Origin of the sequence: Ktedonobacter robiniae (genome assembly GCF_016587375.1) — a bacterium.
GTDB classification, from domain to species: domain Bacteria; phylum Chloroflexota; class Ktedonobacteria; order Ktedonobacterales; family Ktedonobacteraceae; genus Ktedonobacter; species Ktedonobacter robiniae.
In genome coordinates, this window is record NZ_BNJG01000001.1 from 230,687 (window position 1) to 288,357 (window position 57,671).

Genomic DNA, 57,671 nt, shown 5'->3' on the forward strand with positions numbered 1-57,671 from the left:
ACGAATCACTATTCCCGAGCACCCAACTCTCTTCCTGTTTGAAGTCCAGCGGCGGGAGCGAAGTCCCCTGTTTGTCGTCTGGGAGCGGCGCGATACATTCTCAGGCGAAGATGAACCCTCCACGCCCTTTACATGGGCATGGTCTGCGCCACAGGCTCAAGCTATTGATGTGTTTGGACAGGAAATACCAACAGAGGTGCGTGACGGTCAGGTGTATCTCCTCGTCTCACTCACACCTGTGTTTCTCACACAATAGCCACAAGTATACCTCAAAAGGAATATTCCCTTTGGGGACTTACCAAGAGAAAGGGGAGACCTTCTTAGACGAGCAGGAACGTCAAGGGGCCGAGAAACGGTTGGTCCGTCAACTGAGCCGTTTGGGGTATCACGTTGAGCTTCAGCCACTAGCTCAGGTGGGATAATCTCTTACTGAGCCGCTGGAGGGACTTTTCAGAAGAGATACGCAACGAGTTAAGCTCAAGGAAAAAGCCCACGGGATACGCAACTCACCCGCTTAAAATTGATCAAGCATAAAGTGTAGCCGCGCCAATTTTAATATGCTCCGCTTATGCGTCATGAACTTGACCGCGGCTACCTTACGTCTCTGAAAGGATCTTCAGTCTGGTCCATTTGGCTTCTTTTGCTTCTCTTCTTACATTCTCAGCAAAGGTGTGTGCTTAGAGCGTCGAATCGAGCATATAAACCTCAGGTGGTTTGGTTTCCCACTCCCGAGAAGAGCTATTTTGCCGAGCGCTCTGCAAGATGGGCAGGGCTACCTGGAAAGCCTCCCGAGATTCCCAGATGGAGATGCCCATGAGCGTTCCTTTTTCGGGATCCTTGAAAGGATAGGGAGCCTGAAAAAGATTTCCTGGTTGCTTCTTCATCAGCTCGCCAAATTCGTGCATACTCTGAACCAGCAGCTCTTCCTTTTCAGGTTGCGGATAATGAATGGAATAGAAGATAAACATGGTTGGAAATCTCCTCTCTCGTATCGAGTTCTGCTGCCTGCGGCACCGTCACCCTCCAGTTGTTCTCTTTAAGCGCAATCGTTGAGCTTTATCAATAAGGGTAGGCCCTCCTTATCATTAAAATTGCGTTTGAGCCCTTCATCAGCAAAATACAATAGCTGATGACGGCTTACACGCGCTCCGTGTCACGCTTGATAATATCCCTGGCTCAGCAGTGGGATCACTTGACAAGAGCTGTAAGGGCATCCTGCATCATTTGGCTGAGCAAAGCATAAAGAACACCTCCCGCTGTACCAGTAGTCAAAAGTGCTCCTAAAAAATGCCCAGGGAGGAAATATAGGCACGCAATCCTGGAGTTTTTTGCCATTTCGACCTATTTCCCCCTGTATACAGCTCCAAAATTCTGGTATGGAGCAAATATTGTCCAATCACATAGGGAATCTCGCAAAATACCAGTGTGGCAAAGAGAAGACTTGCCATCAACCATTTCACCTTTTCCCTTGTTCAAGCATCTTCTGCGTGATAACGTGCTGCTTTTCGGGCTGAGAGAACGTAATCGAGGTTGAAGGCTGGCCATAGATGGCAAGTTGGTCAAGGATGCTATCCAGGTGATCGATCGAGGTTGCAGCTACTTTGACTAATACCTGATCATTGCCAGCCATGCGATAGCACTCAAGCACCTCTGGGAGTTCACTGACAGCGGAGGCGATGTTCCGACAGTGAAGTCCCGCCGCTGGCACTAAACGAACCATCGCTACAAGTGGTAAACCGAGCTGAGCGAGGTCTACCTCAGTATGATAGCCCCTAATAATTCCCTGTTCCTCCATCTTACGCATTCGCTCAGCTACGGCGGGCGCAGTGAGTCCCACCCGTTGCCCTAGCTCGCTATAGGAGAGGCGTGCGTTCTGTTGCAACGCTTCAAGCAGTTGCCAGTTTGTCTCATCAAGAGGCTTTTTGGTTTCCAAAGCCATTATTCGCTTTTCCTTTGGTATCTGAAGTTTTCTGGGAATATTACTTTCATTTTTTTCTCCACTTTACCACAAAATGATGCTACACTGGAAACACAGAGCGAGCAGATCAGGAAAGCCATTGTGAGCATTATTTTGCGCATGAGTGCCTTCCTTTTGCTATCCCACTTCTACCTTTTGTTCCTCTCAGAGATGGAAGACGGGTACGTGCGCCTGCTGGATGGGCGTTCGGATGCACAGCAATCGTCACGAGATCTTGTGCATTCCCGATGATAAAAAATAAGGTCAACAGCATGTTATCACCGCATGAAATGAGCCATCGTAAGACAAGAGAAGGAGAAACCAATGAGAGAACAGCACATTCGTTTCTACATAGTTGATGTCTTTGCACAGGAGCCACTGAACGGTAATCCACTCGCGCTGGTGGTGAATGCACAGGACCTGAGTCAGGAAACCATGCAGCGGATCGCGCGCGAATTTAACCAGTCGGAGACCACCTTTCTGCTCCCTCCGATCAGGCAGGAAGCCAATTGGCGTCTACGTTCATTCACCCCAGTAGGAATAGAGGTCGGAGGTGCTGGTCATAATGCGCTTGGGGCCTGGTGGTGGTTGGCCGAAGCAGGACAACTGGAGCTGTCTGGGCCTCAGACCACCTTTCAACAGGAGATAGGGGAACAGGTCCTAGCAGTGGAAGTATTGGCGGAAAAGAGAAGAGAGGGTGCACTGTGGGAACCGACCACCATCGGGATGAGACAGACAGCACCATCATTTGGAGATACCCATAAAAATCCAGTGGAGTTGGCAGCAGCGCTTGGTCTGGAGGTAGCCGATCTGGCTGTAGAGGGTTTACCGGCGCAAGTTGTTTCCACGGGGGCAGCACATCTACTTGTTCCAGTACAGAACCGTGAAGCAATAAGGCGTGCTCAACCAGATGCGAAACGTCTGTATCAACATCTTCACTCAGTTGGTGGTCAAGGCTGCTATCTGTTTAGCCTGGACCCAGTCGATCCGGATGCCGCTGCTCATACACGCTTCTTCAATCCCACGGAGGGGATTGTCGAAGATCCAGCCACGGGAACTGCGGCCGGCCCACTCGCATGCTACCTGGCAAAGTATGGTCAGATCAGCTCTTCGGGAACAGTGACGATTGAGCAGGGATATGAGTTGATGCGGCCAAGCCGTATTGAGATACGCTTGCATGGCGATGAGGTGCGCATCTTTGGCGCTGGCGTGACGGTGGCTGAAGGTGTGCTACGGCTCTAAGCTCTCATGCCACTTGGTACGGTCCAACACCAGTATGATGTACCTATCTGGACCAGCGCTAATAGCTTACGCAAAGCGCTTTCTTAGGAGGGCTTGAGCTATGAAATGGCCAGTGGTAAGCGACTGTGAGATAAGTGAACGTGCTGCATGCAACCTAGCGATGAAGGTGCAATTGAGACACGTTTCAGCTTTTCTTCAGGAACATATTGTACTCTCTTGAGAGAAAGTACTGAAAAAGTGTTTTCCGTAGAAGAGGTGAGTCGTGGGTACGCCTGAAGATGAGCAAACCATAAACGATACTGAAGTCGAAATGACCGATTTGGACCCACCAGGCACAGTTCACAAGGTATTGGGCATACGAGTCATTCAGGGTCAACGTCTTTCATTCCAGACACGCTGGCTCCCGCTCCTGCTGACTATCGTGGGAGGATTTGTCTTTCTTTTTCTCTGGCTTCCGAATATACCTCAAGGGGCCAAAGATACCCATCCAGTGGGAACTCCGGTGGTGGCTCACCCAACGTTTGTGCCAAAGTCTCTCACTCTGCTGGATGGGGTGATCTATATCACAACAGCGGACGAGAATATACACGCGTTGCGCACCAGCGATGGTTCTCTGCTCTGGCGCCACCCAGAGCTCGTTGATGCCTATCCGGTAGCCAGCACCAATGGGGTTGTGTTCCTATTAGAACCACAAAGCGGAATGGTCGATGCGCTGCGAATCAGTGATGGAACCGTGCTCTGGCAAAGGAGAGGGCTTGGCTGGCATGGCGTCGAAAACGGGCTCGTTTATGTAAGCGAAGAGACGACGGTAAAAGCCCTGCGCGCCAGCGATGGCACAGTCATCTGGCAACGGAAAGTCGCCAGGCAAGGACTTTGGGTCGCAAACGGCGTCGTCTATGCGCTACCAGATTTCGGCGGCGTGGGCGCATTCCGCGCTACGGACGGCTCCCCACTCTGGTACCACAAAATCGACGGCCTTATCCTCGGAGTAGACAATCATATGGTTTACCTGGACTTATGGGATCATAGTGTTGCAGCCCTGCGCACCAGCGATGGCTCCTTCCTCTGGAACCAGAAGGCCGTACAAGCAGATACCCTTTCCTCGATCAAAAACGAAGTACTCTATTTCCTGACCCCTGGTGGTGAGTTAGACGCGCTGCGCACCAGTGATGGCTCCTTCCTCTGGCACAAACACCTACCCGCAGTCAACCTTGCGGGCGCGTATGTGTACGCTGACGACCAGGTCGTTGCCCTCTGTTTCCAAAATGGTGCGAGAGACTTTCTGCGCGCCAGTGATGGCTCTTTGCTCTGGCACGCTCCCAATACAGCCAGTGGAAGCGCTTTCGGATTAGAGGCAGACCATGGTCTCACCTACTTTAACACATCAGATGGGGGAGTGGACGCCCGCCGCGTGACTGATGGCATGCTGCTCTGGCACCGTCGCGTCAAAGGGAACGTCATGCTGATAGAAAAGGGCATCATCTACTTCACTACTGATGACAGGAGCATTCATGCCATGCGCGGCAGCGATGGCACGCTGCTCTGGCATCGTGTCTTGAGCATCTCCGGGCTCACCATCAACGAAACCGCCGAGCATGACCAAGCTATCACACGTTGATAGACATGGACTACCAGTTCTTGAGGGATGATCGGTAGTACCCGTGCCGAGGGGCATTTGGCGTTTATTACCATCGCCAATGGATCTATGTGGGAAATAGCGACAGCTATGTGTACACCTTTTGGCAGACATGTAAAGATCGCGGAGATAATCGTACAAAAAGCACAGCCTTACGGTCGCGCTGCGGTGCCATCTGGTGTGCGCGCCAGGGTCCACTGTGGTGGCCCATCTGAACAAGGATAACGCGCGGCCAGTTGCTCATCGATAGCAATACCCAGTCCTGGCCGCTCGTTGGGATACATGTAGCCGTTTCGCACTTCCGGGCACCCTGGAAAGACCTCGCGCACAGTTTCACTGAAGCCGCTCCACTCCTGTACGCCGAAGTTATGGCAACTTAGATCCAGGTGCAGGTTCGCCGCATGCCCAACCGGCGAAGTATCGCCTGGTCCATGCCACGCGGTACGCACGGCAAAGGCTTCACACAAGGTTGCCAATTTCCTGGCCGGTGTTAGTCCACCGACCTGGCTTACATGCACGCGGATGAAATCGATCAGGCGCCGGGTAATCAGTGGCATCCACTCGTGCTGGTTGTTAAACAATTCGCCCATCGCGATGGGCGTGGCGCACTGTTGCCGCAGCATCTCAAGCCAGCCGCCCTGCTCCGGTGGCAGGGGATCTTCAAGAAAGAACAATTCGTATGGCTCTAGCTTCTTCGCCAGGTGTAGGGCCTCAATGGGCGCCAGGCGTTCGTGAATATCATGCAACAATTCTGCCTGGAAGCCAATGTGTGCGCGTATATACTCAAAGAGCGGCGGTATGCTGCGCGCATAAGCGGCCGGGTCATAGTATGTCCCTGGCTGTGCCTCCTCCGGCAACTGGTTGAGCGATGTCTTACCCCCATAGCCTCCCATCTGACAGCGTATGTAGTGATACCCCTGCTCCATCAATGCCTGGACGCGCTCTAGCACTTGCGCCTCGTTTTTCCCATCTGCATGCCGGTAGACCGCTGCGGCTTCGCGGCACTTTCCTCCTAGTAGTTGGTAGATGGGCATACCGGCAAGCTTCCCTTTGATGTCCCACAGGGCAATATCCACACCTGAGATGGCATTGTTGAGCACTGGTCCATTGCGCCAGTAGGAATTAACCCACATCGTTTGCCACAGGTCTTCAATCCTGTGGACATCCTTTCCCAGCAAGAATGGCCTTAGATACTCCTCCACGGCACTTCGCACAGCCAGGGGACGTTGCGTAAAGGTCGCGCAGCCCAGGCCATAGAGTTCCGGCTCAGTGGTCTCGATCTTGACGATCACCAGCCGATTTGCGCCATCTGGCATCGTTAAAATAGTTCGAACATCCCTGATGGCCAACATCATCAATACCCTCCTCGGTCATAATTATTCCGAACGCCTCGACGCCAGATTTCGCTCGGGGAGCTCTCAGAAACATTATGCGCTCTCGGTACCGATCAAGCGGGCAATACCCAGTGCAATTAAGATAATAAGCCCATTGGCCGCATCTATCCAGAAGGTCTGGATTTGCGAAAGAATGAGGATGTTCGTGACCAGCGCCAATAAGATGACACCCGTGAGGGCTCCCACAATACGTCCTCGACCCCCATCCAAGGAGATACCACCGATCACAGCGGCCGCAAAGACCGAGAAAATGAGATTGTTACCCTGGTTGGCGGTTACCGCCACTACCTGCCCCGCTGTCATCAGTCCGGCCAGCGCAGCCAGGAGGCTCCCAACAATAAACACTCCTATGCGGATACGGTCTACCTGGATCCCAGCAGCTCGTGCCGCTTCCGTGTTCCCTCCGATGGCATAGATAGCGCGTCCAATCCGATGATACCTCAGAAAGAGTGCCGAGACCAGGAAGATCGCGCCAGTAATCCACACCGAGACCGGAATCCCTAGAACGTATTCCGACCCCAAATAGATATATGCAGCGGGCAAGCGATAGATGGTGCGTCCACCCACAATACCAACCTGGATACCTGCCAGGAGGATCAGCATGGCCAGGGTAAAGATAAAGGCATTGAATCCCAGCTTGATCACCAGGATACCATTAAGAGTTCCGATCACCAGACCTATGAGCAGAACAATGGCGATCCCAAGCAAGGGAGGCCAGTTGGTACCCAGGCCCTGGCTATCCTTTGAGACAATCAGCCATGCTCCTACCATTGGTGCCAGGCCATACGTTGATTGCAGAGACAAATCAAACTTGCCGGTGAGCAAGATGAGGGTCTCGGCCACCACAACGGCACCTAAAGCCGCCGATTGCTGCGCAACGTTGATGAAGTTATCCGCAGTCAGGAACGCGGGATTGACAAAGGCGCCCACGATCACGATCAAAATAATGATCGGAAGCAGGGCCAGTTCTCGGATCCAGCTGGTAGCCATGGAGCGCCCACGACGCAGAAGCGTCCCATCAGTAGGCTGTTGCAATGGTTTGACCTCGTGTTCGACCATTGACTTTCTCATGACAATTCCTCTCCGTTCGTTTCGGTATACCCTTGTGCGGAGGCCGGCTCAAGCCCCTCAATTGCAGTAATGAGCACATGGCGGTCCCAGGGCGGCTGGTACTCCTTGACCAGTCTCCCTTTGACCATAACTAGCAAGCGTGTGCAGATGCGCAGGTCATCCAGATCGTCAGAGACGAGTAAGACAGCCGTCCCATGCACGCGGGCAGCATCGATTACATTGAGAAGCGCCTCCTTAGCGGCGACATCCACCCCGACCGTAGGCGTCACGACCACCAGGACCTCGGGCTGCCGGGCCAGTGCTCGCCCAACCACTACCTTCTGCTGATTTCCTCCACTCAACTGCCCAACTGGCTGATCGAGGCCGCTAGCGACGATCCCCAGTTGTTTGACCAGGCGTCTGGCAACCGTTTGGCTGCTGGAACGCGAAACGATGCCCCCCTTTGCGACACGATCCAGAATGCATAATGTCAGGTTCTCTTCAACACCAAGATACGGCACGAACCCGCGTGCATGCCGATCCTCAGGCACATAGGCAATCCCCTGTCGCAAGGTAGCGTCTACTCTGCCCGCCTGAATCGGCTTGCCATTGAGCTTAATTTCTCCCGAGGCTGGTTTTCTCAGACCAACGACAGCGTCCGCGACAGTCGTCGTACCAGAACCCTGTAAACCGACCAGGCCAACACACTCCCCCTCTCCCACCGTAAAACTTACATCCTGCACAGGGCCCAGGGTGGCGGGGATATGCAGGTGCGAGATCTCGAGCCGTGGGCGTGGGGAAGCGACGACCTGGCTCGCGACTGCGCTGTTTGTTTCCTGTTGCGGCGCAGCTCCAACCATCGCCTCGACAAGTTGCTCCTGCCCGATCTCCTCAACCTGCCTGTTCAACACACGCACACCGTCGCGCAAGACGGTGACCTGGTCGCACACCTCATAGATCTCCTCCAGGTGGTGCGAGATAAAGAGGATAGCGACGCCGCTCTCCTTAAGGCGACGGATCCTTTCAAAGAGTCGTTCAATCGCGACCTTCTCCAGCGACGCCGTGGGTTCATCAAGAATGAGAAAACGCGTTCCCACCGAAAGGGCACGCGCAATCTCAACGATCTGCCGCTGCTCAACGGTCAGGTCATGCGCGCGACGGTTGATATCCAGATCGAAGCCCCAGTCGAGCATGACCTGCCGTGCCCGTGAACGCATGGTACGCCAGTTGACGATCCCTCGGTACTTGCTGGTCACACGATTAAGAAAAATATTTTCGGCGACGGTCAGGTTGGGAACGACCATCGATTTCTGGTACACACAGGCCACCAGGTGCTGCCAGGCGGCGCGATCCACCAAAGGTGGCGCGACTTCACCTCCGATTCGAACGACGCCGCGGTCGGGGTACGTCATACCGGTAAGGATGGCAACCAGGGTGGATTTCCCGGCCCCGTTACGCCCAACCAATCCGTGGCACTCGCCGGCCCTGACCTCAAGTGAGATATCACGAAGGGCCTGGGTTTCACCAAAGGCTTTCCAGACGCCCTGTGCTACCCCCACAGAGGGCTGGGCGGGGCCCAGCCCTCCATTCACAGCTTCTCTCACGATTCCTCCTATGTCAGGATCTCTCCGCTTTCAGGCTCTTCCCTTAGGAGGTCGACTTCGCATTTCCCCACAGGTTAGGATCGCCCACGTTGGTTTTGTCGACGATGGGCGCCGGAAGTGCGTCCTCAAGGTTGCCTTGCAGGCTAACGATGGTACTCTTATGATCGGTGCTCTGTCCGGCGGAGTAGGTCTTGCCCTCCAGTGCAGCCCGGGCATAGAAGACGGCATATTGCGCGTAGGCATTAGCGGGTTGCGAGATGGTTGCATCAAGCTTGTTGCTGCGAATGAGGGCATGTTCATGCGGCACGCCATCATTGCCAACCAGCACGATATGTGACGATCCCCCCACAGAGGTGAACTTGCCAGCAGCCTGTTCAGCCGCCAGAATACCATCCTCGGGTGCGCCCCACTCCACATAGATGCCTTGCAAATCCGGGTAGGTACTCAGCGCCGTCTTGGCGTCGTTAACAGCGGTCGGCGTATCCCATTTCGTGGCGTACTCAACCGTCTTGAATTGCGGATAGTTCGACTTGATCACCTGGGTGCAGCCATCGGTCCGGTCCTTGCCGTTGAGCGAGGCCAGGTCACCCTCCAGGATCGCGATGTGCCCACCGCTACCAGATGCATGGGTGGCAATATATTTGCAGGAGTTTTGTCCATACAGTACATTATCCGCGCGTACAATCATAAAGACCTTGCCCGTGCTTGGCGCGACATCGACGCTAATCACAGGGATGTGCTTGCTGGCAGCGTAATCGAGCGCGGGAGCAATCGCGGCGCTATCAACCGGGTTGACGATCAGCGCCTGGGCGCCTTCCTGGATAAGGGTGCGAATATCGGTAATCTGTTTGGCGGCGTCATTATTAGCGACCAGGGGTCCAATTAAGGTTGCCTTATACTGAGAGGCGAACTTGGTCTCATAAGAGATATAGTTAGTCCAGAAGTCGGTGTTGTTGAAAGTGAGTGACACACCAAGTTTGAAGCTATCGCCTGGCGCGAGTGTTCCACCTGAGGATGAACCAGCTGTCGTGCTACCTCCGCATCCTGCGAGGGCAAGTGTGGCGAGGATAACGAGTACCCCCAGTGCTCGTAGACGGCTTGCGAACTTCGATGTCATGGTTTTCTCCTCCCGAAATATCAGCTACTATGCTGACATACAAACGCTATACTTCTTCGGAGCCATGTCTAGTATTGGGAAGTCCTGAAGTCAAGGGTTGTACAAGCGCCTCCATTCCTCTGCATGGATGCACTTATTTAGATAAAAGCGGCACTTAATTACTCTCTTCTGTTTTATGTATTACATGCTAGCAGAAACGGCGTTCAAATTCAACCATATTCCCTACCCACGCCCCACCCCCTGAGGGGCCCACGAATTGCGCAACGAGATGATCATAGGTAGCGAGAAAGCAGAAAATGTGCCTCTTCGATGGGAAAGAACGAAACAGTTCCCAACAAGGAGGCACACATGACGAGTATCGCCGCTTCAGCGGTCAGGATCCAACCCTCTAACCAATCGATACCTCGACGCCATGCTGGCTGGGAGGGTCACTCTTATCAAACCATGCCAGAAGACCCCTGTTTTCAAACACTTTGTCCCAGGTCTTTCGATTGGGTTCGTCGCCAGAAAGAGGGCCAGAGCGAAAACCACACATCACGACGGTTTGTGCCGTAAGCAGTTTGAGATTGACCGTCATAGAACATCTCCCTTCCACAACATGTCAGCGAAAACACGCACTTTTCCTTTGCCCGTAATGAGTCATGATTCGCCTGGCCTCGCGTCCTTGAGATAGCGATAGAAGCTGGCACGAGAAATCCCGAGCGTCGAACAGATCTCCTCAATGGATTTGGTCTTATCAGCATACAGGCGCCGAACCTGGTCGACCTGTGCAACTGTCTTCAATTTCTTCGAACGCCCGCCTTTTCTTCCTCTCGCACGGACGGATCTGTGGGCACGCGATCGATCATCCTCCACCTTCGCCTGATCACCCACTTGAAGCTGTTCTTGTGCGCTTGCCACAGAACGATCCAGATACTGCTTCAAGGTATGGGAAGCCATCTGGAGTGAGCTGGATGGAAGCGGGTCACGAGGCTCTAGTGTGCGATGACCCGTTTCAGCTATCAACTCTGCCAGTTCCTCATCAGAAGGTTTGAACGCATCTGGCAAGAAGGGAACCGCGAGGAAAAAACCGGTAAAAATGGAGCTGAAAAGGGCTCCTAGTGTGTGCAGAGAGAGATCTGCGCGCACCAGTCCCTGTTGGCGCAGCGCTTCCAGATAGGCCGTGAAGCCTGCCAGCACCTCTGTCGAGAGAGTGCTGCCCTGCTCGCGCTGGATAACCTCTCCGAAGACCTGTGTATCATGCAGCAGAGCTGCTTTGAGCAATGGGCGCTGCATCAGCGCAAGTGCTGCGTGTTTGAGAAGCCCATGCAACGAAGCTCCCACAGGATCGCCTGCAATCCGCTGCTTGATGTCTTCTGCCATCGCGACCTTTTCCCGGAGAATGAGCGCAGCGAAGAGCGCTTCTCGCGAGTCCCAGTGCAGATAGAGCGTCCCCTTCCCGACGCCGGCTTCCTTGGCGATCTCCTCGATGGTGGTCTTGTCATAGCCATCGTGCAAGATCAAGGTCGAGGCCGCATCCAGAATGCGCTGTGCTCGAGCCTCACGTCTCTCTCTGGTCTGCATCTGTCGGCTTTCTCGCCTGTTCTGCTGTGCCAAATGTCGTCCTCCTGTTGCACAGCTCAAGCTCTCTGGACCTTCTTGCTCATGAGGCGGATCGCCAGCAGAGCAATCCAACTCCAGCCGATAATGATGCAGATTCGTTGCATGAGCCCTGCTGGTCCGTTGAGCAACGCAACGACATCGGTCACGACGAAAAAGACAGCGACCAGGATACCTGTGGCAACGGAATACCAGGCCCAGCCGTGCCCGGCAGGATCAGCGGCCTCGCGCCGTGCCAGCACGAAGCAAGCCGCAATCAGCGAGGCGAAGACGAAAAGGCTCAAGAGGTTATGGAGGGTCCCGTGAACGGTTGGCGTGCTCGATGCTCCAGGTGGATAACCCAGAAGTGGGTCGGTCACGAAGATCCCAGCACCAATGAGGCAGAGGCCAAAGATACCTAGCAGGATGGGCCCCCAGGTGGAGCCACGGCCTGTACGCAAGGCACGCCTCAGCCCGATGGCAAAACCGAGCACGAGCGCTCCGCAGACGATGAAGTTCGCCATTTGTATCCACCCACCCTCACCCTGACTGAGTGAGCTGACAACGTTCTGCCAGGCGCTGTAGTGAGGACGTATTGCCCCTTCGATGAGAAACACAACAATGAAGAGCAACGGACCGATGGCCCCACAAGCTAGCAGCAGTCTGATCGCTACTGGCTGTTCGCCTGTGCTTTGTGTTGAGGTTTCCATGTACTTTTTCCTTTGTAGGAAGATACGTGACCATTTTATGATAAATAGTCATGAATATATCAGTAAAACTATACCGGAGAGGAGGGAAAAAGTCAAGGAACGAAACATCATGATCGATGTTCTAGAGCCTCTTTAAGTGAGGATTCATGAGCTGCGAGTGCCTCCCTTCTTGATCTTACTGAGCGCTAGTCTCATAATCAACGTCTCAAAATATACTGATACCATGGGAACGTAAGACACACGGAGGAGGGAGATTGAATGAGCATCTCTTCTCCCTCTGCGCTGATCAGGACTTCGGAGATACAGGAAGCCCTGTTTCGCTTTCCACTAGGCGCCGTGAGATGCAAGCTCAAGGATGGCTTGAGGTGGTTCCCACGCATCTTGGTTGCTGATGCTGCCTATGATGCATGGTACGTCTATGAGGTGGCAGTCTACTTTTTCGCATACATCAGCAATTGAGAGACAGTCACAAACTGATAGCCTCGTGCCTCTAGCTCGTCGATGATCCTGGGGAGAGCCTCGCGGTCGGCTGCACAAACCTTGTCACAGAACGGATGCAACAAAATAATCGAGCCCGGCTTTGTATGTTCTAGCGTATAGTTCACCAGGAAATTCGCATCCCCGTTGCTCGCACCTGTATCCTCAAATGTGTCGGGTTCGACATCCCACATGATCGTACGAATATGCTGCTGGCTGAGATACCAGGGCAGACCAACGAGCTTTTTCCCATTTGGGGGTCGAAACATAATCTCCCCGCTATAGCCAGTACCCCTGATCAACCGATTCGTTTTGTCCACCTCGTCCTGATAAAAGGAAAACGGCTTCAAGGCCATGCGTTGGTGGGAATAGGAATGATTGCCCACCTGCATGCCCGCCTGTGTGATAGCCCGCGCTAACTGCGGATACTTCTCGATTGCTGAGCCAATCTCGAAAAAAGTGGCCCGGACGTTTTTTTGTGCCAACGTCTGCAACACAGAAGTAACCTGTAGGGTTGGAGCATCATCGAACGTAAGTGCGACCACCTTTTGATCAGTCTCGATGCGATCAACCAGGCCACCAAAAAACTGGAACGTGCGCATATCGATCAGTCGTAATGTCCCATAGCCCACTGCAGCAAAAACCAGAATGGCTACCAGCGGAAGAAGCACATATTTCTTTTTTATTCTCATAGTATCAGCCTGAAAGTCTCCATCATCTTACAGTTCCCTCGCCTCGCCGTGTTTCTTAAGCATAGCCTCAAGAACACCTCTTGTCCAGTAGAACCACTTCGCTAGAAGGCATCAAATTTCCACCTCTTTACACAAGGGCTTTCTTGAACCTGCACTAGTAAAGCGGATACCAGGCATTCTATGAATACACGATCAAATGCACGTCTTCCTCAGCTCTTGATCCACATTTCCTCGACGCCCTTCGTTATCTGCTCCGAACGCACGATTATCCGTTCGACGCGCCATCAAACCATCCTTTTTTCAGGCAGAAGAATTGTCTGAGGGGGAATGCTCTGGCTATGATAAAATACCGTAGCAACTTCTTTTATATTATTGATAGAACAAGGAAGAACACGTCATGCATTGGTACAACGAGCCTCCCACGTGGACGATCCAGGACAACAAGGTAATCGTCCACACAGGGCCTAAAACGGACTTCTGGCGTCTGACTGCTGGGGGCTATATCCAGGATAGCGGGCATTTTTACTTTGAGCGACGGAAAGGAGACTTCCGGGCCGAGGCCAAATTCAGCGGGGAGTACCAGACCCTCTACGACCAGGCGGGACTGATGGTACGCTTAAATGAGACTACCTGGATGAAGTGTGGCATTGAGTTCATTGAGGAGAAACAGCATGTCAGTGCCGTGGTGACGCGAGATACTTCAGATTGGTCAATGGTTGCCCTTTCCTCCAATCCTTCAGCGCTCTGGCTTCGTGTAACCAGAGCCGGGAACACAATTGAAGTCCATTATGCTCTGGATGGAAGCCACTATCAAATGCTTCGGCAGTTCTCTCTCTCGCAGGAGGAGATGTTGGATGTGGGGCTGATGTGCGCCTCCCCTGAGGGAACTGGCTTTGTAGTGACCTTTGAGGATTTCTCCATTCAACCAGAGCAACATCCATAACTCTTGAGTGTGAGGAAAGAAAAAAGCGACGAAGACAAGGGGCGTCTCTCCTTGTACTGAGAACAGCGCTCGCTCGCAAATGGTAGAAGCGCTGCTCCGGCACCTGAGTCATGGAACGATCGAGGCTTTCAGCGCAGGAAGTGCTCCAGCAGCGCAGGTCCATCCACTGGCGGTACAGGTTCTGGAATGCAGGAGTGCTCTTCTCGTTGGCCCATTGATCGGAGAGGCTGGAGAGGCGTGATACCAGATCCGCGAAGCTGAGAGCCTCTGGCCCGGTGACATCAACTGGCCCAATGGTTGTCAGCTTGCCTATGAGTGCACCGGTAGCTGCACGTGCACAATCCTCGCGGGAGATCCAGCTGTATTTGGCATTACCTTGTTCTGTGCAGGCACATGGAATAGAGTAGGTGAAAGAAGAAAAGAAACAGGCATAAACGAGAAAGAAGAGAGCATGGATCAGAGAGACCGTCAAGAACTCTTTCTAGATGAGGGCCCAACCTTTGAGCAACAGTGGCAGGCATTGAGTTTGAATAACCAGGGCTGGTTTGCCCGCTGTGCGCAAGCCAGGGCGAAAGAAGTGGTTTCTGAAAAAGGCATCATGTGGACGAGCGGGCACCTGGCTATTTCTTCTGTCAATCCTCTCCAGATTGACGACCAGCTAGACTGTGCGCTGGAGTGGTATCGCGCTCAACGTCCCATGGGGGGGCGATCTGCTGGTATCTCACTGCGATTCCTCCAGGCGACCTTGCCGCGCGCTTGCTCGCTCGTGGGTTTGAACCAAACTGGCAACCGCACTGGATGTGGTGCAACCTTCGTGATCTCTCAGGCCAGCATGTCCATTCTTCCGCCTTTGACATTCAGGCTGTCGAGAACGAACCAGCCTGCCAGGTAGATGATCTTTCTTTCTACCCTGCAGAGAAGAGAGAAGCTCGCGCTGCCCTACATCAGATGTATCCACGCCATGTGCGCAGCCTGGTCGCTTTCCAGAAGAATCAGATAGTGGGGCGGTGTATGCTCAATATCACGACTGGCGAATGGGGGATAGGGGGACTATTTGCGATGGAGGTGGGGCTTTCGGCTCGCAATCAGGGGATCGGGACCGCACTGGCGTGGGAGGCATGCGACCTTGCACGGCAGATGGGATGCCATCATGTTGTGCTCAATGCAACGCCCATGGGAGAGCCGGTGTACCGACGCGTCGGCTTTCAGTCCATGGGATACGGTCCAAGCTGGCATCTGCGCACGCAGACGCTAGCGGCTCCCCCACCAACAAAGGATCAGGTACTCTTTCTGGAAGCGATCGGACGAGGTGAGGTCATGGCCCTCGACGAGAGGGGCAAACGTGTTGAAGACAGGTTCTTCCACGATTCCCTGCCCAATGGGCTGACGCCCCTGGATATAGCAGTTCACTGCCAGCAACCCGCCTCGGTGGACTGGCTCGTCAGCCACGGAGTGCCTCTTGATCTTCTCTCCGCATGGGATATGGGATGGAAACAGCGGGTTCACCGGTTGCTGATCGAGTATCCAGAACTGGTCAACGTCCAGCGTGGAGAAAGGCAACTTACCCCCCTTCATATCGCGGCCGAACGGGGCGATCTTGAACTCGCGAAAGTTCTGCTCACTGTTCCCAATGATCTTGACCTCAAGGATAGCGAATTTGAGGCAACAGCATTAGGATGGGCACAGCATTTTCAGCGTGCGGAAATAATCATACTCATTGAACAGCACCGCATGAGCTAAAGGAAACTGGATCACTAAAGAGATTTTCTGGAATATTCAGTTCGGAAGTATCACGCTCGCGAGCATCTCGCCAGGTGGCGAGATGCTCGTGCGCTACGATAGGCAGGATATAGCAATCACGACACCTTGACGGTTCCTCTTGGTGTAATCATCGGTCCAGGCGTCTGTTTGCTAATTCATTGAACTTCGGCGCATTGTAAGTGGCTCTATAGCTCCAAATGGTAGTCATTGTAGTTCCGGGGATTGACCTGGACGGTCACATACTCACCCTCACGTACGACCGGACGCGAGTTCTTATCCTGCTTGAAGCGATAGCGCGAGCCCGTTCGCGGATCGAGCCACTCGGCATGTACGGTATAAACGGTATAGCTATTGCCGGGCGAGTTTACATTGTTTACGTAGCGGTGCTTGATTGCGCTGACAAGCGCGGAGATACGCATGCCTCCCTTCGAGAGACGGTCACGCTTAAAGGCATAGCTCACGCTCTGGATAAAGACGATCAGCCCAATGAGTATCCCACAGCCTACACCGATAAGTGTGCCAGCGCTGGCAAGACCGGGCGTTTGCAGGACCGTTGACAAATCCGATGGATCGATTGAAGAGAGTGAAGTCCCGTGCGCAAAGAGCACTTCATACAAAACCGTTCCAATAATACCGCATACGAGAACGCCCACGACAGTCGCGAAAGCGCCCGCAATTACGGCTCCAATTAACCGAATAAGAAGCATGTTAGCCTCCCTACCCTCAAAGCACCTATTGAACTTGTATATAGCCTGGTATCATTATCTGAACGCGGTTAGCTGTGAGTTTCAGTGGTTGGCTTATACCCGAACTACAGGCGCGACCTGAGAGGTAAAACGCAGCCTGCCGATACAGCAATGCCCCTCTGCCAACCACACCCCCTCGCAGTCAAGAAACCTGGCAGGATCTTAGGGAGATACGCATAGAAATATATGCATGGGTATTCGTCCTAGTAATTTTACCGGGTAGGTCCCATTTTTCGCCTCATCGTGAAACAAAACCTGGCTCCAAATACCGGTTATATTACAGATGCGTAAAGGCTGTTTCCCCTGTATACTCTCCCCATACGCAAGAGCTACGGCTTCTACAACCTACGATTGGCAGTGTACAAAGAACCCGTTGAGAAAGTGCAGCATGGAATTACAAGTTTGATTGCGAAAAGAAGAGGATATGTTACCGATGAGAACAACATTATGAAAGGACAGCTGTATGTATCAAGCAGCCAGGCGTATCTGTTCTGCATGTGGAACAGCCCTCGCCACACATGAAGCTTTTTGTCACAGTTGCGGAAAACCCTATAGTGAGCATTATAACGCGACATATCCTCCGCCACCTCTCCCTATGGGAGGCCAGCAGCCATATGACAATCACCGAAATGTTCAGGCGCCACAACGTTGGTCTCCATGGTTTATTGGAAGCATCAGCGCGTTTGCCTTGCTGGCTATTCTTGGAGGAAGTTTTTTTTTCCTGATCTTGCCCCGTCTCCAGTCGCATGCTGGCAACGGTGCCCAGAACTCTTCCACTCTGACCCCGACTATTGTCCCCCTCCATATCAATCCCTATAGCTACACAGGACATTCATCAGTGGTCTGGCAGGTTGCCTGGTCCCCTGATGGGAAACGAATCGTCTCCGCTGGCGGGCTTGGCGACGATTCGGCGCAGGTTTGGGATGCCGTGACTGGCAAAAAACAGATGACCTATGCCAGTTATACCGTCATGAATGCGATTGCCTGGTCGCCCGATGGAAAATATATCGCCGCTGGCGGAAACAGCAATGATGTGGATGTCATTCAAGTAGTTGGCAAGCAGAAAATCGCTACCTATAAAGGGCATCAGGATGTCATCCTCTCCCTTGCCTGGTCGCCTGACGGAAAATATATTGCTTCTGCCAGTTATGACAAGACCGTGCAGATCTGGGACGCCATGACTGGCGCTCACGTGCTTACCTATCAGGGGCATAGTGATACAGTGAGTAGTATCGCCTGGTCGCCTGATGGCAAGAAGCTGGCTTCCGGGAGCTTTGATGGCACCATCCAGATCTGGAATGCCACAAGTGGTAAAACGCTCCTTACCTATAAGGGGCATACCAACAAGATTTACGCGGTTGCCTGGTCACCTGATGGCAAACGCATTGTTTCGGGCAGCGTTGATGAGACCGCTCAGGTTTGGGATACCAGCACTGGCCAGATGGTGTTTACCTACCGGGGGCACCACGCGAGCGTGAGCAGCGTCGCCTGGTCGCCTGATGGCAAGCACATTGCCTCTGCCAGCTACGACAAGACGGTGCAAGTCTGGGAAGCGGCCACTGGGGGTAATGTATTCACATATAGCGGCCATCATGATTATGTTTACTCCATTACCTGGTCTCCTGATGGTCAGTATATCGCTTCCGCCAGCGCCGATCACACCGTGCAGGTCTGGCTGGTTCGCTAATGGAAGGACCGTAGCAGAGGCTGTAAAGCGTTTTCTGTAATGTGTAGGGGCGTCGCACCCGCACAACCTCTGATTTTTAATACATTGCTTTTGAGCGTTTCACTTATGCGATGCAGATCTAATCCTGGGGAAAAATCATGATGAAAAAGCATCTTCTATGGCAAGCGCGCCACCTGAGTTTGAGTTTGCTTGCCATGATCGCCGCCTGTTGTCTGTTCTTTGCTTCCTCGTTACCAGCGCAAGCGGATACCGTCCGCGTCAGCGATCCAGTAGAAGTACTCAATGTCCAGCAAGTAATATATGAGGGATCAAAGCTCGCCTACCCACTCGATGTCTATACTACCAGCACGTTCAGCGGAACGGCGTCTGACTTTGTGCAACGCACGGTCAGCGCTCATCTGACCAGCAAACGGTTGATCGTGATAGCCATTGATGTCGCGCATCACTACTTCACGGTAGTTGGTGGTTCTCAAGTTCCGTTGTCAAAGTCGCAATATACCACTGTTGGGCAGGCTTTCAAAAACGCGGCTGTCGGCAATCATTTCACTTCAGCGACGCTTGCGGCCATTCAATCTCTGGAAACCTCTCTGCAAAGCCGTTCTAGTGCAAGTTCTGGTAATGGGAGAATGCTCCTAATACTCTTGGGTGGGATCGCAGTTCTCGTCGTTCTTGGGTCCATCGTTGGTTTCATCAGGCGACTCCTCGGATTGGGTGGACGCCTTGCAGTCGCTCAATCTCCATCGGGAGATCAGCAGATACGCTACGGAGATGGACGCGATAATCTTGGCGGTGGCGTGGCAGGGGATTTTTAATACTCATAATCCAACGCCAGACACTACCCAAGTTCTCGTGGTACAATGCGAAAGACACGAGGTGTTGTTTCCCCAAAGAAGCTCGTTCTCCTCTTCGTCAGGCTTGGAGGTCGAAAATGAAGGAAGAAGGAAGGCAATGACTGAGATATCTGTGCCGGAAAGAAACTGGGCTGGCACCTACACATACCAGGCACAGAAGCTACACCGACCGCGGACGATTGAACAGGTGCAGCAGATCGTCGCCAAGGCGGCCAACGTGCATGTGTTGGGCTCGCGGCACTCGTTCAACGGTATCGCCGACGCCTCGGAGCTGATCTCGCTCGAGAATCTGCCTGCGGATGTGCTCGTCGAGCATGAAGCACATACGGTCTCCTTAGGCGGGGGAATGACATACGGCAATCTGATCAAGACATTGAACGACGAGGGAGTGGCTTTGCACACCCTTGCCTCGCTTCCCCACATCTCCGTCGCTGGTGCCGTAGCGACGGCGGCGCATGGCTCAGGCGTCACCTGTGGCAATCTCGCGACTGCGGTCGCCGGGCTGGAGATGGTAACCTCCAGCGGTGAGGTCATCAAGGCATCCAGAGGCGATCCCGACTTCGACGGCCTGGTGGTCGGACTTGGCGCGCTCGGCGTGGTCACCCGAATCACCCTGGACGTACAGCCGGCCTACGAGATGAAACAGCAGGTGTTCGAGGGGCTCAGTTGGAAGGCGCTCTATGACCACTTCGATGAGATCACCTCGTGCGGCTACAGCGTCAGCATCTTTACCCGCTGGGGCCAAACGAACGATCAGGTCTGGGTCAAGAGCCGGATGGATGAACCCGACCGGGTGGAGGGTGACCTCTTCGGCGCGATTGCCGCAACGGTTGATCGGCACCCGATCGTTGGACTCGATCCAACCCCTTGTACACCGCAGTTGGGGCGGCCCGGTCTCTGGTCCAACCGCTTACCGCATTTCCGCATGGGCTACACGCCCAGTAGCGGCCAGGAAATCCAGTCGGAGTATCTCATCCCTCGACGGCACGCCTTCGTGGCGATAGAAACTCTACGCGCCCTCGCAGACAGGATCCAGCCACTCCTACAGGTGAGCGAGATTCGCCGGGTGGCCGCGGATCGGCTGTGGATGAGCATGAACTACGAGGAAGACTGCGTCGGCATCCACTTCACTTGGAAGCGCGAGCCAGACGCGGTCCAGGAGATGGTCATCCAGATCGAGGACGCTCTGGCCCCATTCGAGGCGCGCCCGCATTGGGGCAAGTTCTTCTATGCGGATGCAGCGGCAATTGCTCCGCTCTACCAACGCCATTCCGACTTTGTCCGTTTGCTGGAGCGGCTCGACCCGCGCGGCGCGTTTCGCAACGCATGGCTCAAGGCCCATGTGCTTGGCGGCAAGTGAGGAGTGGTTTGACGAGAAGAGGCAAGATGTCGCCTGCTACGACGAATAGCTCTGCGATGAACCCTGCTTATCTTACCACAGAGAGCAACAATCTTTTTCACCAAACGGCGGCACGGAAGCCCCAGCGTGAACGCCTGGGAAGGAAGTGCAGCCTCTCCTTGCACATAAGCGTAGCCATCATTGCGATGGACCCGCCGACAATATCGTGCATGAATTCCCTCGACCATGCCAAACGGACGCCCTGTCAGTTTAAAGTACCCGTCCGACGTGATCGTCACACGCCCGACATAGGTGCCGATCTTCTTGCCTTTCGTGACCACCGCAATGAGGCATCGCGTTGGTGTGCGCCTTCCTGATCCAGCACACACCAACGGTAATGTTTTCCTCGCCCTGGTGTCAGAAGCGGCGATCTTTGCTCGGCACTGGCTTTGGACACCCCATCAACCTGTTTAACTGAGCGATTAAAGAGCCCGGAGCTGGAAAAGCCACTCCAGGGTCTGCTTTTTCGCACTCCTTCTGAACGGCTCCGGTGTGCTCGCACACTGGGAGCTGGTCAGCATCGGGGCTTGCAGCCAAGACCACTCAGGGTAGCCTCCCACAAGCCCCCCGGTTTACCGGTGGGGTCGCTGACGGGCCAGTTCATCTTTGCGTTAAGCCTGTCTCTAGAATAGTACAAGAATTCTATAGAAGACAAAAATATTCTCAAGCATGAGTTGGTATACATGGTCTTCTCGTAGAACCACAGTCAGAGATTTTCAAATAATGACTATCTCATGGTGAGAAAGCCCCAGGGCATGAATGACTGGGGCTTTCTCACCACAATCTCTGTGATAAAACCGTGTTCCTGAACATAGCTCAACGCTTGCGTAACAAACACACTCATGAATGTGAGCGACTTCACAAACGATTCCCATGTTGTATGTTACGATCCACTCATTCTCTGATTCCAGAATACTGTTGGCTTCCCACGCTCAGTACAGCAACCTCCATTCGGCAATTAGTCTATGAGGTAAGAAATATGGGCCATTTCTTGGTGCATTCGCATGTATAGTAACGATATCTTTAATAAGAAGCAAACATTGCTCGCCTTTCTTCTTAAGACAGACTAAAAATCGCTGAGATCAATTCAGGAAAGCCGAAAGTAAAACAAAATTTCTTTGATCTAGTCACCAGACTCCACGGATATATCCGTGGGCTTGTACCTCTCCTCACACTACCCGTGGATCGAGGAGTGTCTTTGCAATTCACTGCATGCCAATCTATAGATGTTTTCTACCAAAAAACGAACAAAACAGAAAGAGAAACGGAGACCTCGCTACTTATGCGCCTTGTAAGGACTCAGCATTCCCCCTCGCGCATACATGTGGGGTCTCCGGCCTCGGTTAGATAAGGGATGGGCTTGTATGTCTACTACAAAAGAAACACCGAAAAATCAACATACTCTCATAGAGACGGAAAAATTGGAAGAACAGGTGCTGATTTCATCGGCTATTGATGATACACCCATGCATACCCATACAACAAGCGGTATTTCCTTGCCCTTGGAACAGGAGCAAACACGAGACCAGGAGATGGAGGAGCATATTGCTTATTGGAAAGCATATCTCTTTAATATGCCCACAGAGATTGAATTGCCTGTTGACTATCCACGTTTCATGCATACAAATAATGATGAGGCGATCTATACATGGACATTGCCACAATCACACGTTAGTACACTCAGAGCGTATAGTCAGCTAAGAAATGTTCCATTGTCGGCGCTCTTCCTGACAGGGTTTCAAGTGCTACTCCACTTCTATACGAACCAGGATGAATTCGTTATTGGTGTTCACTCACCAACGGGTAGGTCGCTTCAATCCGAGCAGCAAGCACCATTTTCTAATAACGTGTATCCTTTACGCACCCTCTTTACAGAGAACCTAACAATACAATCACTGCTTGAGCGGACATACCAAGAACTCATACAAACCAGCAGGTACCAGGACATTCTCTTCACACATTTACTCAAGAAGTTAAAAACGGAACATAATTTGGTATGTCCTTTGCCCTTTCAGGTACAATTTGCCTTTTCCGAGCCGCTCCATTCTACTCCTACGGCCTTGAGGATCATCCCCTCGACAGAGGATTCGCAAGCCGTACCAGGTGATCTTGCGCTGCAATTTATCGACCAGGGTGAGAATATCATAGGCCAGATGAGCTATAATCAGGCTCTGTTTGACTCTACTACGATAGCACGCAAAACAGAACAGTTGCAGCTATTACTCGCAGCCATGATAAACGCGCCAACGCAACATCTCGCGACGCTGCCTCTCCTCATGGAAGAAGAACATCAACAGATTGTGATTGAGTGGAACCATACTGCAAAGGCATATCCTGATAACCTATGTCTTCATCAGCTTATAGAGGCTCAGATTGAGCACACTCCTGATAGACCTGCGCTCATTTTTGAGCACATACAACTCACCTATCGGGAATTAAACGAGCACGCAAATCAACTCGCACGCTATCTACGCAGACTAGGGGTAGGACCCGAGGTACTTGTTGGTATCTCTATGGAACGCTCCGTTGAGATGGTTGTGGCCCTACTAGCTGTTCTTAAAGCAGGCGGAGCATATGTCCCGCTCGACCCAACCTATCCATCTGAACGCATCACCTTTATGCTTGAGGACATAGCGCAAAGTGAGCGCCAGCAGCAACATATCCTACTCACCCAGGCTCACCTCGCAAGTAAATTGATAGCGGATGATAGGCACATCATCTGCCTGGACACAGAATGGGAGATAATCGCACAAGAAGATAGCGGCAACCTTCCTACTATCGCGCAACCTGGGAACGCAGCCTATGTCATCTATACCTCTGGATCAACAGGAAAACCCAAAGGTGTCATCAATACGCACCGTGGCATTTGTAATCGCTTGCTCTGGATGCAAGATGCTTATCAGTTGACAGAGCAGGATTGCGTCTTGCAGAAGACCCCCTTCAGTTTCGATGTCTCAGTCTGGGAATTCTTCTGGCCGCTGATGACAGGTGCGCGGCTCGTCGTAGCGCGCCCCGAGGGGCATAAAGATAGCGCGTACCTGGTCTCGCTCATTCAAGAGCAGCAGATTACAACCCTTCACTTCGTACCCTCAATGCTCCAGGTTTTTGTGATGGAACCAGGTCTTGAACAGTGCACCAGCCTGAGACAGGTCATGTGTAGTGGTGAAGCACTCCCCTATGAATTGCAAGAGAGCTTCTTCGCTCGCCACGGTGCGGCGCTACATAATCTCTATGGTCCGACTGAAGCCGCTATTGATGTGACCTATTGGGAATGTCAGCGCAACAACCAGCGGCATATTGTGCCAATTGGCTATCCTATCGCCAACACCCAGATCTATATCCTTAACCGCTATGGTCAACCCGTGCCTGTTGGCGTCCAAGGTGAGCTGCACATCGGCGGTGTTGGCGTCGCTCGTGGCTATCTTAATCGGCCTGAATTGACCGCTGAACGCTTCATCGCAGATCCCTTTAGCGCGCGAACCGATGCACGTTTATATCGCACAGGTGATCTGGCGTGCTACGCTCCAGGTGGCGAGATTGAATACCTGGGACGCCTGGATGATCAGGTGAAATTGCGCGGCTTTCGTATCGAATTAGGGGAGATAGAAGCGAGGCTCAGGCACTATCCTGCGGTGCGCGAAGTCGCGGTCATCGTTCGTGAGGATGTCCCTGGCGATAAGCGCCTGGTTGCTTATATTGTCTGGAATAAAGATCAGGCTGTGGCTATTCGCACATTGCGACAGTATCTGTTGCAGCAAATGCCTGAGTATATGGTGCCATCGGCATTCGTGGAACTCGCAGAACTACCACTTAGCCCGAATGGGAAAATAGATCGTCGTGCCCTACCCGCCTCTACTGAAACTCGCTCTGACTTGCTAGCAGATTTTGTTGCTCCACGTACCTCCACAGAAGAGATCCTGGCAACTACCTGGGCGCAGGTGTTAGGTATTGAGCAAGTTGGTATTCACGACAACTTCTTCGCTCTAGGTGGTCATTCCTTGCTAGCAGCACAGGTTATCTCACACGTGCGCGCTATACTGCAAGTCATACTCCCCCTGCGCGCTCTCTTTGAAGCTCCCACAGTAGCTCAGCTAGCTGAACATATTGAGCAGGCAAAGACACACCATGAGGAAGAGGCACTTCCTCCAATACGTCCTTTCGCCCGTGCGTGGCAACAATTTCCTGCGATCACTTCAACAGCTGTGCAGGAGGCCATTGTCATACCAGCCTCCTTCGCGCAGCAACGGCTCTGGTTCATGGATCAATTGGCACCAGGAAACCCAGCCTATAATATTCCAGCAATGATGCGCTTCACGGGCGAATTGCATATGGAGTCCCTGCACCTGAGCCTGGAGACTATGCAGCAGCGCCACGAGATCCTACGCACCCACTTCTCGCTCAACAATGGACAACCACAACAAATCATTCAGCATTCGGGGCACCGCATATTGAATGAAGTCGATCTTCAGGCTGAGCCAGAACAAGGGCGAGAGCTTGTTGCACAGCGATTGATCGAAGAGGAAGCCTGCCAAGCATTTGATCTGACGAATGAGCCCCTTTGGCGCATCACAGTCTATCACCTTGCGCCACAGCAACATGTGCTCGCGCTCATCATCCATCATATTATCGCCGATGGTTGGACAATTAGTATCTTCTTCAAGGAGCTTGTGCGGCTTTATTCCTCCTTCGATATGGGCCAGCAACCAGATCTGCTGGAATTGCCTGTTCAATATGCCGACTTCGCACTTTGGCAACGGGACGTATTGCGCGAGGACAAACTCAAAGAGCATCTGTCCTACTGGAAACGTCAACTGACCGACACACCAGGTGTATTAGAATTGCCTACTGACAGGCCGCGCCCTGCTGTGCCGACGACGCATGGCGCGACACATACATTTACTCTTAGCAGAGAGCTTACGGAGGCGATCAAGGCTACCAGCCGTCAGGAAGAGGTGACACTCTACATTACTCTGGTCGCTGCCTTCCAGCTCCTCCTACATCGTTATACCGGGCAAGACGACATCATACTTGGGAGTGCGATAGCTGACCGCCAACTTCCCGAAGTGCAAGAGACCATGGGCCTTTTCCTCAATACATTGGCTCTACGAACCAATCTCGCGGGTAATCCGACTGTTCGCGAACTGCTACGAAGAGTACGCGACGTTACATTGGACGCTCATGCACACCAGGATCTTCCCTTTGAGGTGCTTGTGCGGGAATTACACATTGAGCGAGCGACAGGCCAAAATGCCTTGTTCCAGGTTGCGATACAACTTGATCCACCCTCCGCTCTCACCACAACACCCTGGACCCTCACACGCATGGCCGTGGGTACAGGAGGCAGCAAGTTTGACATTTCGCTTGAGCTTGATGACCATCCAGATGGACTCATTGGGCATCTTGAATATAGCAAAGACATCTTTGACGCTACTACAATTGAACGCATGGCAGGACACTGGCAGCAATTGCTCACACAGATAGTGACCAACCCAGGACTACGCCTCGCGGACATATCGATACTTACGGCGAACGAGCGTCAACATCTGCTGGCTCAGGTTAATGCTACACAGCGTGACTATCCACGCCACAAAGGGGTACATCAATTGTTTGAGGAACAGGTGACACGCACCCCAGATAGCATTGCCGTAACGTTCGAAGGCACCTCCTACACCTACCGGGAGCTGAACGCCCGCGCTAACCAACTCGCACATTCTCTGTGTACACTGGGAGTTGAGCGTGATATGTTGGTTGGTCTCTGCCTGGAACGTTCGCTAGATATGATCATTGCCTTGCTGGGCATCCTTAAAGCAGGGGGGGCCTACCTACCACTTGACCCCACCTATCCAGCAGAACGCATCGCCTTCATGCTTGAGGATGCGCAAGCATCCGTCCTCCTTACCCAGCATAAACTGGCCTCGCAGCTACCGCTCCATGTGGGTCGCACGCTTTACATTGATCAAGACCACGAATGTATCTCGTCAAACAGCGAAGAGAATCTCGACTTAGCAATAGATAGCGAGCAGCTTGCCTATATCATCTATACCTCTGGCTCTACGGGTAAGCCCAAGGGTGTACAGATCTCGCAACGCGCCCTGGTCAATTTCCTCTGCTCAATGCGTGAGGAACCGGGACTAAACGCCCAGGATCGCTTGCTGGCAGTCACAACGCTCTCTTTCGATATCGCGGGTCTGGAGTTCTACTTGCCTTTGCTTGTTGGGGCACGACTTGTCATCGCCAGCCGTGACGACTCAACCAGCGGAACCGCGCTTGCCACGCTCCTCGAACGCGAGCAGATCAGCGTCATGCAGGCCACGCCCATCACCTGGCATATGCTACTGGCAGCAGGCTGGAAGGGAAATCCGGCCCTCAAGGCTCTCTGTGGTGGTGAAGCACTTTCTCTAGAACTGGCTCGACAACTTCTAACCAGGGTAGGCACGCTCTATAACATGTATGGGCCAACTGAGACGACTATCTGGTCCACCCTTAACAAGATCGAGGCGGGAGATCAGAGTATCTCGGTAGGACGACCTATTGCCAATACTAGTATCTATATTCTAGATACCTATGGACAACCTGTTCCCGCTGGTATCCCTGGCGAGCTATATATTGGTGGGGATAGCCTTGCGCGCGGTTACTTGCACCGCCCAGAATTGACAGCGGAGCGATTTCCAGTGTGTCACATCCAAGACGAGAAGATACGTCTCTATCGCACAGGCGACCTGGCACGCTATCGCGTAGATGGCACCCTTGAACTCATCGGGCGCGTCGACCATCAGGTAAAATTACGCGGCTACCGCATCGAACTAGGCGAAATCGAATCAGTGCTTGCACGCCACCCTGCCGTACAGCAAGCGGTTACGATTGTGCGCGAAGATGAGCCTGGCAACCAACGTCTGGTTGCCTACATCCTGCCACATACAGAAACACCACTCGATACAAGCGAGTTACGACGTTTGGCACAAGCTCATCTTCCAGCTTATATGGTTCCTTCTGTCTTTGTCATCCTTGAAAAGCTGCCTCAGACACCCAATGGCAAGGTTGACCGCCGCGCTCTTCCTGTGCCAGAGAGCAACGTTCAAGAGTTCATTGAGAGCTATGTCGCACCACGCACTACGCTCGAACAACAGATAGCAGCCATCTGGTCAGAAGTCTTAGGTGTAGAACGAGTCGGTATTCATGACAGCTTCTTCTCTCTGGGGGGCACTCGCTACTAGCGATGCAGATCGCGGCTCGCATTCATACCAACCTACACGCAGAGTTGCCTCTACGCCTGTTCTTCGAGACACCAACTATCGCCCAGCAGGCAGAATTTCTGCTTCAGGCCAACAAATCCGGTGATGCCAGTACACAACTGCCAGAAATACGCGTCACGCCTCGCCAGGCCCAGGCAGACGGGACGGTGTTGCTCCCAACGTCCTTCGCCCAGCGAGATCTCTGGTTCATTGATCAGTTGGATGACAATACTACTGCTTACAATCTTCAGGCAACGATGCGACTGTGCCAGGCATTAAACCTGGATGCGCTACAGCAGAGCCTAGACGCATTAGTCATGCGCCATGAGGCCTTGCGCACAGTCTTCGCCACACAGCACGATGAACCAGTGCAAGTCATTGCTCCTGCACGCTCCATCCCTATCAACATCCACCACCTTGAAGACCTGCCTACCGAGGAGCGTGAGACCGAGGCTCACCGCCTTGTCACACATGAAGTACAGCGGCCTTTCGACTTGCAACATGGCCCGCTCTTCCGCGTTTCGCTCTTCCACCTGGATAGCGAAGAGCACCTCCTGCTCCTCACCATGCACCATATCATCTCCGATGGCTGGTCAATTAATTTGATACTTCGTGAGCTGGCAACGTTCTATAGCGCCTTTAATACAAGCGAGGCATCTATGCTCCCCAACGTTCCAGTACAGATGGGTGACTTCGCGGCATGGCAGCACCAATGGCTACAGGACGAGGTTCTCTCACAGGAGCTAGACTTTTGGAAGCAGGCGTTAGAGGGAGCGCCAACTCTCCTCGAGCTCCCAACCAATCGGCCACGACCCACGCAGCCTACGCATCAAGGTGCGTTGCACAGTTTCACCCTGCCCTCTTCGCTGAGTGAGGCTCTCAAGCATTTGAGCCAGCAAGAGAACGTCTCGCTCTATATGACGCTCACTACCGCCTTCCTGCTCCTGCTTGAACGCTACAGTGGGCAGCAGGATATCTTGCTAGGCACAACCTCCGCCGGGCGCGGGCTGACCCAGATCGATACCATGGTTGGCTACTGTATCAATACGCTGGTGTTGCGCAACGACCTCTCAGGCGATCCCAGTGTGCGTGAATTGCTCGCGCGCGTGCGGGAGAATGTCCTGGCCGCCCATGCACATCAGCATATGCCCTTTGACAGGCTCGTTCAGGAACTGCAACCAGACCGCTCACTTGGTCAGAGTCCGCTCTTCCAGGTCTTCCTGACCCTCGATCCCCCTCTGCCTGAGATCTCGTCCGCCTGGGACCTCACCCAGATGAATGTGCCAACTGGCGCAGCCATGTTTGATCTCTCGCTTGAGCTAGCTGATCGTCCCGCTGGCATTGAAGCCTTGCTCGAATACAGCACCGACCTCTTTGATGAGGGAACAATCGCCCAGATGGCTGATCACTGGCGACGCCTACTCGAAAGCATGGTAGCTCATCCTGAACAACAAGCGCGAAAACTTCCCATGCTCAGCGAGGCGGAACAACGCCAGCTCCTGCTCGACTGGAATAATACGCACGTCACCTATCCTCGAGAAGGCACTATCCAGCGTCTTTTCGAGGAGCAGGTCGAGCGCACGCCCGACGCGCTCGCGCTCATCGACGCCGAAGGGACCCTGACCTATCGTGACCTCAACGCGCGCGCCAATCAACTTGCGCACTTCCTCCGCCGTGAAGGCATCACACCGGAGACGCGTGTTGGCGTCGCTCTGCAACGCTCTCGCACCATGATTGTCGCCTTGCTCGCTATCCTCAAGGCTGGTGGCGCGTACGTCCCCCTCGATCCAACCTTCCCTCAAGAGCGCCTGCGCTTCATGTTACACGATGCCCAGGTCTCTCTCCTGCTCACCCAAGAACGCCATATCACCATGCTTCCTCTGGACAGCGACATCCACGCGTTCTGTCTCGACCGCGATTGGGAGCGCGTCGCCCAGGAGCGCACGGAGAATCCCGCTGTCGAGACCACGGGCGAATCGCTGGCCTACCTGCTCTACACCTCCGGCTCAACGGGTCAGCCCAAGGGTGTGCTCGGCACCCATCGCGCCAGCCTCAACCGCTTCCACTGGATGTGGACCCAGTATCCCTTTGCCGCCGATGAGGTCTGCGCCCAGAAGACGACTCTCAACTTCGTCGATGCTGTCTGGGAAATCTTTGGTCCGCTCTTGCAAGGTGTCAGGCTTGTGCTGGTCCCGGAAACCACTGTCAAGGATCCACAGCCGTTTCTGGATCTGCTGGCTCAGCACCGGGTCTCGCGCCTGGTCCTGGTCCCCTCGCTCCTGCGCGTCCTGCTGGAGAGCGAACCCAACCTACAAGCCCGCTTGCCCCATCTGCGCCACTGGATTTGTAGTGGGGAGGCCCTCTCCCTTGACCTGGTGCACCGCTTCCAGCAGGCGTTGCCTGAGAGTCGCCTCCTCAATCTCTACGGCTCCTCGGAGGTGGCCGCCGATGCCACCTGCTATGAGCTCGCCCCCCAGGCCGAACGTGTGCTCATCGGACGACCCATTGCCAACATGCGCGTTTACCTGCTCGATCAGCAGCGACGACTTGTGCCCGTTGGCGTTCCCGGAGAGCTCTACCTCGGCGGTGAGGGCGTCGCGCGTGGTTACCACCAACGCCCTGACCTCACCGAGGCCGTCTTCCTCGAAGATCCGCTCACTCCCGACTCTGGTCTGCGCTTCTTCAAGACAGGGGACTGGGCGCGCTACCTGCCCGATGGCACCCTGGAATACCTGGGGCGCGTGGATCAGCAGGTCAAGGTGCGAGGGATGCGCCTGGAACTCGGCGAGATCGAGGCTGTGCTCTCCCAACATGAGGCGTTGCGTGAAGCCGTTGTCGTAGCGCGTGAGGAGCGCCCCGGTGATACACGCCTGGTCGCCTATGTCGTCTGCCAACAGGGGCAGCAGGTAACCCAACAGGAGCTACGAGATCACTTGAGTGCTGCGTTGCCAGCGTACATGGTCCCGGCGCTCGTTGTCACACTCGATACGCTGCCGCTCACGCCCAACGGCAAGGTCGACCGCCGCGCTTTACCCAAACCAGAAAACGAACACCTGGATGTTAAAGAGACTTACGTCGAACCGCAAACGCTCATGCAGCGCCAACTGGTAGATATATGGCAAGACTTGCTGAATGTGCGCCCCATCAGTATCCGCGACGACTTCTTTGCCCTGGGCGGTCATTCCCTACTAGCCGCACGCATGATGGCTCAAGTACAACGAATGAGCGGTAAGTCCTTGCCACTCTCAATACTGTTTAAGAGCCCAACAATTGAGCGCCTGGCGGAGAGCATTCAGTCAGATGAGCGTAGCGAAACACGCACGCTGGTGGTCACAGTCCAGGCTAACGGTTCCGAGCGCCCGTTCTTCTTCCTTCATGGAGATTGGAATGGAAAGGCATTCTATAGCTTGAAACTCTCGCAGGCCCTGGGACCAGAGCGCCCATTCTACCTGTTGGAACCATACATCTATACGGGTCTCGATGTCATTCCCTCGCTGGAAGAGGTAGCGGCGGCGCACATCAAAGCCATGCGAGAGATCCAGCCCAAGGGTCCCTATCTGCTTGGCGGCTGGTGTAATGGCGCGCTGGTTGCCTACGAAATAACACGGCAACTTCAGGAGTCAGGGCAAGAGGTCGAGAAGCTGATCATGATGGATCCCGGAAGCGCACCCACTTTCTCGACGTGGCTGCGTAAAGGACTAAGTGGCCTCAATGCACTTCTCCACCTGGACGTGAAGTGGCAGGACAGGCTCTTCTTCCGCACGCTGCATGCCTATGAATATGTCAGATTGTGGAACTATCGCCAGCGTCTCCTCAAAAAGGAACGCGAGGCTCAGGGAACCCGTGATCCAGAGGAGGTAGAGCTACCGCATCCAAACTTCCAATGGGTCTTCCCGCCAGTAGAGAAATTGCACGAGAATTATAATAGCCTCTTCTGCTGGCTCGCTTCCGGCTATACCATTCGGCCACATCGCGGGCAGCTAGCGGTATTCTGGGCCAGGGAGGATAACGCGGGAAGGCGAGCCTTCTGGACCAGCCAGCTGGCAAACAAGCGAGATGTCGAAATCTATGAAGTCGAGGGCAACCATCTGACAAGCCGAACTAGATATATCCATGTTCTGGCCAATGCGTTACGCATCTGTATCAACAAAATCGGCAAAGAACACATAGAGGAGATTTAATATAAATCGGAATATATGTACATACGTATACCTCACTTAGCGAAAGTGCTGGAAATTATACATAAAGAAGCAGTATAAAGCGTGAGCTGTCTCCGTCGCTAAAGAGGGAAACGTTAGTACGTAAAGGTAAAAAACATAATAAGCACGCCAAAGAAGACAAAAATATGTTGAAAAAGTATAAGCTTCTCTGGGTCATCATCTTAGTGGGAAGCCTCGTCGTTGTCCTCAGCCTTTCCTGGCTAGAACTTCCTTGGATGGCAAATCACTTTGGATTTGCCTTACCAGGACAAGGAGGTCTCCCCTATCGCATCACATATGCAACTCGGACCTACGTCAACCACGCAACCTGTGCACACGCGGGCTGGTGTCAAACAGACACACAGCCCAATCTACTGTGTTGGAAGGAAGCGGATATCCGGCAGCATGATAACTGGCCACTCATTCGCATTGGCACAATCGCTACACTCTTTAGTTCACCATACTCCTTGATGGCGAAATCCAATGCTTCCAGCAAGCTAACAGTAATTGTCATCTATCTCGTCTTTGACAGAAACTGTTATGTTCCCTATGCCTTGGAGGGAGGGCCATAATCGCCTCTCCCTTATTTCGCGTGAGGGAAAGGCGAATGCTCACGCAAGAATTGAAGGATAAGTTGTCCTGCACCCTGAGCATGTGGATCAAAATAGGGATAGTTCATTTCATCATTACAGGCATGTGTGGGGGTATCAAAGCTTGTCAGGTGTGTCCAATCCCATGAAGCACTCCCATCACCGTCGCTACGAATAAGTGCGCCCGGAGTAAGCGCCCAGGCTATCAGCCCGATATGCAACTCCTGCACATACCCGAGAAATTGAGGAACAACCGTACCGGCGTTTGCGATACAACCACTCCCTGGCGTTTCGTTCCATTCACCAATGACAAAGGGAACATCTAGCTTGCGTACTGACAGCCCCCACCAGTCCTCCCAATCATCTTGCATTGCATGCTGCGTATTGCTTAAATAGGGATGGATTGCATAGACAATGTTCACCCCCGTCAACAGATAATCGCGAAAGTTGTAATAGTCGAAGCTTTCGCCCGCACCTTGACCCTGCGCCAGTATCAGATTTTGCGCTCCGGTCTTACGTATGGTATCCACAAGTTGCTGCATTCCCACGTAATTTACACCATCATGCACCCCGCCATTCCGCCAGAGCTTCCAGTCGTAAAAGCCCCGTGGCTCGTTGAAAATGTCAAAAAAAACCTTCTGGTTGCCCTTATAACGCCCCGCGACAACCTGCCAGAAAGTGATATCAGCCGGAGTTGCCATAATCTCATTGCTAGACGCCTCAGTTTGCAGATTGAAGATCACATTCATTTGCTCCTGCATCGTCCACGCTACAGCCCTATCCATTGCCGCCAGGTAGTCTTCATCCAATGTTGTCGGGTTTTGACGATCGGGAAAGAGGTTCACTCGCGAAACCTGAAACGTGATTACATTAGCGTGCCAGAAGGTTCGCGCGGCCTTGATCTGATCCTGAGTAAAGTTTATGTAATCCGGGCTTTGACGCCAGTTGGGCTGGAACAGGGCTGTACTATGCACACCATAAGGGATATATACCTTCCCTTGATTATCAAAGATCGTCTTACCTTCAACATAGTATGAGGGAATAGACGAGGGCTTATGCTTCGAGACTATAGGAGAGGAAGAGGATGCAACCTCGTTGAAAGCCACCAACCTTATAGTTGCTATTACGCTTGCCACAACGAGAACGAGAACGAGAAGTAAGAGCCAGGTTTGCTTAATTCTTCCTATAAACATGAGTGCTCACTTTGCGCCTGGGCGCTCTTTAAGGTTGACAGCCGTGATCAAACCGCAATTACAACCTTATTCCGCTTTACCTCTCCCTCTGAGGGGGGCTCCATGTAATAACCAGCGCCAGATACCGATATGACTGGCAAGCTTTGACGTGACAATAAAGGGAGAGTACAACAAGACGGCAGGATGTTCACGCACTGTCAAACGCACGATATTGAGCGTAGCCCCCAGAGAAATAGGCAGCATCATCAGTGGATAGAGATATGGGTGCTGAACCATGGACAGGATCTTGTTGCGTCGTGATAATCCTGGATAGAGACGCTTTACATGGAGGCCGCTCACACGCCCATAAAAGTAACTATAACGCAGCAACGCGCTTAGCGTCGTGCGCCGATGGTCATGTATAACCTTGATGGTTGGCTGGTAGAGCGTTCTATATCCATGTGCTTGCAACCGAAAGCAAAAATCCATATCCTCCTCTGAACGTAGCGTCTCATCAAACCCGCCGACTTCCATAAATACCTCTCTCTCTACACCAAGACTAGCAGAACAGACCACCATTGCCCTTTCTTTACCGACTTGATAGAAACCAAAGCGGCTAAAGTCCACGCAACGCGCAAAAAATGCTCTCGACTTGCCCGCGATCAGGCCTCCCACGGCCCCTATCCCCGGCCGCTTCAGTGCTGCAACGTTCTCTTCAATCCAGTTAGCAGCCGGGGCACAATCATCATCGAGGAACAAGAGATACTTGCCCATTGCCTCGTGCGCACCAATGTTTCGTGCCTCACCAGGATAGTAAATGGGCTTCGTTTCGACGGCCTTAATGGCATAGTGTTGAGATAGGACACTGCTCTGCGCGCCGACAAGCACAATCTCTACAAGATCCGCTGGATAGGTCTGTTGCCCCAAACACGCCAAAACAACCTGTGCCTGCTCCTTACGAGAGAAAGGGATAATAACACTGACATGAGGTTTGGTCATGCGATAGCGCTCCTTAATCATCAGCGAGCACGCGAGAAGGTTGATCTGCTCCTTGCCACGACGGGCTCCTGGTCCATTCCTTTCGTAGGGGGCAGACCAGCTGCTAATTCATAGATTCGACGAGTTGCTCGCGCACAACTCTCGCAGGTAAATGGCTCAACCTGTGTTTTGCCATGTCGCACCAATTGCTCGCGTAGTGCCTGGTTGGTAACAACCTCAACGATAGCTTCAGACAACTTCGAGGTGTCCTCGCAATCGACACGCATAACGGCATCCCCAGCGATCTCCATACTGGCGGCTCCAGGGCTAGCAATGACAGGCGTCTCACAAACCATTGCCTCAAGAGCTGGCAGACCAAAACCTTCATGCTTTGAGGGCACAACCAGGATCTCGGCTGCGGCGTACAACGCGCCCATATCCTCATCAGGAATCCAACCAGCCAAATGAATACGCTTGTGAAACGGCGAGGTCTTCGCCTGCTGGACGACGTCAGCACTACCATGTCCCTCGCCACCCGCCAGCACCAGATTCAGATCAGGTAACCGATCAGCGATGGTATTGAAGGCTGCGATAAGCGTCTCTACGTTTTTACGCGGCATGATACGACCTACATGCAGAATATAACGCTTGCCGTAACGCTGGTGCATCCTCGCTTGTGCTTCATTCGCTACCGTATCCAGGCGCAACAAGGGACGGATGGCGTTATGAATCAAGTGAATTCGTTCATCTTCAATGCTCCAAAGCGTTCGCAATTCTTCGCTTGTCTGCTCTGATATCGAGATGACGCATTGCGCACGACGCACGCTTTCACGCAAGAGATACTGCCAGTACAGACGTGCATACAGGGATGATTGTTGGGGAACTTTGACAAACGCCAGATCATGAACTGTGATAACGAGTGGACCGTGCCAGCCAATAGGCGCAGCAAAGGCCGGAACGTGGAGAACATCTGGCTTCAATTTCTTAAGGATATCCGGCAATGTCAACTGGTGCTGAATCAAAATTCCTCGCCAGGTACGCAACTTCACTGGATAGATAGTGATAGAAGGCGCGTTGGCAAGCTCTTTATATTCTTTAGGACGTGTTGTGATAACGATATATTCGTTTGTCTGGTCAGTTCGTGCTAATCCTTCTAATAAAGCGCGAGTAGCAAAAAGCATCCCACCAGGTTCTTTTTCCGCGATTATTAAATCAATTGCGACACGCATACAAGACTCCTCTTAATTAGTGCGAAATCATTATTTCCAAGATCGTTTGTTTGTACATATCTTTTTCCCACATATACTTCCTTCCACATTAAGCGGCTTTGCCTGTCCGTTTCAAGACTACCTGACGAATCAGTCGAATATCCTTCAGTGATACCGCCCTGGTTAGAGAACAACCAACAAGCACAAGTACAAAGAACACAGGTGCGAGATAGAATAACGACCACTGCACTTGCCAGATCAGAAAGAGTGCACCAGGAATAGTCCCAACAATAATCTGTGCGAAGACACGCAGAATACGCCAGAGTTGAACATCGCGCGCGAGTAGTAATGAGAAGGAGCAGACAGAGAATGCTTCGCTTATGACGGCGGCAATCGCCGCCCCTGTTGCGCCCCATAGTGAAATAAACATCACATTTGAGACAATGTTGACGATCAGAGTTGCACCTGTAATGAGAGGAATTCTGTTCTCTTTATTGGCTGCCATACAGGTTCGCACCGCTAATTGCGTAAAGAAGCCAAAAGTAATACCTATCATTAAAAACTGGGTTGACGCGACAGCCATCGTATATTCAGGACCTGCAATCAGCCCCACAATCTGGGGAGCCATGATAACTACAAACATCGCCAATGGAACAATCCCAAGCGCCAGGATACGCGTTGACTCATAATAGAGATTTGAGAAAGCATTGAAGCCCTCTTCAAACGTCTTGCTCAGATAGGGGAATAACCCACTTACATAAGCAAAGACAATATTCATGAGTGGATTGGTAATTCTCAGGGCAAGCGAATAGATCCCTACGTTCAGCATTCCCCCCAGAGGCCGCAAAACTAACACATCCATCTGTCCAGTGAGAAGCGCAAGGGCGTCGTGGCCAGTGAAGACAAGGCTTTCAGTAATAATCTTCCACATACGCTTGGGCCTGAAGCGAAGGCGTATCTTATAACGCCGCGATGAAAGGATCACAAGAATAATAAAGTAGGGAATATCAGAATAGGCAATTAAGACATACATCCAGAGGAAGGAGAGGTGCAGATACACGGCCAACCCGATCATCCCGGCTGTTGTTATGCGGTTGATTGTTGTCAACAGCGATATTGCACCAACTCGTTGTTCCGTACCAAAAGCAGTTTCATAAACACAGCGCACACAATTAAAAGAGTAACTAAAGAGCAGTGTGCCATAACCGAGAAGGAGCAGACTGCGTTGCTCGCTCTCTATTGGAATAAGGCAGGTCACCAATGCTGCTCCAACTGCGACCATGACGCCGGTGAGCAGGCGTGTGCTTAGCGCGTCGCTAAGAGTTTCACTCCACTGCTCACGCTTTTGTCGGCTCAAATAGCGACTGATTAAGGGATCCATGCCAGTCAAGGAGAGCAATGCGCATATCGCCAGGACCGTTAGCATAAAATTATATTCGCCGTAGCGCACAGGTCCAAAGGAGCGAGTAAGCATCGCGGTTGTTGGAAAAATGATTGGTATCGCAATTGCCCATGAGATCAGCTGAATAATGATTGAGTGGCTGGTTTTGCGCGCGCTAGGGGCCACCGCATCCGCTCCAAGGTCAAGTGCCGGGAGCGGCATTGTCAATTCTCTTGACGCATCATAGCTCTGTAGTCTTGGTGATGGAGGGAGATAGCCCTTTGCGGATTGAATGCGCTCACTATTGAGTGCTCGCATATATGGCGTTGGCAAACGTAAGGTTATCTTCCCTGTATCAGTCATCCCAGGGATAAAAGCAAGCCTGGCTTTCTCCTGCTCATTTTCTTGATCGACCTGCACCTTTGCTACGCGCTGAGCCAACACGCTCCGAGGTGCTATGGTTGTCACTCGTGTTGCCCTCGAACGCACCCGCACGGCACCTCCAACAGCGACACCTGCGATGAGAAAGAGCCATGTCGTTGATTCCGGCTTGTCAAATGGCACATCCGTCAGGCAGATACAGAGATATCCAATCACCATCAAAATGGCCGCCAGGTGGATCACACGCGTTTCGCGTGCGGCGATATACGCTCGCCGGCAAATCACAAGCAGGCTTAGCATCAGAAGAACACCTGCAATACACCAGAAGACCCCGCTCTCCATTGCCCATTCCAGATACTGGTTATGCACGCTGATTCCCGATGGATTGAGGCGATCCGCAAGGCTCACGACGTAGGTACTGTAATAGTTGGGGAACTGAGCCATGCCGATGCCTACCCAGGGGTTCCCCTCAATCAAATGTAGAGCCTTGTCCCACAGAAAGAAGCGATTGCTATCAGACGCCTCGCCATGCAAGAATTTAGGAAGCAAGGTATTAAAGAGAAGCGCGGCCCCAAGTGCCAGGACACCTAGAGTAGCGAGCAACGTCTTATAACGTCGCGTCATCAGGAGCGCTACGATCAAGAGGAGTAGAGCTATCGCGCATGCCATACGCGTGCCACTCAGCAGCAGTTCCGCAGCCGAGGCTATACTCACACAAAATCCCACCACGCGGTCTCGCCTGCGCGTGCCAAGTAGCCAGCAAGCCAGAGCTACCGCGAACACCACTATTATTGAATAGGCGAACGTGGTAGGGGAGTCGAATGGTCCGCTTAAACGCCCCTCTTGCGTCACCTCAATGGCCTGGCTTGGCACTAGCAGTTCCGGCATGGGAAGTTTTAGCGCCTGCCCTAAGCCAATCGACAACATCGGCACATTGGACAAAAGCGCGAGCGTCAAAAACGAGGAGACATCTTTGACATAGCTGGCAAAGAATGTACCAACGAAGAAGGATAACACCAGCAACAGCGCGCCATAGAGCCGCTTATTCGCTCCATACGAGTTCAAATCGCCTATCTGCGGCACGTGTATAAAGGATATGACGGCAATAATGAAGAATATCGCCATCAACACGTGGGGCGCTCGTAGGTGGAATGTAGGGCGACGCACAATAATGAGGCCCACACATAGGAACAATGCGGCTTCAATTGGACGCATTGTATGTCCCGGTACCGGCACAAGAAACGACGGCAGGCCCGCGCCCATACAGACCAGGATTAAGGCCATGAATGGATAGCGCAGTGTCAAAGCGACGACGCCCGCACCCATAAGCCCTCCAATGGCAAGGGGCGGCGAGACAATACCCGCGCTCCCCGCAACCACCAGAAGCATGAACAGGATAAAAAGCAACAACAATAGGGCCTGTGGTAGCGAAAAGGTAAAGTTTTCGGCAAGCATCTGCCGGAGTGGCTGAGGAGAAGGGCTTCTCCTCACCGCTCGCGTCTCAGTAGACATATCCATGGCTAGTTTCTATTCTGCTGATAAGACTGCTCCGGTACAGAAGTGACATGTTGCGGACGTCCCCACTTGTCATCCTCCTCCGCCTCTTTAGCGCTCGGTGCCTTCCAACCACTCGCTCGCGCGATACCTACACGCGGGTTAGTCTGGGCTTCGACCTGGGGGGCATGCTCTTCACTCTGTTCAAAAGATGGCGGGCTACTACTCTTTCGCGCTTCAGGAGTCAGAGTGGCAGAGTTGGCGACCAGTGCGGGCGGGGTAATCTCCTCCGAGGCGAGTAGAGCAGTCGGCACGTCAGGCGTGGGGGGAGCGGAAGAGGAAAGTACTAGGCCCGGTTTAGGAGAAGGGGAAGGGACAGGTGCGACTGCTACCTCTTCTGCTGAGCGCAGGGGCGCGTATTTAGCGACAGGAACCGTGTCTACAACTACGCCTTCCTCCTGTTGCTGGCCTGCATAGAAATAAGAATGATGTTTCTCTTTCTGACGATTGACCACGACGCCAACGAGAGGAGCAGAGAGGCGCTGGAGCAAGGCCTGGGCGGTTTTCAGGCTATCCTTGCTTGTCTTTCCAGCCTCCATCACAAGCACACATCCATCACAGAGCGCGGCGAGCGTACTGACATCAGCCTGCCTATCTAGCGAGGGCGCGTCAAAAATAACCAGGTCTACCGCTGAACTGCCTCCCGGCGCGGTAATATCCTGCACCAGCCAATCCACAAGCTTCCGTAGCTCCATCGAGCGCAGAACAGTCAGGGGAGAAACCGAGAAGGTTCCAGCAGGCAATAGCCAGAGATTCGGCATCGGCGTTTTCCATTGGCTAAGCCACGCGGGCAACTGAGAGCGCTGCTTCTTCAACACATAGACATCTGACAATACTGTTGCTAAACCGCGCGCGTTATTCGCCTTAAACACCTGGTGCTGCGCCGGTCGACGCAAATTGGCGTCAATCAGCAACACGCGCAATCCAGCCTGTGCCAGAGAGATTGCTAGCTGAGATGCAATCGTCGTAACGCCATCGCGACCACGCATACCCGTTACAAGCAGAGAGCGCTGGCCCGCATACAAAGCCTGGAAATTGGCTCCAACAACCGTAAATGCCTCGTCCAGTACCTCATCATTGGCAACTAGGGGCGGAACCAGCGTTGAGACACCCTTGCGTAGTGGAATACTACCCAATGACTCAAGCTGAGCAAGCCGGGACACATCTTCTGGCGTCTTAATCGAAACGTCAATCCAGTCAAGCAGAATCGCAAAGACACACATCAAAACCAGGCTTAATCCGAAGCCCAGGGCAAGGTTAGTCGTCAAACTGGTGCTATTGGGCGTGGTTGGTGGCAACGCCTGCTCTTCAAGGAAGAGTCCGTTCTCCAACATGGAGAGCTGGATCTGCACATTGTTATAGGTCGCCTGCAATCCGCTGACGGCGGTCTGATCACCCGCGCTCTGAGCGGTTGTTATTTCGGGCCGGAGTTTGTCAAGGATACCCTGTAGGCGCTGGGCCTCGCTCCCCTTCTCATACTCAATAAAAGCATTGGCAACGGCATTGGCCTCAAAGGCAGACTTTTGCGCGTCTTCCGTTATCGCGTGTACACCGATAAGCTGGGTGCCATCGAGAGGCGCGGCAGTGATAGAATCTTGCAGATCCTTTACCGATACTCCCGATTTCTGCGAAGCCGCTTTGAGGACGTCGTTATTCGTCATCTTGAGAGCATAGCCGACAGCGATTGTCTGGTTGCTAAACACATCATTCGTGCTATCGCCGCTGGCGATAGAGACTTGGATCGTGGCAACGGCCTCATACTTTGGCGCTCTCATGACACTGACCACACCCGTCAGCACTGAGCAGAGCACGACGCCAACGATGATCAGCAACAAGTAGCGCTTCAGGACCCAAAGGAAATGCTGTATATACATTTGCATTTTTGCACTCTCTTTTTAAAAAGCTCCTGCCCCGTTAAGAACGACAGGGAGTGTCTTTAGTAGAATTTGAAGGTCCATTCTTAGCGAACATTCCAGAACATAGGTACAATCTAAAATATTCCGCTGCTCATAACTGGTCATCGAACGCCCACTGACCTGCCACAGGCCAGTCAGACCGGGCTTAACCATCTGACGCAAGGGAAAGAGCTCGCTAAAGGCTTCGATCTCAGAAAATTGGATCGCCCTGGGACCAACCAGGCTCATATCTCCACGCAACACGTTCAACATTTGCGGTAGCTCGTCAAGACTCGTACGGCGGAGAAACCTTCCAATTCTTGTAATGCGAGGATCATTTTGCAATTTGCCATTCATCTGCCACTCAGCTAACAAAGCTGGATGCTGCTTGAGGTACTCATCCGCATTGACGATCATAGTGCGTAATTTGTACAAATAAAAAGGCTTCCCATAACGCCCGACCCGTTTCTGCTTATAAAAAAGAGGTCCTGGATCTTCGCAATACATAAGAATACCGACAAACATCAATGCTATACCTAACAGAGCCAATCCACACAGAGCTCCAGTAATATCAAGCGCTCGTTTCGCCATATGGTAGGCTCGTGAAACACGCGCCTCCTGCCACTGCATATCGTGAAGCGCAATAAAAGACATCAGCAATTGCGGTTGTCCATAGTTAAGCGTATTATACACCCTTTGATTCACCATGCCCTGATCTCCTCCAACATACACTTTTATGCTTGCCTTCATAAGCAGTGCTCTTTACTTAACGCTCCTGTGCAAACAAGCTAGCATTATTATCATATATGCTTTGCGCATATATTGATGTTAAATCGTTCACAATATGCTTCCAATTATGATGCTTTTCAATATACATATGCCCATTTTGAGAAATCATCTGCCACAATGCCTGGTCGTCTAGCAGGCATAACACAGCTTGTGCGAATAGCTCTGGTTCATCGGCAACTAGAATATCTTGTCCAGGCACAGCCTTTAAACCGGCGGTGACGTGAGAGCTGGCAACAACTGGAGTTCCCAGAGCCATAGCCTCGAGAGCCTTATTTTGCACACCTACGGCATATGGTAAGGGACAGACCGCCACATGGGCCTCTCTGATGGAAGAACGAAGATCATCAATATATCCGGTTACGCCAACACGTGGGTCCCGCGCCAGGGAACGCACGCTGGCTGGTGGCTTACTACCAGCTATCACCAGGCGTACCTGTGGACGCTCACGCCATATCAAAGGCATGATGTTTTTCGCCAGGTGTAGCGCCCCTGCTACATTGGCGTGAAAGCTCATCTTGCCTGAGAAAATGAGCGTATCCGGCTGCCGTTCCCCTTGATAGTATTGGTAATACTCCTGATCCACGCCATGCGGCAGAACGGTAATGGGTGCGGGAGGCCGCTTGTCCTCTCCGAGCCTGGCATCCTGTGCGATAGCACTAAGCGCCTGTTGATCGCGAGGAGAGGTCACTAGAACGTGCTGAAAGCGCCGGAGCTGAGTATGCTCATAAGCGCGCGTGCGCGAGGCTTCCCTTTTGCCAATGAAACGCAGCATTGGGGTCACACCATATTTCGCGCCCTGCTCGTATAGCAGGCTAATGCAATCTACCGCATCCCAAACTACCGGAAGTGGTAGCTGTTTTGGAAGAGCACCGAGCGCGCGAATAAACTCAACATGCACAAGGTCAAAGTCTCCGCCAGCCATATGCTCATTGAGAGCTGCACATAGGCGAGGAGAAGCATCGAAGGCCACCTGTAATGGCTGAGACGTGAAGATAGCACGCAATGTACGCCATACCTTCCACACTCGCTTGTCCTCAACAGCGTATATCGCCAGACCTTCATCTCGCAGAGCTTGTACATCGTGAGCTTCGCGCTTATTGGAGCATAGTACCAATGCCGTTACATTGTGCTGTTTTGCCAGTTGACTAACAAATCCATATGATCGAATTCGAATACGCGATAATGGATAAGGTGCAACAAACAAAATATGCATGGATAGTCTCCATTGTCGTTTAGACAAAAATACCATGACAGAACTTCCACAAAGTTCAGTTGAACACCAAGCATTCTGATTGAAAGGCTCGTTATGCGATCACAATGGAACAAGGTGAGGCAGCTTTGGCCTTTTGCGAATGACGGCAAAGCGCTCGGCCTTCTTCACCCGCTCCCCTTTTTGGCGGCCTTTCGATTTTCCGCGTGGTTGAGGGGCACAAGCAGGAGTCCCCAGGGTGCGCAACAATTTGTCCATGCCGCGTCTGATCTGCTGAGGCGTGGGCTGCCGCTCTCGATTTTCCCAGGGACGCAACTGGGGTTGCACCAAGCCACGTGCCAAGACCAGCTGATTGTGGACAATGGCAACCACCTGGCTCCAGCGCTCGAATTGTTCAGGAGTGCGCAAACGAGCTTGCTCCCACAAGAGCGCCTGTTTGTCAAAGCGATAGCCATGCTCCTGGCCAAAGCGCAGCACATAGCCCAAGGCAATCTGCACCACATCGGCTTCTTGATCCCCAATCCAGACAAACCAACTGCTACGGGGATCGCGTTCCTTGTTGCTGGCATGAGGCCGCACCACACGGACCACGGTCAGTTGCAGCCAGCGAGCGGCTTTCACATGCATGTGCTTCCAGAAGGTGACTTGCACCGGGCGACCCTTGGTATCGGTACCGCTAAAGACCCCATCAGGGTGTCCATGCGTACTCGTGTCTTTGGGTTGGAGCTTGTCTCCATCTTTGCGTGGGGCTCCTCTTTTCCCCGTTGGTGGGGGAGCCTCCCGATACAGGCAGCGGTTGCTTTTGAGCCGACCCAGCACACCCGCCTGCAAGCCGCTACAGCGACACCACAACCAGGTCGCATCGTAGCCTCGATCCAGCAAGACAATGGCCTTGGCTCCCAATTGGGGAACCAGGCTCGCCAGTTGCTCGTAAGCGACTTCAATGGCTGTGGTCTGCGAATCCACTCGTCGTTGATCCAAGATGTAGGTCCAGCTACTGGGAACGCTTGGCAAGGCGACCACGGTCGAGAACTGCCAGCCAAAGGTCACGGGCTTCTTACACTCAGGCAGATTCGGCACGTGTTGAGCCGTCCGATCTGCCGAGGTGGCTGCCTCAGCACGGGCAATGCTACTGGCATCAATCCCGATCCATACCCAGCTCCCCGGCTTTGGTGGCTTGAGGTAGCGTACGAAGATGCTTCGCAAGCGCCCTTCATCAATGCGTCCTCTGACAAACGCTTTGTAGAGGCTGGGCCATTTGCGCTCAAACCACAACGATTGCGAGAGTTCAGCAAAGGAGGTGGCTTGCGGGGTGCTCATGAGAGCATCCACCGCATTCCACAACGCGTCCGCAGATCGCAGAAAACAGGCATAGGCCTCGTGACGAAATCCTTTCAATGTGGTACAACTGTCCATGGAAGCAAAGTCCTTTTTGGGTTTTGTAATTACAAGAACTTTACTTCTTTGAGGCAGCCCTCCGCAAGGTTGGGGTGCCTTTTGTTTTCTTTTGTCTAAACGTCAATCTCCAAAACTTCATAAATATTTTTTAACAATTAACGGTGAGATTTTTCCTAACTACTCTTCCAGGGCCAAGATATAACCTCCATGGACTCCCTACGCCTACCTCAATATTTGTATCTATATAAGATATCGCTAAAGTAGCCTATATTGTCTCACTATTTGCTTGGTTTTTTATCATTTCTCCTATTTCGAGGCTTTAGCCCTTATGAAATTTATTCCCTTTATCAATAATGAGAATATTTCTGGGAAGGTTGCGTACACTCCCTCGTCCTCATATTACTCCTGAAAACATGCTATGATTACCTATATTCTAACGGTGACGCAACAATATCTAGCCGAACAATGGAGATCTCAACAATGTCAGCATTGCACATGGACGCCCACCGTTTCCGCGTCGAGGATGTCGGAGAACACTGTACAGCATCCCTGACCACCACCACTCTCACAGATGGTGTGCACCTCATTCATTTACACCTTTTATCAAACACCCAGACCGCGAACTACCTGCCACAAGTCAAACTGCGCTGGGAACTCCCCATCCACGATATTTATACCCACTGGCACCCTGCAAGCGACCGCAATAAAACACTGTTGCCCGATTGGATGCACGGCTATAAAGCAAAGGTGACTTCACAGATGCCAGTCAGTTCACTTCTGAACGCTCAAAATGAGAATCGCCTGACCTTTGCATTCTCTGATGCGCTGGAAACAATTGAAGTACGCGTTGGCGTGAACGAGGAAACGGGCATGCTCCACTGTGCCCTCCATCTCTTCCAAGAATCTTCGCCCTTCCTCGCCAGTTATGAGGCAACGCTACGCTTCGATACTCGGGCAATTCCTTACTATGATGCGCTCGCAGATGTCCAGCACTGGTGGGCAACACAACCCGGCTATACCCCCCAACCCGTCCCCGAACGGGCTCGCTTACCGATGTACTCTACATGGTATAGTATTCATCAGGCCCTGACTCCGGAGAATGTTGAAGAGCAGTGCCGCATCTCCAAAACCCTTGGCTGCGAGTCAGTAATTGTGGATGATGGCTGGCAAACGACGGATAATGCTCGTGGCTATGCCTATTGTGGCGACTGGCAGGTGGCGCGCGAAAAAATACCAGATATGCGTGCCCATGTTGACCGCGTACACAAGCTAGGTATGAAATATATTCTCTGGTATTCGGTCCCCTTTATTGGGATGTATAGTCAGGCCTGGGAAAGCTTTAAAGATCGCTTACTCTACACAATGCCCGGCCTGATGAGTACAGGTGTTGTCGATCCACGCTACCCCGAAGTACGCGAATATTTGATCCAACTTTACGAACAGGCGGTTCGCGAATGGGACCTCGATGGCTTTAAATTGGACTTTGTGGATAGCTTCCGCCCCTCCGACAATGAACCTGCTTCCTTACAACCAGGTCAGGATGAGCTCTCTGTAAACAAAGCTGTCGATCGCTTGCTTACCGATATCACGACACGCCTGCACGTCCTCAAGCCAGATATCTTGATCGAGTTCCGCCAATCCTATGTTGGCCCTCTGATGCGTAAATATGGCAATATGTTTCGCGCCAGTGACTGCCCTTATGAGTTTGTGACGAACCGTGTACGCACTCTGGATATTCGCTTACTCTGCGGCTCGACGGCTGCTCACTCCGATATGCTGATGTGGCATAAAGATGAAACTCCTGAGGTGGTCGCCTTACAGTTCATCAATATTCTTTTCTCGGTACCTCAAATCTCGATCTTGCTCGATCAACTGCCTGAGTCACACCGCAACATTGTGCGCTTCTGGCTCTCGTTCTGGCGTGAACATCGCGATGTGCTTCTGGATGGCAAGTTGATGCCCCTCAATCCCGAATCTTCTTACCCTGTCGTACTCGCCTCTACTCCTACGAAACAGGTGATCGCGGCCTACCTGGATACTGTCCTTAAACCTATCGGCGAGGTTCCTGCACACCTGCTTATTGTCAATGGCACCCTTGAACAACGCCTCATTCTTGAACTATCCACTGATATAGGTGAGCGCGCAGTGAAAACCTTTGACTGCCAGGGTCATCTCGTACGTTCCGAAACGTTACATCTCACAGCCGGGATCCATCGTCTCGCTATCCCACCCGCTGGTGTGATAAACGTTCGAAAGAAACAATGTCATATGTTGACAGATAGAGCCATTTATGATACATTCACTTCATGAAACTGAGTCAATACGCAAAGGAACAAGGTATTAGTTACCGAACGGCATTTCGTTGGTGGCAAGCCGGACAGATCAAGGGGTATCAGGCCCCTTCGGGCACGATTATTATCACTCCTGAAGAGCCGCTATCCCAGGTTGAAAAGGTTGCCATTTATGCCCGTGTCTCGACAAGAGAACGCAAAGACCATCTTGAGCGCCAAGTGGAACGTCTGAGGTCCTATTGTGCGGCGAAAGGGTATCAAATTAGTCTGAGTGTCAAAGAGATCGCTCCAGGAGTTAATGATAGCTGCCCCAAACTGCTTGCTCTCTTGAAGGATACGAGCGTTACCCGCATTGTTGTTGAGCATCGCGACCGCCTGACTCGCTTTGGGTTCCCCTATCTGGAAACGCTCTTAGAGATGCAAGGACGAACTATTGAAGTGATGAATCAGGCAGAGGATGAGAAAGAAGACTTGATGGCTGATTTGACAGCTATCTTGTATTCATTGACGGCTCGGATGTATGGGCAACGGCGTGCCAAGCGCAAGACCGCGAAGATACTTCAGCAATTAGAAGCAAAGGATGAAGAGGAGTAAGCATGCAACTGGTCGAACGTCACTGTATTCATCAGGGCAATACTCGCTATGCTGCTCTGGATGCGGCTGCTTTTGCTTCCAAAAACCTCTACAATCTGGCAAATTACCACATGCGCCAATCCTTCATTCAGACAGGAAAATACCTTGGCTATGCAGAAGTTTATCATCTGGTCAAACACACTGATGCCTATCAAGCACTTCCTCGCAAGGTCAGCAATGATGTGCTCAGGCTACTCGACAAGAACTGGAAGGCCTTTCGCAAAGGGCTGGCAGCTTACTACGAAACTCCCTCCAAATTCTTGGGGCGTCCCAAACTGCCAAAGTACAAAGAGAAGCAGAAAGGGCGCAATATCCTCATCTATGATATCCAGGCCCTCTCAAGGAAAGCTCTGAAGAAAGGAATGGTTGCCCCTTCACAACTTGGCATTGAGGTTGCTACTGAACACAAGAAGGTCAAGCAAGTCCGTATTGTCCCTCGCACTGGCTTGTATATTGTTGAGGTTGTCTATGAGCAGGAGCCACAACAGGCGAATGTTGATCCTTTGTTGGTCGCGGGTATTGATATTGGATTGAACAATCTGGCGACGCTAACTTCAAACAAAGCAGGTTTTGTGCCTGTACTTGTTAACGGGCGTCCCTTGAAACGAATCAATCAGCACTACAATAAAGAACGCGCACGCCTGCAAAGCCATCTGAGTAAGCAGAAACGCTTTACTTCGCCACGGTTGGAACGCCTGAGCAACAAACGGACCAGCCAAATTGATCAGTACTTGCATACGCAGAGCCATCGCATTATTGAGCGGCTGGTCTGGGAGGGCATAGGAACGCTTATCATTGGCAAAAATGATGGATGGAAGCAAGAGATCAATCTTGGCAAACGGACTAATCAGCAGTTTGTGCAAATTCCCTTTGCGCGATTCATTGACATGCTCACCTATAAGGCTGAGATGGTAGGAATCAAGGTGATCCTTCAGGAAGAAAGCCACACGAGCAAATGCAGCTTTCTTGACCTGGAACCCATCTGCCATCATGAGCGATATATGGGCAAGCGCATCAAACGAGGCTTATTCCGCACCAGTACAGGCAAGCGGATCAATGCGGATGTGCATGGCAGTCTCAATATCATCCGAAAAGCAATCCCTCACTCCTTCGGGCAAGGGATCGTGGGCGTGGCAGTCCGTCCCGTGGGTGCTCCCACATACTGAGCAATGTTTGTCATTGTTTAGGTGAACTGTTATCTCCTTACACTTACGAGACCAATCAGGCTTATCATAACAATTTACGTACCCAGCGCATAACAAGGCAATCTTCATTGCCTTGTTTGCATGAAATAATGCTTTTATGCCACCCCATCTGAATAGTTACAAGAAAAAGGACATCTTCCCAGGCTTGGGGCCAGTTAGGCAAAAGCATCACAGCGCGACACACCCAGTATCGCTCGTGCAAGGATCTGGCAGAAGTGTTCTGCCAGATCCTTTTTGTGCTACCAAAAGAGCGGGTCTCTGAGAGTCGTCTCTAGCAACAACATGCATCGCACCTCTCAATCGCACAACCTTGCATCACTACGACACCTGCCCCCACGTGAATTGCTCCCAGCCCTGTACCTGGGTCACATTTGCATCCAGGGGCGTATTGCTTTGGTCAGTTCGTGCGCTCACATAGTTGTTATTGGCCACGGCTTGCAAGGAGACCGTCCCATTGCTCTGTGGAAGCCACATGAACTCTTCCCAGGCCTGTACCTGCGTAGCAATTGCTTCCAGCGGCGAATTGGTTTGATCTTTGCGGGCGCTCACATAGTTGTTATTCGCGTGTGCCCTCAAAGCGATGAGTCCATTGCCAGCATCAATCACATCAAACTCTTCCCAGGCCTGCACCTGGGTCACGTTTGCATCCAGGGGCGTATTGCTTTGGTCAGTTCGCGCGCTCACATAGTTGTTATTGTTCGTTGTTTTGAGCCAGATGGTATGGCCCACCGGAGCTCCAGAACCACCACCTGTTTGTGTTCCACTCCATTTAAAGGTTACAGCTGCACCCGCTGGCAGTGTATAGGCAAACGATTCCCCGCCCCACTGCACATTGAAGGTCTGGCTGCTGGATGCGGAGTTATAGGCAACCAGTACTTTGGTTCCATCGGGATTCTTGAAGGCGACATTCTGAATGCCATTGCTACCAGCGCTGGAATCAATATGGTAGGCACCAGGGATGACGAACTTGCTGGCCTGCCCCAGACCGTAGTAATCTCCGTTATACGTGACGTTGCCATTGTTCTGATCCACGCTGACAACGCCACGACAGGTGGAGCAGGCCGCACCTGTACCGAGATTCGGCTGGCCATTGGGATCGAGCACCATGCCCCAGCGGACAACCGACTTGCCCCAATTGCGCACAACGCCGATCAGCAGTGACATCGTGTTGGGGAAGCCATTGCTATTTTCCCATGATCCACCAGAACATTCGGTTTCCCAGGTATCTTTGTTGGGGAACGAGTTATGCACCGACGTCTGCGCATCGACAGTACCACCATAACAGTGCCAGGCGGTACCAGCGGTATAGGGATTGGCGGTTGAGTCACTCAGAATGGTGGTAGGATAGCCTGATTGATCCCAGTTGTGATCGTAACCCAGGATTTTCGTTGTAATGCCGTTACTGGCAAAGGCCGGCCCCAGGCTATTTTTGATAAAGTTGGTCTCATCGCTCGCCGGAAAAGACATCCCAGGATAGCCATTGGGCACATAGAGAGGCTCGTTTTGCGGTGTAATGGCATAGATGGGCAGTCCCTGTGCCTGATATGCCTGAATGTACTTGACGAAGTAGTTGGCATAGGCACTATAGGCGCTCGTGTTGAGTGTGCCACCCTCCATCGAGCCAGTCGACTTCATCCAGCCAGGAGGACTCCAGGGCGTGCCCATAATCTTGAGAGCGGGGTTGATCTGCAACGCCTGTTGGAGCACTGGAATGATGTAAGCGGAATCGTGGGCGATGGAGAAGTGCGCCAGTGTTGGATCGGTCTGTCCACTAGGCATGTCATCATACGAATACTCACCCACGGCAGGAGCTGGCCGCGTGAGATCTGAAGCGCCTATAGGCTGGCGGAGGAAATTCAGACCAATGCCGCTATTGCTACTAAAGAGATTATTCATCAATGTAGAACGCTGGCTACTGCTCATCTTGTTGTAGACAAGCCACGCCGAGGAGTCTGTAAAAGAGGCTCCAAAGCCATCCATCTGTTGATAGGTCTGATTCTCGTTGACGGTAATCACGTTTCCAGAAGTGTTGCTAGAGGAAAACGTGAGGTTAGATTGTTGCGCAAGATGTGTGCTCAGATCGCCGGTGGTGAGCCACACGCTAACCGTTTCGCCAGCAGCATGCGCCTGATACGTACTCAAGAAGAGGGCAAAGACACTACTTACGATAACAATACAGATCACGGTAATATGAAGTACTTGTACAGGTACTTTGCGCAAAAAGGTCGACCAGAACATATAATCCTCCTTGATACTTTTGTCGGTCGGACACAAACAAATGCAACAGGCTCCTTCCCCATAATGCGGGTTGACTAAACATCATTATTCCGTCGATAGCATGAGACCCCCTTCTCCCCAATGGGGTTGCATCAAGACGCATTCAATCCTCCTAATGTATTTGTCTTTTCCAGATATGTATAGCGCCTTTATCAGCATTCCTACACAATACTAGCGCTCTACAAAATATACCTATCCTCCTTCCCAAATGTCAATATGTCTAGACCTCTATACCATGGTCCACCTACACTTCCCTCATAGTAGGATGGCACCCTCAGGGGCATTCTAAACTGTATTCTGTCTTCAAACCTTTTTCTAGTTGTAGAGAGAGGGAGAGGTAAAGTTTGCGTCTCCCGGAGTGTCACTCCAGAGCTTTTCATCCTACCAGGAAACACATTTGCTTCCTGGTGAGGGAGATTATACGCTTTTTAGGTAAACGTTCACCTAATTTGCTTTTCCATATGGAGATGCAAAGTGATCTAAAATGCCAATTAACCTGGCCTGATATTCGATTTTAGTCAGACCTGACTGCTCAATCTTAGAAAGCAGAAAGAGAAACACCCTCGATTTCTTGACAATGATGTTTTTCTATGTTAATTTTCTCTATAAGGAAGAGTAAACGTTACCCCTTTTTCTCTATGAATGAGAGCAGAACAATGGCGAGCATTACAGTTGTCTCTTTGGCTGAAAGAACTGCCAGGAGATAGCCGTTCTGCAGTAATGGGAGCGTTTGTTATTCGTATGTTTTCTCCCATTTGAGCAATAGCTCTTTCTCTGGCTCCTTTTATTCTTTTGTCGACGTTTGACAAAGAAACTATCTGTGAGGAGGTTTTTTGAAGCTATGAAGCTGATGCCTTTGCGGCGTGTCAGAAGCCAGGGAACACTTTAAGCCATAGTATTTTATGCGAACTCACCACCCATATCACGGCTCGTTTTTCTCCCTGTCCTTCTAGGCGTCTGACTTACACGATCTATTTTTCGAGCATGTTCATGTTGAAGAATGCTATCTAACATGCTTACGGCATGACATAAGAACCACATTATTATTTGTCGCAATTCTAGGAATTGATTCAACCAACATACATGCTCTCTTTTACAAAAGCGGCTTTGCAATGCCCACATTTTTGGATGAAAGGAGGATCAATACCCAGCAGGATATACTTCCAGGGCCTTAATGGAATAAGCGGAAAGGAATATATTTTATGCAAGACATTGTGCGCACGAGGCGCAAAAAGAGGCTGGCGAGGCTTGTTGCTTTGCTTATGCTGGTAAGCGCCGTCAGTCTGGTGGTACCTTTTCCCCACGCGGCTGTCAGAGCCGCGACTTCCCCACGCGTGACCGTCGCCGCGATCGACCCATCGCTCGTCGCAGGACGCGGCACCCAGCTCGGTATCGTCCAGCAGGAGGCCGAGAACGCCACGACGAACGGGACGATACTCCCGTTCGACACGTCGGCTTACACGCTGTCGAGCGAGGCATCAGGCCGGCAAGCCTTGCGGCTCACGCCTGGCCAGTCTGTCGCGTTCACGCTCACGCAGCGGGCGAACGCGGTGACTATCCGCTACGCAATTCCCGACGCTCCTACCGGCGGCGGAATCAACGTCCCGTTGACCGTGAGCGTGGACCACAACGGCCATGAGAACACGCATCCGCATACGATCGCGCTGACCTCGAAGTACTCATGGCTTTACAACCAATATCCGTTCACGAACGACCCGAATGCGGACTTGCTACACCCGGACTGGTGGATCACCGAATGCTCGTGCGTTCCGGCTTCTACGACACCGCCACCTACCATAACGAAACCGTTCAGGCCAATGCACTTCTACGACGAGCAGCGCCTGCCGCTCCATAACACCTACCAGGCGGGAGACGTCGTCCGCCTGACCATGCCTGCCGATTCGAACGCAGCGTGGACGGTCATCGACCTCGCCGACTTTCAGGAGATCGCCGATCCCGCACCGCAGCCGAAACACTCCGTTTCCGTGACCACCTTCGGCGCCGATCCGAGCGGCATTCGGGACTCCGCGGATGCGTTCGATCGCGCGATTCAGGTGGCGAAAGCCTCAGGTAAGACGGTCTATATCCCGGCCGGCACGTTCCAGGTGAACAGGCACATCATCGTCGATAATGTCACTATCGAAGGCGCTGGCAGCTGGTGGTCGATCGTCAAAGGCCATCAGGTCACGCTCGCCTCACCGGCGCCCGACGGCTCCGTGCACACGGGCGTCGGTTTCTACGGCAAGTACGCAGCCGACGGCGGGAGTCACAACGTGCACCTGTCGAACTTCGCAATCGAGGGCGACGTCCGAGAGCGAATCGACACCGATCAGGTGAACGGTATCGGCGGGGCACTCAACGACTCGACGATCGATGGCCTCTACATCCATCACACGAAAGTTGGCATCTGGCTCGATGGGCCGATGAACAACGCGACAATCGATAACACGGTCATCGCGGACCAGATCGCGGACGGCATTAACTTCCACCAGGGAGTGACAAACTCGAGAGTCGTCAATTCGCTCATTCGCAATACAGGTGATGATGGACTCGCGATGTGGTCGCAAGCGGTCGACGGGCAGCCCGGAATCGAGGATGCCAATAACGTGTTCGACCACAACACGGTGCAGAACCCGGTGCTCGCGAACGGAATTGCTATCTACGGCGGCCACAACAACACCGTGTCGAACAACATCGTCGCAGACCCTGTGCGCGAGGGCAGCGGCCTCCACGCAGGATCGCGCTTCGGCTCGACCCCGTTCGCCGGCTACCTCCGCTTCACGAACAACACGACCGTGCGGGCCGGTTCGTTCGAGCTCAATTGGCAGATTGGCCTTGGCGCGATCTGGCTCTACGCGCTCGAAGGCTCTCTCACGGCGGACATCGAGGTGAGCGGCGACAACTTCCTGCAGAACACGTATAACGCGATCCTGATGGTTTCCGACTTTCCAGTAAAGGACCTCTACTCCATCTCGAACGTCCATTTCCAGGACATCCACGTCGATGGAACGGGCACGTCGGTGTTGAGTGCACGTTCCGCCGGAAGCGCAACGTTCCAAAACGTCATCGCGCGCAACGTCGGGGCCGTCGGCATCAACAACTGCGGCTCCTTCCACTTCACGTCGGCGGGTTCAGAGTTCCAAGTGACCGACCTCGGCGGCAACACCGGAAGCGGGACCACCGGTCCCTGGCTCGCACCGTGGGAGCTGCCAAACACAATCACTTGCAACGATCGGCCGCCAGTCGTCCCTCCTCCACCTCCCTCCGCCTGGTAAGCGGTCAGATCGCGAACTATGAGTCATCTCTGATTTTTCTGGCTACTCATGTGGAGCAAGGAGCAAGACAAAAGGGGTGAAACAAAACGGATAGGCTCGTTTCGGTGTTGATTGGTTTGATCATTCAACACCGAAACGAGCCTATCCGTTGTTATGGTTGCATCCTCTAGAGAGATGCCTCGGCGAGGATCGTAGTGGGTGAGCAATACCCTCGCGAGGCGTAGGGACCCCTCCAAAGAAAGCCCACACGTTCTATCCCTGCCAGGTTACCATTGCGGTAGCGTTGCCAACCGAGGAAGTAATTGTAAATGTCAGTTGGCCACGCTGGCCCGGCGTGCTATGGATATAGAGTGTCAACTGGCACGGTTGCCCTGGCTGACCTGTTCCCTGAAGCGGGGTAAACTGTACTGGGAGCGTCGCGGGGCCAGTTTTCCAGATCCAGGAAGATGCCCCCTGTCCGTTGGTATAGAACCAGAGTTTCACATCGCATCTGTAGCCAAGTGTTTCCAGACTACACTCCTGAGGAGTTAAATTTCTGGGATCGGCCTCGGCTTCGAGAGAGGAAGATGAGGGTATCACGGAGACAGAAGATATCGCAGGCGTAGGAGATGGGGCAGGGGATGGTGTAGGTGTCAAGAGTGGTATTGTACGGTTACTTGATCTATCAGGCACCCTTCCCTTGGTGCTTACGTTTTCCTGAGTGGGCAAGAAAGCATGAACGCCTGAGGATGAGGGTGAAACGAGAGGATACATCTCTTTGAATGAAAAGCCCCCTAGAAAAAAGGCTGAGATAACAAGCAGGGCCAGCGCAATACCTAGCGTCCTATGATCAGGACGTATATGAACGATATACGTACAGGAAGGCACAACGGGCGGAATGGCCTCCTCCTCGCAAATTTCTTCTCTCGACCGCTCCCCATGTGCGTGCGGTGAGGACAGAATACCAGGCGGTTGGAGAGGTAGATCACCACATCCTTCCTCGCATAATCGACGCGAACTCTCCAGTAGCCCCAACTCCTCGGCATTCTGATCGAAAAGTGCGCAGAGTTTCTCGCGAAAATATGGAGTGGGCGAAAAGAGTCCACGTTCCCAGCGGCTCACAGTTGTTGCGTCTGTACCGATTTGTTCAGCAACCTTTGCCTGCGACCAACCTCGTAGTTCACGCACCTGTTTCAAACGATGATTAGATGCCATAGATCCCTCCAATAGCCTCTTGCCGTAAACGTTCGATTGAGTAGCATCTTGCTCACAAAATCTTCTGCAATGGATTATCCCAATTAATTGTTTTCACCCATTTATTCCATTTCTCCCCTTACAACTCTTTATCATGAAGCACCAGAGAAATCAACAGGAAAGAGGAAAGTGAATAGAAAGTGAATAGAAGGACGGCTCATTCATCTCCCATATGAATAATGGGGGGATGAATGAGCCGTTTGCTGGAATTTGCCAGCGCGAAAAGGGGTGGAGCCGATTTACGGGAAAGCCGGGTAGGCGTTGGAAACGAGCGTATCGAATCCCGCCTGGAACCATGCTCCCGAGACCGGGGCGTTGGCCATGGCACCAGTAGGCATGTTGTTGTTGAGCGCGTCTCCGCCAAACGTCGGGTCGCACATGCGATCAAAGCCCTTACCAGTCGGGTTGTTCGGGCCAGTCGGAATCAGCGAGCTAGAACCATCGGACTCACCGGGTGGTTTGATCCAGACATAGGCGTCAAAGCCTGCTGCTGGATTGGCGACTGGGCGAGCGCCGATGCCGCCGGGCTGGTTGCACCAGTTACCCTTGGCAATGCGCTGGTCGATCCTGGTAGCATTGACAAACGTGTTCAAGTCAGTCGAGGTACTCGGGCCAGTCGGACGCTTAGGACCACCCCAACCGTTACGCGACGTGTCGATCAGCATGCCAATGGTGCTGGGGAAGCCAGCAGCGATAAAGGCATTGCGCATGTCAACGTCGTAACTCTGTTCGTCAATATACGTGTTCCACTGGAAGAAGCTCGCCGAGCGCACTGGCTGGCCACCAACCTGCTGGTTGGCAGTCATGTATGGCTCAACGGTTGGCGTGTAGTTGGCCGTGTTGCTAATAAAGCCATCGAGACTGCTCACTCCCGCGGTCGTGCCTTTTGCCACACTGGTGGCCAGATTGACGAATGGCTGGAAGTTGCTATTCCAGCCGAGCCAGCCGGAGTGAGCGATGTCGAGGAAATTGTACACGTTCGGGATCGCGTGTAGCTTGTTGAGCGCGTACTGAATCCCCTGCACATAGACGCCACTGGAGTTCGCGTCAGCACAATTCTGAATATTCAGGTTGGTAACCAGGTTCGGCAGGGAATCTGGCTCAATGATCGCCGAGACACGCAGGTTGGAGAACTGCGGCTGGCTCAAATCAGACGCGATCACATCAATGTAGTTGTGCTCGTAGGTCTGCAGGCCATTGTTGGCGATCTGTAGTTCACCGTTGGAGGCGAGGGCTGCACAGTCGCGGTCAGGCAGATCATAAACGACAATGGTCACTATGATCGGCTGGCTGCTGCTGGCCGCCTGTGTCTTCGCGGCATTCAAGTAATCAAGCAGGCTAGAGGTGTAACCTGTTCCACCGGTGACTGCCGCCATGCTATCGAGCCAGATGGCCGTTGGATAATTGGCGACTGCTGCCTCCTTCGCACCAAGCGTGCCACCCACAGAGGCCCCAGCAGCCTTCACTTCCGCAACGTAGTTGGGGTTGAGGAAACCCTGCGCCCCAGCATACGGATTTTGTACGTGACCACCACCCGTCACGGGAGTACCGGTCGGGGTTGGGGACGGCGTGCTAGTAGGTGTCGAGGTTGGCGTGCTGGTGGGTGTACTGGTTGGTGTCGAAGTGGGCGTGTTGGTGGGCGTATTCGTGGGCGTTGGTGTGGGAGTGCCACCGCCAGAACCAGTACAAACATTTCCATTAATAGAGAAACTGGTCGGCGCAGGATTGCTCGTCGTCCATGAGCCATTGAAGCCAGGCTCTGAGCTGACTGTGCTACCGGCCGGGACAGAACCATTATACGACAGATTCGTAATCGAGACGTTCTGACCAGACTGCGTATAGTTGCCATTCCAGAGCTGTGTGACTTGCTGGCCGCTAGCAGGGAAAGCGAAGGTCAACGTCCAGTTGCTCCAGGTGGAGCCGCTG

At 52.7% G+C, this 57,671-nt stretch carries 39 protein-coding genes and 1 pseudogene (2 of these 40 running past the window's edge); 18 read left to right on the top strand and 22 right to left on the bottom strand.

Annotated features, from left to right (window positions below):
- Positions 1-256: the 3' end of a glycoside hydrolase family protein gene (locus tag JMJ04_RS01020; protein WP_201368710.1), read on the top strand. It extends 1,202 nt beyond the left edge of the window; the window shows 256 of its 1,458 coding nt (coding positions 1,203-1,458); the start codon falls outside the window, past its left edge; it ends in the stop codon at positions 254-256.
- 31 nt (positions 257-287) lie between these two features.
- The gene (locus JMJ04_RS47905; protein ID WP_268887319.1) at positions 288-422 is read left to right on the top strand and encodes a hypothetical protein; all 135 of its coding nucleotides are present in this window, start codon (positions 288-290) and stop codon (positions 420-422) included.
- A gap of 255 nt (positions 423-677) precedes the next feature.
- Here JMJ04_RS47905 and JMJ04_RS01025 read toward each other — a convergent pair whose 3' ends face one another.
- Both JMJ04_RS01025 and JMJ04_RS01030 read right to left on the bottom strand, forming a co-directional pair.
- A complete protein-coding gene (locus tag JMJ04_RS01025) occupies positions 678-968 on the bottom strand; it encodes a putative quinol monooxygenase (RefSeq protein WP_201368711.1) in 291 nt (96 codons plus the stop codon).
- A 488-nt stretch (positions 969-1,456) separates the two neighbouring features.
- A complete protein-coding gene (locus JMJ04_RS01030) occupies positions 1,457-1,939 on the bottom strand; it encodes an Lrp/AsnC family transcriptional regulator (protein WP_201368712.1) in 483 nt (160 codons plus the stop codon).
- Between the two features lie 342 nt (positions 1,940-2,281).
- Here JMJ04_RS01030 and JMJ04_RS01035 point away from each other — a divergent pair, with 342 nt between their 5' ends.
- Entirely contained in the window at positions 2,282-3,199 is a 918-nt protein-coding gene (locus tag JMJ04_RS01035) for a PhzF family phenazine biosynthesis protein (protein ID WP_201368713.1), read from the top strand.
- 262 nt (positions 3,200-3,461) lie between these two features.
- Positions 3,462-4,817: a PQQ-binding-like beta-propeller repeat protein gene (locus JMJ04_RS01040; RefSeq protein WP_201368714.1), complete on the top strand. Its 1,356-nt coding sequence runs from the start codon at positions 3,462-3,464 to the stop codon at positions 4,815-4,817.
- A 170-nt stretch (positions 4,818-4,987) separates the two neighbouring features.
- On the opposite strand, the gene JMJ04_RS01045 is transcribed toward JMJ04_RS01040, so the two are convergent.
- The 8 genes from JMJ04_RS01045 to JMJ04_RS01080 all read right to left on the bottom strand — a co-directional run bounded on the left by JMJ04_RS01045 (position 4,988) and on the right by JMJ04_RS01080 (position 13,457).
- The gene (locus JMJ04_RS01045) at positions 4,988-6,193 is read right to left on the bottom strand and encodes an enolase C-terminal domain-like protein (RefSeq protein ID WP_420799452.1); all 1,206 of its coding nucleotides are present in this window, start codon (positions 6,191-6,193) and stop codon (positions 4,988-4,990) included.
- Between the two features lie 69 nt (positions 6,194-6,262).
- A complete protein-coding gene (locus JMJ04_RS01050) occupies positions 6,263-7,300 on the bottom strand; it encodes an ABC transporter permease (protein ID WP_201368715.1) in 1,038 nt (345 codons plus the stop codon).
- Complete coding sequence (locus JMJ04_RS01055; protein WP_201368716.1) at positions 7,297-8,883, bottom strand: sugar ABC transporter ATP-binding protein; 1,587 nt, start codon at positions 8,881-8,883, stop codon at positions 7,297-7,299. The genes JMJ04_RS01050 and JMJ04_RS01055 overlap by 4 nt, the downstream gene beginning before the upstream one ends.
- A gap of 43 nt (positions 8,884-8,926) precedes the next feature.
- Positions 8,927-10,000 (bottom strand): sugar ABC transporter substrate-binding protein, encoded by a 1,074-nt coding sequence (locus tag JMJ04_RS01060; RefSeq protein ID WP_201368717.1) that lies wholly within the window; start codon positions 9,998-10,000, stop codon positions 8,927-8,929.
- 388 nt (positions 10,001-10,388) lie between these two features.
- On the bottom strand, positions 10,389-10,577 hold the full coding sequence (locus JMJ04_RS01065) for a hypothetical protein (RefSeq protein ID WP_201368718.1): 189 nt from the start codon (positions 10,575-10,577) through the stop codon (positions 10,389-10,391).
- Positions 10,578-10,639: 62 nt separating this feature from the next.
- Entirely contained in the window at positions 10,640-11,596 is a 957-nt protein-coding gene (locus tag JMJ04_RS01070) for a TetR family transcriptional regulator (RefSeq protein ID WP_201368719.1), read from the bottom strand.
- Between the two features lie 23 nt (positions 11,597-11,619).
- Positions 11,620-12,288: a DUF998 domain-containing protein gene (locus JMJ04_RS01075; RefSeq protein ID WP_201368720.1), complete on the bottom strand. Its 669-nt coding sequence runs from the start codon at positions 12,286-12,288 to the stop codon at positions 11,620-11,622.
- A 431-nt stretch (positions 12,289-12,719) separates the two neighbouring features.
- On the bottom strand, positions 12,720-13,457 hold the full coding sequence (locus JMJ04_RS01080) for a polysaccharide deacetylase family protein (protein ID WP_201368721.1): 738 nt from the start codon (positions 13,455-13,457) through the stop codon (positions 12,720-12,722).
- A 397-nt stretch (positions 13,458-13,854) separates the two neighbouring features.
- Here JMJ04_RS01080 and JMJ04_RS01085 point away from each other — a divergent pair, with 397 nt between their 5' ends.
- The 4 genes and pseudogenes from JMJ04_RS01085 (at position 13,855) to JMJ04_RS01100 (ending at position 16,140) form a co-directional block, all read left to right on the top strand.
- Complete coding sequence (locus JMJ04_RS01085) at positions 13,855-14,400, top strand: DUF1349 domain-containing protein (RefSeq protein WP_201368722.1); 546 nt, start codon at positions 13,855-13,857, stop codon at positions 14,398-14,400.
- A gap of 64 nt (positions 14,401-14,464) precedes the next feature.
- Positions 14,465-14,641: pseudogene (locus tag JMJ04_RS01090) on the top strand (hypothetical protein); the annotation flags it as partial.
- A 210-nt stretch (positions 14,642-14,851) separates the two neighbouring features.
- The gene (locus tag JMJ04_RS01095) at positions 14,852-15,292 is read left to right on the top strand and encodes a hypothetical protein (RefSeq protein ID WP_201368724.1); all 441 of its coding nucleotides are present in this window, start codon (positions 14,852-14,854) and stop codon (positions 15,290-15,292) included.
- Entirely contained in the window at positions 15,199-16,140 is a 942-nt protein-coding gene (locus JMJ04_RS01100; protein WP_201368725.1) for a GNAT family N-acetyltransferase, read from the top strand. Before JMJ04_RS01095 ends, JMJ04_RS01100 begins: the two co-directional genes overlap by 94 nt.
- Positions 16,141-16,346: 206 nt before the next feature.
- Here JMJ04_RS01100 and JMJ04_RS01105 read toward each other — a convergent pair whose 3' ends face one another.
- On the bottom strand, positions 16,347-16,868 hold the full coding sequence (locus tag JMJ04_RS01105; protein ID WP_201368726.1) for a hypothetical protein: 522 nt from the start codon (positions 16,866-16,868) through the stop codon (positions 16,347-16,349).
- Positions 16,869-17,370: 502 nt separating this feature from the next.
- On the opposite strand from JMJ04_RS01105, the gene JMJ04_RS01110 reads away from it, so the two are divergent.
- From JMJ04_RS01110 to JMJ04_RS01135, 6 genes are all read left to right on the top strand, one after another.
- On the top strand, positions 17,371-18,594 hold the full coding sequence (locus JMJ04_RS01110) for a WD40 repeat domain-containing protein (RefSeq protein WP_201368727.1): 1,224 nt from the start codon (positions 17,371-17,373) through the stop codon (positions 18,592-18,594).
- Between the two features lie 137 nt (positions 18,595-18,731).
- Positions 18,732-19,406 carry a hypothetical protein gene (locus tag JMJ04_RS01115; protein ID WP_201368728.1) on the top strand — a complete coding sequence of 225 codons (675 nt, stop codon included), beginning with the start codon at positions 18,732-18,734 and terminating at the stop codon, positions 19,404-19,406.
- Between the two features lie 136 nt (positions 19,407-19,542).
- Positions 19,543-20,805, top strand: coding sequence for a D-arabinono-1,4-lactone oxidase (locus tag JMJ04_RS01120; RefSeq protein WP_201368729.1), 1,263 nt, complete (start codon positions 19,543-19,545; stop codon positions 20,803-20,805).
- Positions 20,806-22,208: 1,403 nt separating this feature from the next.
- The gene (locus tag JMJ04_RS01125; RefSeq protein WP_201368730.1) at positions 22,209-28,058 is read left to right on the top strand and encodes a non-ribosomal peptide synthetase; all 5,850 of its coding nucleotides are present in this window, start codon (positions 22,209-22,211) and stop codon (positions 28,056-28,058) included.
- Between the two features lie 2 nt (positions 28,059-28,060).
- The gene (locus JMJ04_RS01130; protein ID WP_201368731.1) at positions 28,061-32,257 is read left to right on the top strand and encodes a non-ribosomal peptide synthetase; all 4,197 of its coding nucleotides are present in this window, start codon (positions 28,061-28,063) and stop codon (positions 32,255-32,257) included.
- A gap of 164 nt (positions 32,258-32,421) precedes the next feature.
- Entirely contained in the window at positions 32,422-32,847 is a 426-nt protein-coding gene (locus JMJ04_RS01135) for a hypothetical protein (protein WP_201368732.1), read from the top strand.
- 11 nt (positions 32,848-32,858) lie between these two features.
- Here JMJ04_RS01135 and JMJ04_RS01140 read toward each other — a convergent pair whose 3' ends face one another.
- The 8 genes from JMJ04_RS01140 to JMJ04_RS01175 all read right to left on the bottom strand — a co-directional run bounded on the left by JMJ04_RS01140 (position 32,859) and on the right by JMJ04_RS01175 (position 44,849).
- Positions 32,859-34,058: a glycoside hydrolase family 5 protein gene (locus tag JMJ04_RS01140; protein ID WP_201368733.1), complete on the bottom strand. Its 1,200-nt coding sequence runs from the start codon at positions 34,056-34,058 to the stop codon at positions 32,859-32,861.
- A gap of 66 nt (positions 34,059-34,124) precedes the next feature.
- Positions 34,125-35,036, bottom strand: a complete 912-nt coding sequence (locus tag JMJ04_RS01145) for a glycosyltransferase family 2 protein (protein ID WP_201368734.1) — start codon at positions 35,034-35,036, stop codon at positions 34,125-34,127.
- A 20-nt stretch (positions 35,037-35,056) separates the two neighbouring features.
- On the bottom strand, positions 35,057-36,244 hold the full coding sequence (locus JMJ04_RS01150; protein WP_201368735.1) for a glycosyltransferase family 4 protein: 1,188 nt from the start codon (positions 36,242-36,244) through the stop codon (positions 35,057-35,059).
- Between the two features lie 88 nt (positions 36,245-36,332).
- Positions 36,333-39,503 (bottom strand): oligosaccharide flippase family protein, encoded by a 3,171-nt coding sequence (locus JMJ04_RS01155; protein ID WP_201368736.1) that lies wholly within the window; start codon positions 39,501-39,503, stop codon positions 36,333-36,335.
- Between the two features lie 2 nt (positions 39,504-39,505).
- The gene (locus JMJ04_RS01160) at positions 39,506-41,419 is read right to left on the bottom strand and encodes a tyrosine-protein kinase domain-containing protein (RefSeq protein ID WP_201368737.1); all 1,914 of its coding nucleotides are present in this window, start codon (positions 41,417-41,419) and stop codon (positions 39,506-39,508) included.
- Positions 41,420-41,434: 15 nt separating this feature from the next.
- The gene (locus JMJ04_RS01165; RefSeq protein WP_201368738.1) at positions 41,435-42,142 is read right to left on the bottom strand and encodes a sugar transferase; all 708 of its coding nucleotides are present in this window, start codon (positions 42,140-42,142) and stop codon (positions 41,435-41,437) included.
- A 58-nt stretch (positions 42,143-42,200) separates the two neighbouring features.
- Positions 42,201-43,247: a glycosyltransferase gene (locus JMJ04_RS01170; RefSeq protein ID WP_201368739.1), complete on the bottom strand. Its 1,047-nt coding sequence runs from the start codon at positions 43,245-43,247 to the stop codon at positions 42,201-42,203.
- A 288-nt stretch (positions 43,248-43,535) separates the two neighbouring features.
- Complete coding sequence (locus JMJ04_RS01175; protein WP_201368740.1) at positions 43,536-44,849, bottom strand: NF041680 family putative transposase; 1,314 nt, start codon at positions 44,847-44,849, stop codon at positions 43,536-43,538.
- Between the two features lie 462 nt (positions 44,850-45,311).
- Here JMJ04_RS01175 and JMJ04_RS01180 point away from each other — a divergent pair, with 462 nt between their 5' ends.
- The 3 genes from JMJ04_RS01180 to JMJ04_RS01190 are packed head-to-tail and all read left to right on the top strand — an operon-like array spanning position 45,312 to position 48,921.
- Complete coding sequence (locus tag JMJ04_RS01180) at positions 45,312-47,141, top strand: glycoside hydrolase family 36 protein (protein WP_201368741.1); 1,830 nt, start codon at positions 45,312-45,314, stop codon at positions 47,139-47,141.
- Positions 47,138-47,716, top strand: coding sequence for an IS607 family transposase (locus JMJ04_RS01185; protein ID WP_201368742.1), 579 nt, complete (start codon positions 47,138-47,140; stop codon positions 47,714-47,716). The genes JMJ04_RS01180 and JMJ04_RS01185 overlap by 4 nt, the downstream gene beginning before the upstream one ends.
- Positions 47,717-47,718: 2 nt before the next feature.
- Positions 47,719-48,921, top strand: coding sequence for an RNA-guided endonuclease InsQ/TnpB family protein (locus tag JMJ04_RS01190; protein WP_201368743.1), 1,203 nt, complete (start codon positions 47,719-47,721; stop codon positions 48,919-48,921).
- A gap of 357 nt (positions 48,922-49,278) precedes the next feature.
- Here JMJ04_RS01190 and JMJ04_RS01195 read toward each other — a convergent pair whose 3' ends face one another.
- Complete coding sequence (locus JMJ04_RS01195) at positions 49,279-51,198, bottom strand: glycoside hydrolase family 30 beta sandwich domain-containing protein (RefSeq protein ID WP_201368744.1); 1,920 nt, start codon at positions 51,196-51,198, stop codon at positions 49,279-49,281.
- Between the two features lie 1,241 nt (positions 51,199-52,439).
- Between JMJ04_RS01195 and JMJ04_RS01200 the strand changes: the two genes are divergently transcribed.
- A complete protein-coding gene (locus tag JMJ04_RS01200; protein ID WP_201368745.1) occupies positions 52,440-54,512 on the top strand; it encodes a glycosyl hydrolase family 28-related protein in 2,073 nt (690 codons plus the stop codon).
- Between the two features lie 252 nt (positions 54,513-54,764).
- Here JMJ04_RS01200 and JMJ04_RS01205 read toward each other — a convergent pair whose 3' ends face one another.
- Complete coding sequence (locus JMJ04_RS01205; RefSeq protein WP_201368746.1) at positions 54,765-55,706, bottom strand: helix-turn-helix domain-containing protein; 942 nt, start codon at positions 55,704-55,706, stop codon at positions 54,765-54,767.
- Positions 55,707-55,984: 278 nt separating this feature from the next.
- Positions 55,985-57,671, bottom strand: partial view of a glycoside hydrolase family 6 protein gene (locus JMJ04_RS01210; protein ID WP_201368747.1) — the 3' portion only. Its footprint extends 224 nt past the window's final position; only the last 1,687 of its 1,911 coding nucleotides appear in the window; the start codon falls outside the window, past its right edge; it ends in the stop codon at positions 55,985-55,987.

Coding starts and splice junctions, on each gene's coding strand:
- JMJ04_RS01080 (WP_201368721.1), bottom strand. CDS start 13,457: ATGAGAATAAAAAAGAAATATGTGCTTCTTCCGCTGGTAGCCATTCTG.
- JMJ04_RS01130 (WP_201368731.1), top strand. CDS start 28,061: ATGCAGATCGCGGCTCGCATTCATACCAACCTACACGCAGAGTTGCCT.
- JMJ04_RS01060 (WP_201368717.1), bottom strand. CDS start 10,000: ATGACATCGAAGTTCGCAAGCCGTCTACGAGCACTGGGGGTACTCGTT.
- JMJ04_RS01155 (WP_201368736.1), bottom strand. CDS start 39,503: ATGGATATGTCTACTGAGACGCGAGCGGTGAGGAGAAGCCCTTCTCCT.
- JMJ04_RS01100 (WP_201368725.1), top strand. CDS start 15,199: ATGTGGTGCAACCTTCGTGATCTCTCAGGCCAGCATGTCCATTCTTCC.
- JMJ04_RS01205 (WP_201368746.1), bottom strand. CDS start 55,706: ATGGCATCTAATCATCGTTTGAAACAGGTGCGTGAACTACGAGGTTGG.
- JMJ04_RS01180 (WP_201368741.1), top strand. CDS start 45,312: ATGTCAGCATTGCACATGGACGCCCACCGTTTCCGCGTCGAGGATGTC.
- JMJ04_RS01095 (WP_201368724.1), top strand. CDS start 14,852: ATGGATCAGAGAGACCGTCAAGAACTCTTTCTAGATGAGGGCCCAACC.
- JMJ04_RS01065 (WP_201368718.1), bottom strand. CDS start 10,577: ATGACGGTCAATCTCAAACTGCTTACGGCACAAACCGTCGTGATGTGT.
- JMJ04_RS01195 (WP_201368744.1), bottom strand. CDS start 51,198: ATGTTCTGGTCGACCTTTTTGCGCAAAGTACCTGTACAAGTACTTCAT.
- JMJ04_RS01030 (WP_201368712.1), bottom strand. CDS start 1,939: ATGGCTTTGGAAACCAAAAAGCCTCTTGATGAGACAAACTGGCAACTG.
- JMJ04_RS01175 (WP_201368740.1), bottom strand. CDS start 44,849: ATGGACAGTTGTACCACATTGAAAGGATTTCGTCACGAGGCCTATGCC.
- JMJ04_RS01025 (WP_201368711.1), bottom strand. CDS start 968: ATGTTTATCTTCTATTCCATTCATTATCCGCAACCTGAAAAGGAAGAG.
- JMJ04_RS01120 (WP_201368729.1), top strand. CDS start 19,543: ATGACTGAGATATCTGTGCCGGAAAGAAACTGGGCTGGCACCTACACA.
- JMJ04_RS01160 (WP_201368737.1), bottom strand. CDS start 41,419: ATGCAAATGTATATACAGCATTTCCTTTGGGTCCTGAAGCGCTACTTG.
- JMJ04_RS01110 (WP_201368727.1), top strand. CDS start 17,371: ATGTATCAAGCAGCCAGGCGTATCTGTTCTGCATGTGGAACAGCCCTC.
- JMJ04_RS01150 (WP_201368735.1), bottom strand. CDS start 36,244: ATGCGTGTCGCAATTGATTTAATAATCGCGGAAAAAGAACCTGGTGGG.
- JMJ04_RS01185 (WP_201368742.1), top strand. CDS start 47,138: ATGAAACTGAGTCAATACGCAAAGGAACAAGGTATTAGTTACCGAACG.
- JMJ04_RS01035 (WP_201368713.1), top strand. CDS start 2,282: ATGAGAGAACAGCACATTCGTTTCTACATAGTTGATGTCTTTGCACAG.
- JMJ04_RS01125 (WP_201368730.1), top strand. CDS start 22,209: ATGTCTACTACAAAAGAAACACCGAAAAATCAACATACTCTCATAGAG.
- JMJ04_RS01145 (WP_201368734.1), bottom strand. CDS start 35,036: ATGACCAAACCTCATGTCAGTGTTATTATCCCTTTCTCTCGTAAGGAG.
- JMJ04_RS01200 (WP_201368745.1), top strand. CDS start 52,440: ATGCAAGACATTGTGCGCACGAGGCGCAAAAAGAGGCTGGCGAGGCTT.
- JMJ04_RS01050 (WP_201368715.1), bottom strand. CDS start 7,300: ATGAGAAAGTCAATGGTCGAACACGAGGTCAAACCATTGCAACAGCCT.
- JMJ04_RS01075 (WP_201368720.1), bottom strand. CDS start 12,288: ATGGAAACCTCAACACAAAGCACAGGCGAACAGCCAGTAGCGATCAGA.
- JMJ04_RS01165 (WP_201368738.1), bottom strand. CDS start 42,142: ATGGTGAATCAAAGGGTGTATAATACGCTTAACTATGGACAACCGCAA.
- JMJ04_RS01140 (WP_201368733.1), bottom strand. CDS start 34,058: ATGTTTATAGGAAGAATTAAGCAAACCTGGCTCTTACTTCTCGTTCTC.
- JMJ04_RS01135 (WP_201368732.1), top strand. CDS start 32,422: ATGTTGAAAAAGTATAAGCTTCTCTGGGTCATCATCTTAGTGGGAAGC.
- JMJ04_RS01085 (WP_201368722.1), top strand. CDS start 13,855: ATGCATTGGTACAACGAGCCTCCCACGTGGACGATCCAGGACAACAAG.
- JMJ04_RS01190 (WP_201368743.1), top strand. CDS start 47,719: ATGCAACTGGTCGAACGTCACTGTATTCATCAGGGCAATACTCGCTAT.
- JMJ04_RS01105 (WP_201368726.1), bottom strand. CDS start 16,868: ATGCTTCTTATTCGGTTAATTGGAGCCGTAATTGCGGGCGCTTTCGCG.
- JMJ04_RS01115 (WP_201368728.1), top strand. CDS start 18,732: ATGATGAAAAAGCATCTTCTATGGCAAGCGCGCCACCTGAGTTTGAGT.